At 63.7% G+C, this 56,587-nt stretch carries 53 protein-coding genes (1 of these 53 cut by a window edge); 16 read left to right on the top strand and 37 right to left on the bottom strand.

Annotated elements, in window-relative coordinates; translation table 11 throughout:
- Positions 1 to 160 precede the first annotated feature (160 nt).
- Positions 161 to 1,987 (bottom strand): translational GTPase TypA, encoded by a 1,827-nt coding sequence (typA, locus tag C7I36_RS14745; protein WP_106454457.1) that lies wholly within the window; start codon positions 1,985 to 1,987, stop codon positions 161 to 163.
- A 333-nt stretch (positions 1,988 to 2,320) separates the two neighbouring features.
- Between typA and glnA the strand changes: the two genes are divergently transcribed.
- From glnA to add, 4 genes are all read left to right on the top strand, one after another.
- Positions 2,321 to 3,730, top strand: coding sequence for a glutamate--ammonia ligase (gene glnA, locus C7I36_RS14750; protein ID WP_106454458.1), 1,410 nt, complete (start codon positions 2,321 to 2,323; stop codon positions 3,728 to 3,730).
- Between the two features lie 230 nt (positions 3,731 to 3,960).
- Complete coding sequence (gene glnL, locus C7I36_RS14755; RefSeq protein ID WP_425445051.1) at positions 3,961 to 5,013, top strand: nitrogen regulation protein NR(II); 1,053 nt, start codon at positions 3,961 to 3,963, stop codon at positions 5,011 to 5,013.
- A gap of 9 nt (positions 5,014 to 5,022) precedes the next feature.
- Positions 5,023 to 6,450, top strand: coding sequence for a nitrogen regulation protein NR(I) (glnG, locus tag C7I36_RS14760; RefSeq protein ID WP_106454460.1), 1,428 nt, complete (start codon positions 5,023 to 5,025; stop codon positions 6,448 to 6,450).
- A gap of 76 nt (positions 6,451 to 6,526) precedes the next feature.
- On the top strand, positions 6,527 to 7,525 hold the full coding sequence (gene add, locus C7I36_RS14765) for an adenosine deaminase (RefSeq protein WP_106454461.1): 999 nt from the start codon (positions 6,527 to 6,529) through the stop codon (positions 7,523 to 7,525).
- Positions 7,526 to 7,611: 86 nt separating this feature from the next.
- Here add and hemN read toward each other — a convergent pair whose 3' ends face one another.
- Genes hemN through C7I36_RS14790 form a run of 5 tightly spaced genes read right to left on the bottom strand, consistent with a single transcriptional unit; the run spans position 7,612 to position 11,318 of the window.
- Positions 7,612 to 8,982, bottom strand: a complete 1,371-nt coding sequence (gene hemN, locus C7I36_RS14770; protein WP_106454462.1) for an oxygen-independent coproporphyrinogen III oxidase — start codon at positions 8,980 to 8,982, stop codon at positions 7,612 to 7,614.
- A gap of 17 nt (positions 8,983 to 8,999) precedes the next feature.
- Positions 9,000 to 9,443 carry a DUF2489 domain-containing protein gene (locus C7I36_RS14775; protein WP_181256400.1) on the bottom strand — a complete coding sequence of 148 codons (444 nt, stop codon included), beginning with the start codon at positions 9,441 to 9,443 and terminating at the stop codon, positions 9,000 to 9,002.
- A gap of 11 nt (positions 9,444 to 9,454) precedes the next feature.
- Complete coding sequence (gene yihI / locus C7I36_RS14780) at positions 9,455 to 9,994, bottom strand: Der GTPase-activating protein YihI (protein ID WP_106454464.1); 540 nt, start codon at positions 9,992 to 9,994, stop codon at positions 9,455 to 9,457.
- The gene (locus tag C7I36_RS14785) at positions 9,991 to 10,650 is read right to left on the bottom strand and encodes a class I SAM-dependent methyltransferase (protein ID WP_106454465.1); all 660 of its coding nucleotides are present in this window, start codon (positions 10,648 to 10,650) and stop codon (positions 9,991 to 9,993) included. Before C7I36_RS14785 ends, yihI begins: the two co-directional genes overlap by 4 nt.
- A gap of 50 nt (positions 10,651 to 10,700) precedes the next feature.
- Positions 10,701 to 11,318, bottom strand: a complete 618-nt coding sequence (locus tag C7I36_RS14790) for a c-type cytochrome (RefSeq protein ID WP_106454466.1) — start codon at positions 11,316 to 11,318, stop codon at positions 10,701 to 10,703.
- Positions 11,319 to 11,460: 142 nt separating this feature from the next.
- Between C7I36_RS14790 and yihA the strand changes: the two genes are divergently transcribed.
- A complete protein-coding gene (yihA, locus tag C7I36_RS14795) occupies positions 11,461 to 12,099 on the top strand; it encodes a ribosome biogenesis GTP-binding protein YihA/YsxC (RefSeq protein WP_106454467.1) in 639 nt (212 codons plus the stop codon).
- Positions 12,099 to 12,785: a 16S rRNA pseudouridine(516) synthase RsuA gene (gene rsuA, locus C7I36_RS14800; protein WP_106454468.1), complete on the top strand. Its 687-nt coding sequence runs from the start codon at positions 12,099 to 12,101 to the stop codon at positions 12,783 to 12,785. The genes yihA and rsuA overlap by 1 nt, the downstream gene beginning before the upstream one ends.
- A gap of 47 nt (positions 12,786 to 12,832) precedes the next feature.
- Here the strand turns inward: rsuA and mnhG are convergent, their stop codons facing one another.
- The 11 genes from mnhG to polA all read right to left on the bottom strand — a co-directional run bounded on the left by mnhG (position 12,833) and on the right by polA (position 24,688).
- Positions 12,833 to 13,213: a monovalent cation/H(+) antiporter subunit G gene (gene mnhG / locus C7I36_RS14805; protein WP_181256394.1), complete on the bottom strand. Its 381-nt coding sequence runs from the start codon at positions 13,211 to 13,213 to the stop codon at positions 12,833 to 12,835.
- Entirely contained in the window at positions 13,203 to 13,478 is a 276-nt protein-coding gene (locus tag C7I36_RS14810) for a cation:proton antiporter (protein WP_106454469.1), read from the bottom strand. The genes mnhG and C7I36_RS14810 overlap by 11 nt, the downstream gene beginning before the upstream one ends.
- Positions 13,479 to 13,482: 4 nt before the next feature.
- Positions 13,483 to 13,956 carry a Na+/H+ antiporter subunit E gene (locus C7I36_RS14815; protein WP_106454470.1) on the bottom strand — a complete coding sequence of 158 codons (474 nt, stop codon included), beginning with the start codon at positions 13,954 to 13,956 and terminating at the stop codon, positions 13,483 to 13,485.
- Entirely contained in the window at positions 13,953 to 15,455 is a 1,503-nt protein-coding gene (locus C7I36_RS14820) for a Na+/H+ antiporter subunit D (protein WP_106454471.1), read from the bottom strand. Before C7I36_RS14820 ends, C7I36_RS14815 begins: the two co-directional genes overlap by 4 nt.
- Positions 15,452 to 15,799, bottom strand: a complete 348-nt coding sequence (locus C7I36_RS14825) for a Na+/H+ antiporter subunit C (RefSeq protein ID WP_106454472.1) — start codon at positions 15,797 to 15,799, stop codon at positions 15,452 to 15,454. The genes C7I36_RS14820 and C7I36_RS14825 overlap by 4 nt, the downstream gene beginning before the upstream one ends.
- A complete protein-coding gene (locus tag C7I36_RS14830) occupies positions 15,800 to 16,231 on the bottom strand; it encodes a Na+/H+ antiporter subunit B (RefSeq protein ID WP_106454473.1) in 432 nt (143 codons plus the stop codon).
- On the bottom strand, positions 16,228 to 18,525 hold the full coding sequence (locus C7I36_RS14835; RefSeq protein ID WP_106454474.1) for a putative monovalent cation/H+ antiporter subunit A: 2,298 nt from the start codon (positions 18,523 to 18,525) through the stop codon (positions 16,228 to 16,230). Before C7I36_RS14835 ends, C7I36_RS14830 begins: the two co-directional genes overlap by 4 nt.
- A 211-nt stretch (positions 18,526 to 18,736) precedes the next feature.
- Positions 18,737 to 20,266: a multicopper oxidase domain-containing protein gene (locus C7I36_RS14840; RefSeq protein WP_106454475.1), complete on the bottom strand. Its 1,530-nt coding sequence runs from the start codon at positions 20,264 to 20,266 to the stop codon at positions 18,737 to 18,739.
- Positions 20,267 to 20,308: 42 nt separating this feature from the next.
- Positions 20,309 to 20,632 (bottom strand): hypothetical protein, encoded by a 324-nt coding sequence (locus C7I36_RS17465; RefSeq protein ID WP_181256396.1) that lies wholly within the window; start codon positions 20,630 to 20,632, stop codon positions 20,309 to 20,311.
- Positions 20,633 to 20,657: 25 nt separating this feature from the next.
- Positions 20,658 to 21,476 carry a bifunctional hydroxymethylpyrimidine kinase/phosphomethylpyrimidine kinase gene (gene thiD / locus C7I36_RS14845; RefSeq protein ID WP_106454508.1) on the bottom strand — a complete coding sequence of 273 codons (819 nt, stop codon included), beginning with the start codon at positions 21,474 to 21,476 and terminating at the stop codon, positions 20,658 to 20,660.
- A gap of 470 nt (positions 21,477 to 21,946) precedes the next feature.
- On the bottom strand, positions 21,947 to 24,688 hold the full coding sequence (gene polA, locus C7I36_RS14850; protein ID WP_106454476.1) for a DNA polymerase I: 2,742 nt from the start codon (positions 24,686 to 24,688) through the stop codon (positions 21,947 to 21,949).
- 311 nt (positions 24,689 to 24,999) lie between these two features.
- On the opposite strand from polA, the gene elbB reads away from it, so the two are divergent.
- Positions 25,000 to 25,647 (top strand): isoprenoid biosynthesis glyoxalase ElbB, encoded by a 648-nt coding sequence (gene elbB / locus C7I36_RS14855; RefSeq protein WP_106454477.1) that lies wholly within the window; start codon positions 25,000 to 25,002, stop codon positions 25,645 to 25,647.
- A gap of 160 nt (positions 25,648 to 25,807) precedes the next feature.
- Here elbB and C7I36_RS14860 read toward each other — a convergent pair whose 3' ends face one another.
- The 3 genes from C7I36_RS14860 to C7I36_RS14870 form a co-directional block, all read right to left on the bottom strand.
- The gene (locus C7I36_RS14860; RefSeq protein ID WP_106454478.1) at positions 25,808 to 26,470 is read right to left on the bottom strand and encodes a 7-cyano-7-deazaguanine/7-aminomethyl-7-deazaguanine transporter; all 663 of its coding nucleotides are present in this window, start codon (positions 26,468 to 26,470) and stop codon (positions 25,808 to 25,810) included.
- Positions 26,471 to 26,746: 276 nt separating this feature from the next.
- On the bottom strand, positions 26,747 to 27,013 hold the full coding sequence (locus C7I36_RS14865) for a DUF3630 family protein (RefSeq protein WP_106454479.1): 267 nt from the start codon (positions 27,011 to 27,013) through the stop codon (positions 26,747 to 26,749).
- Positions 27,014 to 27,015: 2 nt separating this feature from the next.
- Positions 27,016 to 28,449 (bottom strand): protein adenylyltransferase SelO, encoded by a 1,434-nt coding sequence (locus tag C7I36_RS14870; RefSeq protein WP_106454480.1) that lies wholly within the window; start codon positions 28,447 to 28,449, stop codon positions 27,016 to 27,018.
- A gap of 120 nt (positions 28,450 to 28,569) precedes the next feature.
- On the opposite strand from C7I36_RS14870, the gene C7I36_RS14875 reads away from it, so the two are divergent.
- Positions 28,570 to 28,869 (top strand): c-type cytochrome, encoded by a 300-nt coding sequence (locus tag C7I36_RS14875; protein WP_106454481.1) that lies wholly within the window; start codon positions 28,570 to 28,572, stop codon positions 28,867 to 28,869.
- A gap of 45 nt (positions 28,870 to 28,914) precedes the next feature.
- Here C7I36_RS14875 and recQ read toward each other — a convergent pair whose 3' ends face one another.
- On the bottom strand, positions 28,915 to 30,741 hold the full coding sequence (recQ, locus tag C7I36_RS14880) for a DNA helicase RecQ (protein WP_106454482.1): 1,827 nt from the start codon (positions 30,739 to 30,741) through the stop codon (positions 28,915 to 28,917).
- Between the two features lie 158 nt (positions 30,742 to 30,899).
- Between recQ and rarD the strand changes: the two genes are divergently transcribed.
- Positions 30,900 to 31,820, top strand: coding sequence for an EamA family transporter RarD (gene rarD / locus C7I36_RS14885; protein ID WP_106454509.1), 921 nt, complete (start codon positions 30,900 to 30,902; stop codon positions 31,818 to 31,820).
- Between the two features lie 24 nt (positions 31,821 to 31,844).
- Here the strand turns inward: rarD and C7I36_RS14890 are convergent, their stop codons facing one another.
- From C7I36_RS14890 to lptM, 8 genes are all read right to left on the bottom strand, one after another.
- Positions 31,845 to 32,078 (bottom strand): DUF2492 family protein, encoded by a 234-nt coding sequence (locus tag C7I36_RS14890; protein WP_106454483.1) that lies wholly within the window; start codon positions 32,076 to 32,078, stop codon positions 31,845 to 31,847.
- A 73-nt stretch (positions 32,079 to 32,151) separates the two neighbouring features.
- Positions 32,152 to 34,320 (bottom strand): DNA helicase II, encoded by a 2,169-nt coding sequence (uvrD, locus tag C7I36_RS14895; RefSeq protein ID WP_106454484.1) that lies wholly within the window; start codon positions 34,318 to 34,320, stop codon positions 32,152 to 32,154.
- Positions 34,321 to 34,512: 192 nt separating this feature from the next.
- A complete protein-coding gene (locus tag C7I36_RS14900; RefSeq protein WP_106454485.1) occupies positions 34,513 to 35,220 on the bottom strand; it encodes an HAD-IA family hydrolase in 708 nt (235 codons plus the stop codon).
- Between the two features lie 74 nt (positions 35,221 to 35,294).
- Positions 35,295 to 36,233: a tyrosine recombinase XerC gene (xerC, locus tag C7I36_RS14905; protein ID WP_106454486.1), complete on the bottom strand. Its 939-nt coding sequence runs from the start codon at positions 36,231 to 36,233 to the stop codon at positions 35,295 to 35,297.
- A complete protein-coding gene (locus C7I36_RS14910; RefSeq protein WP_106454487.1) occupies positions 36,220 to 36,903 on the bottom strand; it encodes a DUF484 family protein in 684 nt (227 codons plus the stop codon). Before C7I36_RS14910 ends, xerC begins: the two co-directional genes overlap by 14 nt.
- A complete protein-coding gene (gene dapF / locus C7I36_RS14915) occupies positions 36,900 to 37,727 on the bottom strand; it encodes a diaminopimelate epimerase (protein ID WP_342749492.1) in 828 nt (275 codons plus the stop codon). The genes C7I36_RS14910 and dapF overlap by 4 nt, the downstream gene beginning before the upstream one ends.
- 9 nt (positions 37,728 to 37,736) lie before the next feature.
- Entirely contained in the window at positions 37,737 to 38,993 is a 1,257-nt protein-coding gene (gene lysA / locus C7I36_RS14920; protein ID WP_106454488.1) for a diaminopimelate decarboxylase, read from the bottom strand.
- Positions 38,994 to 39,004: 11 nt separating this feature from the next.
- On the bottom strand, positions 39,005 to 39,127 hold the full coding sequence (lptM, locus tag C7I36_RS17470) for an LPS translocon maturation chaperone LptM (protein WP_181256398.1): 123 nt from the start codon (positions 39,125 to 39,127) through the stop codon (positions 39,005 to 39,007).
- A 72-nt stretch (positions 39,128 to 39,199) separates the two neighbouring features.
- Between lptM and cyaY the strand changes: the two genes are divergently transcribed.
- Positions 39,200 to 39,511 (top strand): iron donor protein CyaY, encoded by a 312-nt coding sequence (gene cyaY / locus C7I36_RS14925; RefSeq protein ID WP_106454489.1) that lies wholly within the window; start codon positions 39,200 to 39,202, stop codon positions 39,509 to 39,511.
- Here cyaY and C7I36_RS14930 read toward each other — a convergent pair.
- Positions 39,508 to 42,012, bottom strand: coding sequence for a class I adenylate cyclase (locus C7I36_RS14930; protein WP_106454490.1), 2,505 nt, complete (start codon positions 42,010 to 42,012; stop codon positions 39,508 to 39,510). The two genes, cyaY and C7I36_RS14930, sit on opposite strands and share 4 nt — an antisense overlap.
- 195 nt (positions 42,013 to 42,207) lie before the next feature.
- Here C7I36_RS14930 and hemC point away from each other — a divergent pair, with 195 nt between their 5' ends.
- The 4 genes from hemC to C7I36_RS14950 are packed head-to-tail and all read left to right on the top strand — an operon-like array spanning position 42,208 to position 46,159.
- Entirely contained in the window at positions 42,208 to 43,137 is a 930-nt protein-coding gene (gene hemC / locus C7I36_RS14935) for a hydroxymethylbilane synthase (RefSeq protein WP_106454491.1), read from the top strand.
- Positions 43,134 to 43,889, top strand: coding sequence for a uroporphyrinogen-III synthase (locus C7I36_RS14940; protein ID WP_106454492.1), 756 nt, complete (start codon positions 43,134 to 43,136; stop codon positions 43,887 to 43,889). Before hemC ends, C7I36_RS14940 begins: the two co-directional genes overlap by 4 nt.
- The gene (locus tag C7I36_RS14945) at positions 43,876 to 44,970 is read left to right on the top strand and encodes a uroporphyrinogen-III C-methyltransferase (RefSeq protein WP_106454493.1); all 1,095 of its coding nucleotides are present in this window, start codon (positions 43,876 to 43,878) and stop codon (positions 44,968 to 44,970) included. The genes C7I36_RS14940 and C7I36_RS14945 overlap by 14 nt, the downstream gene beginning before the upstream one ends.
- Before the next feature lie 10 nt (positions 44,971 to 44,980).
- Positions 44,981 to 46,159: a heme biosynthesis HemY N-terminal domain-containing protein gene (locus C7I36_RS14950; RefSeq protein ID WP_106454494.1), complete on the top strand. Its 1,179-nt coding sequence runs from the start codon at positions 44,981 to 44,983 to the stop codon at positions 46,157 to 46,159.
- A gap of 97 nt (positions 46,160 to 46,256) precedes the next feature.
- Here the strand turns inward: C7I36_RS14950 and C7I36_RS14955 are convergent, their stop codons facing one another.
- From C7I36_RS14955 to ilvG, 7 genes are all read right to left on the bottom strand, one after another.
- The gene (locus C7I36_RS14955; protein WP_106454495.1) at positions 46,257 to 47,126 is read right to left on the bottom strand and encodes an NAD(P)-dependent oxidoreductase; all 870 of its coding nucleotides are present in this window, start codon (positions 47,124 to 47,126) and stop codon (positions 46,257 to 46,259) included.
- Positions 47,123 to 47,962, bottom strand: coding sequence for an urea transporter (locus C7I36_RS14960; protein ID WP_106454496.1), 840 nt, complete (start codon positions 47,960 to 47,962; stop codon positions 47,123 to 47,125). Before C7I36_RS14960 ends, C7I36_RS14955 begins: the two co-directional genes overlap by 4 nt.
- Positions 47,963 to 48,257: 295 nt before the next feature.
- Entirely contained in the window at positions 48,258 to 49,811 is a 1,554-nt protein-coding gene (gene ilvA / locus C7I36_RS14965) for a threonine ammonia-lyase, biosynthetic (RefSeq protein ID WP_106454497.1), read from the bottom strand.
- Positions 49,812 to 49,815: 4 nt separating this feature from the next.
- Positions 49,816 to 51,666, bottom strand: coding sequence for a dihydroxy-acid dehydratase (gene ilvD, locus C7I36_RS14970; RefSeq protein WP_106454498.1), 1,851 nt, complete (start codon positions 51,664 to 51,666; stop codon positions 49,816 to 49,818).
- 69 nt (positions 51,667 to 51,735) lie between these two features.
- Positions 51,736 to 52,659: a branched-chain amino acid transaminase gene (locus C7I36_RS14975; protein WP_106454499.1), complete on the bottom strand. Its 924-nt coding sequence runs from the start codon at positions 52,657 to 52,659 to the stop codon at positions 51,736 to 51,738.
- An 11-nt stretch (positions 52,660 to 52,670) separates the two neighbouring features.
- Positions 52,671 to 52,931: an acetolactate synthase 2 small subunit gene (ilvM, locus tag C7I36_RS14980; protein WP_106454500.1), complete on the bottom strand. Its 261-nt coding sequence runs from the start codon at positions 52,929 to 52,931 to the stop codon at positions 52,671 to 52,673.
- Positions 52,928 to 54,577 carry an acetolactate synthase 2 catalytic subunit gene (gene ilvG, locus C7I36_RS14985; protein ID WP_106454511.1) on the bottom strand — a complete coding sequence of 550 codons (1,650 nt, stop codon included), beginning with the start codon at positions 54,575 to 54,577 and terminating at the stop codon, positions 52,928 to 52,930. The genes ilvM and ilvG overlap by 4 nt, the downstream gene beginning before the upstream one ends.
- Positions 54,578 to 54,947: 370 nt before the next feature.
- On the opposite strand from ilvG, the gene C7I36_RS14990 reads away from it, so the two are divergent.
- A complete protein-coding gene (locus C7I36_RS14990) occupies positions 54,948 to 56,459 on the top strand; it encodes a YifB family Mg chelatase-like AAA ATPase (RefSeq protein WP_106454501.1) in 1,512 nt (503 codons plus the stop codon).
- Between the two features lie 27 nt (positions 56,460 to 56,486).
- Positions 56,487 to 56,587, top strand: partial view of a hypothetical protein gene (locus C7I36_RS14995; RefSeq protein ID WP_106454502.1) — the beginning only. Its footprint extends 202 nt past the window's final position; 101 of the gene's 303 nt are visible here — the first part of the coding sequence; its start codon is at positions 56,487 to 56,489; the stop codon falls past the right edge of the window.

Here is a 56,587-nt window from a genome sequence, read left to right on the forward strand (position 1 = left end):
GCTTCCTTCAGACCCCACCGTTGGCCAGTGGCGCCCTTGCCAGTCGGATTGTCTTCCCCTCAGTCGGGGTGACGCCATCTTCTTTCAGATGGCCGGGTTTGCCGGCTTCGCCGGGCAAACAAAAAAGGGCGCCGAAGCGCCCTCCATGAACCGGTTCAACTCAGGCGCGGCTGGCGCGCTTGCGATCGTTTTCGGTCAGCAGCTTCTTGCGGATGCGGATGTGGTTGGGGGTGACTTCCACCAGCTCGTCGTCATCGATGAACTCCAGCGCCCGCTCCAGGGTCATCTTGATGGGCGGGGTCAGGGTCAGCGCCTCGTCGGTGCCGGCGGCACGGATGTTGGTCAGCTGCTTGCCCTTGAGGCAGTTCACGGTCAGGTCGTTGGAGCGGTTGTGAATGCCGATCACCATGCCTTCGTATACCTCGGTGGCGTGCTCGACGAACAACCGGCCACGTTCCTGCAGGTTGAACAGGGCATAAGCCAGGGCCTTGCCGGTGGCGTTGGAGATCAGCACGCCGTTGTTACGCTGGCCGATGTTGCCGCCCTTGTGCGGACCGTAATGATCGAAGCTGTGGTACATCAGGCCGGAGCCCGAGGTCAGGGTCATGAACTCGGTCTGGAAACCGATCAGGCCACGCGCCGGCACCATAAAGTCGATGCGCACCCGGCCCTTGCCGTCCGGCACCATGTTGGTCATCTCGGCCTTGCGCTCGCCCAGTTTCTCCATTACAGAGCCCTGGCTGCTTTCTTCCACATCGACGGTAAGGGTTTCGAAAGGCTCCATTTTGACGCCATTCTCTTCCTTGATGATCACCTCGGGGCGGGACACCGCCAGCTCGAAGCCTTCCCGGCGCATGTTCTCGATTAGGATGCCCAAGTGCAGTTCGCCCCGGCCGGACACCCGGAACTTGTCGGGATCCCCGGTTTCTTCCACCCGCAGCGCCACGTTGTGCACCAGTTCCTGCTTCAGCCGCTCCATGATGTTGCGCGAGGTGACGAACTTGCCGTCCTGGCCGGCAAAGGGCGAGGTGTTGACCTGGAAGGTCATGGTCACTGTAGGTTCGTCCACCGACAGGGGCGGCAGGGCTTCCACTGCACCGGCGGCACAGACGGTGTCGGAAATCTTCAGCTCGCCCAGGCCGGTGATGGCCACGATGTCGCCGGCGCTGCCTTCGGCCACGTCGTGGCGCTTGAGGCCCAGGTAGCCCATCACCTGGCCGACCTTGCCGTTACGGGTCTTGCCGTCGGCACCTACTACGGTGACCTGCTGGTTGACCTTGACGGTACCGCGCTTGATGCGGCCGATGCCGATCACGCCCACGTAGGAGGAATAATCCAGCTGGGAGATCTGCATCTGCAGGGTGCCGTCCATATCGGCGTCGGGGGCAGGCACCTGATCCACTATGGTCTGGAACAGGGCGGTCATGTCCTCGGCCGGCTCATCGGCGTCGAGAGAAGCCCAGCCGTTCAGGCCGGAAGCGTAGACCACCTGGAAGTCGAGCTGGTCGTCGGTGGCACCCAGGTTGTCGAACAGGTCGAACACCTGATCCATGACCCAGTCGGGACGGGCGCCGGGCTTGTCCACCTTGTTGATGATAACGATGGGCTTGAGGCCCTGGGCAAAGGCCTTCTGGGTCACGAAACGGGTCTGCGGCATGGGGCCTTCCTGGGCGTCCACCAGCAGCAGCACCGAGTCCACCATCGACATCACCCGCTCTACCTCACCGCCGAAGTCGGCGTGTCCGGGGGTATCGACGATGTTGATGCGATACTCCTGGCCATCGGGAGAGGTCCAGCGGATAGCGGTATTCTTGGCAAGAATGGTAATGCCGCGCTCCCGCTCGATATCGTTGGAGTCCATGACCCGTTCTTCCGCTTCACCGCGGGTTTCCAGGGTGCCGGACTGCTGCAGCAGCTTGTCCACCAGGGTGGTTTTGCCATGGTCAACGTGAGCGATGATGGCGATATTACGTAAATTTTCTAACATTCCTGCCTCAAAAATACCGGGGTGGGTAAAAAATGGTCGGTCATTTTACTCGGAGCACCGGGATCTGCCTAGCAGATTTGAAAATTACTGCGTCCGGCTTCCCAAGCCTGGTGCGATGCACCATGATGGAGGCGCTCGAGGAGCGGTTGCACCAAAAAGATCCAAAAACGCACCAATGTGGTGCATGCCAATCCGCAGCCGTCACCAACCGCCAGAGTAAAACGCTTTCATGACAAGCATTTGGCAACCTGGCACAGTTTTAGCTTTGTATTCTGGCAACTGATGAATTTGTTCATCAGACCCTGGGATAATAAATTTTGGAGGTCTACACCGATGTCAGCTGAAAACGTACTGGCCATGATCAAGGAACACGATGTCAAATTCATCGACCTGCGCTTTACCGATATCAAGGGCAAAGAGCAGCATGTCAGCATTCCGGTCAACCAGATCAACGATGATTTCTTTGAAGATGGCAAGATGTTCGACGGCTCTTCCATGACCGCCTGGAAGACCATCCACGAGTCGGACATGGTGCTGATGCCGGATCCCTCCACCGCCGTGATGGACCCCTTCACCGAAGACGCCACCCTCAACATCCGCTGTGACGTGCTCGAACCCGCCACCATGCAGGGCTACGACCGCGACCCGCGCTCCATCGCCCGCCGTGCCGAGGAATACCTGGTGTCCACCGGCATCGCCGACACCGTGCTGATCGGTCCCGAGCCCGAATTCTTCATGTTCGACGACGTCCGCTTCCATACCGACATGTCCGGCAGCTTCTTCAAGATCGACGACATCGAAGCCAAGTGGAACTCCGGCCGCGACTACGAGGAAGGCAACAAGGCCCACCGCCCCGGTGTGAAGGGTGGCTACTTCCCGGTTGCCCCAGTAGACTCTTCCCAGGATATCCGCTCCGCCATGTGCCTGATCATGGAAGAGATGGGCTTGGTGGTGGAAGCGCACCACCACGAGGTGGCCACCGCCGGCCAGAACGAAATCGCCTGCAAGTTCAACACCCTGACCCTGAAGGCCGACGAAATCCAGATCTACAAGTACGTGGTGCACAACGTGGCCCACGCCTTCAACAAGACCGCCACCTTCATGCCCAAGCCCCTAGTGGGCGACAACGGCTCCGGCATGCACGTGCACCAGTCCCTGGCCAAGAATGGTGAAAACCTGTTCGCCGGCGACCTGTACGGCGGCCTGTCCGAGACCGCCCTGTACTACATCGGCGGCATCATCAAGCACGCCCGCGCTCTGAACGCCATCACCAACCCGTCCACCAACTCCTACAAGCGTCTGGTGCCCGGCTACGAAGCCCCGGTCATGCTGGCCTACTCCGCCCGCAACCGTTCCGCCTCCATCCGCATCCCGCTGGTGGGTTCGCCCAAGGCCCGCCGTATCGAGACCCGCTTCCCGGATCCGGCTGCCAACCCCTACCTGGCCTTCGCCGCCCTGCTGATGGCCGGCCTGGACGGCATCCAGAACAAGATCCACCCGGGCGATGCCATGGACAAGGATCTGTACGACCTTCCGCCGGAAGAAGCCGCCGAAATCCCGACCGTGGCCGTATCCCTGGATCAGGCCCTGGACTGCCTGGACAAGGACCGCGAGTTCCTGACCCGGGGCGGCGTGTTCAGCGACGAGTTCATCGACGCCTACATCAAGTACAAGCGCAAGGAAACCGAGATGATCAACATGGCGGTACACCCGCTGGAGTTCGACCTGTACTACTCGGTATAAGCGTGAAATCCTAAGCTGGATGCCAGTGCAAGGCCCGGATAACACCGGGCCTTTTTTGTTTTTTATCCTTCCCCACAAGTCGGCAAGGTTTTTGCAGTATCCGTAGAAAGCGGCATTTTGCGCGCACCGCCACGGGGCAACCCCCGCCCTGTGTGCCACCGGGTGGTAAAAACGTGGGGACAGGACGACCACCTCGCACCATAATGGTGCAATCAACCCAGGAGGAAAGGGTGTCGACATCCGAAATGAGCACCAGATCGATCATCGACAATCTGCTGACCGCCGTGCTGGTGGTGGATGGCAACCTGCTGGTGCACTATGCCAATACCGCCGCCGAGCAACTGCTGACCCTGAGCAAACGCCGGCTGCGGGATGCCCGGCTGGATCAGTTGGTGGAGGACATTTCCCTCGATATGCGGCGTATCCAGCGCTGTATCGAATCCGAGCAGGGGTTTACCGACAGCGAGGTACAGCTGGTGATCGACGGTGCCCCGCGCTGGGTGGATGTCAGCGTTAATCCCTTCAGCCTCGAAGGCAAGACCCTGGCGCTGATCGAGCTTCGCCTTATCGACCAGCAGAAGAAGATCAGCCAGGAACTACAGCAGCGGGCTCAGCAACAGGCGGCCCGGGAGCTGGTGCGCGGCCTGGCCCACGAGATCAAAAATCCCCTCGGCGGCCTGCGCGGCGCGGCCCAGCTGCTGGAGCGGGAGCTGGACCAGGAAGAACTCAAGGAATTCACCCAGTTGATCATCGCCCAGGCGGATCGGCTGCGCAACCTGGTGGACCGGCTGCTGGGCCCCCAGCGGCCCGGCCTGCGCCAGGTAACCAACCTGCACTCGGTACTGGAGCAGGTGCGCCAGCTGGTGGCGATGGAAATCCCCCAGGACATCAAACTCAGCCGGGACTACGACCCCAGTATCCCCGATTTCGAGATGGATCCGGAGCAGTTGCAACAGGCTTTCCTCAACATAGTGCGCAACGCCGCCGAAGCCCTGGGCGACAGGGGCCATATCCGGATCCGCACCCGCACCGCCTTCCAGGTGATGCTGCAGGGGCGCCGCTACCGGCTGGCGGCCGAGATCCGCATTATCGACGACGGCCCCGGCATCCCCGAGCAGCTGCGCGATACCCTGTTCTACCCCATGGTCACGGGCCGGGAGGGCGGTACCGGCCTGGGGCTGTCCATCGCTCAGGATCTGATCCACCAGCACAAGGGGCGCATCGAATGCCACAGCCGCCCCGGACACACCGAATTTATTATCTATCTGCCGTTACGACGATAGGAGAGCTTTATGGCTGAACTGGTTTGGATAGTCGACGACGACAGCTCCATCCGCTGGGTTTTGGAGCGGGCCCTGGGCCAGGCGGGATTTCGCTGCCGCAGCTTCAGTGACGGAGAAAGCGTGCTGGCGGCCCTGCCCCAGGGCAAACCGAGCGTGGTGGTGTCCGACATCCGCATGGGCGGCATGGACGGCCTGACCCTGCTGGGCGCCATTCACAAGCAGGCACCGCAACTGCCGATCATCATCATGACCGCCCATTCGGATCTGGACAGCGCGGTCAACGCCTACCAGCACGGCGCCTTCGAATACCTGCCCAAGCCGTTCGACATCGACGACTCCGTGGCCCTGGTGCAGCGGGCCGTGGCCCATCTGAAGGAAAGCCGGGGCAAATCTACAACCGCGCCGGCGGAGCCGCTCAACACCCCCGAGATCATCGGCGAAGCCCAGGCCATGCAGGAGGTGTTCCGCGCCATCGGCCGCCTGGCCCGCTCCTCCATCTCGGTGCTGATCAACGGCCAGAGCGGCACCGGCAAGGAGCTGGTGGCCCACGCCCTGCACAAGCACAGCCCGCGGGCCCGCAGTCCCTTTATCGCGCTGAACATGGCCGCCATCCCCAAGGATCTGATCGAATCTGAGCTGTTCGGCCACGAGAAGGGCGCCTTCACCGGCGCCAACAGCGTGCGCCAGGGCCGCTTCGAGCAGGCCGACGGCGGCACCCTCTTCCTCGACGAGATCGGCGACATGCCGCTGGATATCCAGACCCGTCTGCTCAGGGTGCTGGCCGACGGCCAGTTCTACCGGGTGGGCGGCCACCAGCCGATCAAGGTGGACGTGCGCATCATCGCCGCCACCCACCAGGATCTGGAACAAAAGGTGGAGGGCGGCGACTTCCGCGAAGACCTGTTCCACCGGCTCAACGTGATCCGCATCCATATGCCGGCGCTGAAGGACCGCCGCGAGGACATCCCCAAGCTGGCCCGCCACTTTCTGGCCCGGGCCGCCCGGGAACTGGCGGTGGAGGCCAAGAGCCTGCATCCGGACACCCAGGCCTATCTGCAGACCCTGTCCTGGCCGGGCAACGTGCGCCAGCTGGAAAACGTCTGCCGCTGGCTGACGGTAATGGCCTCGGGCCAGGAGGTGCTGATCGCGGACCTGCCGCCGGAGCTGATGCAGAAGGAGCGGGAAAAGGAAAGGGACGCCGGCGGTCAGGACTGGCGCCAGGCTCTGCAGGGCTGGGCCCGCCAGGCCCTGGCCAGGGGCCAGCAGGACCTGCTGGCCGACGCCCAGCCCGAGTTCGAGCGCATCCTGCTCGACTGCGCCCTCGCCCACACCCAGGGCCACAAGCAGGAGGCGGCCCGGCTGCTGGGCTGGGGCCGCAATACCCTGACCCGAAAGTTAAAAGAGTTGCATGGTGACGACAGCCTGGTAGAGGATTAGCCTTTATCTCATCCCCCTCGCCGATGGCCGCCCCGGCGGCTCCGGCAAGGGTCACTGACCGGAGAAGGAAGACACCATGATAGACTCCAGCCTGCCCCTGCTCGACCTGCACCGCCACCTGGACGGCAACATCAGGCCCGCCACCATTCTCGATCTGGGCCAGGCCTTCAACATGGTGCTGCCCGCCACCACCCTGGAGGGGCTGCGCCCCCATGTGCAGGTGCAGGGCAATGCCCCCGACCTGGTGTCCTTCCTCGCCAAGCTGGACTGGGGCGTCAAGGTGCTGGGCAGCTACGACGCCTGCCGCCGGGTGGCCTACGAGAACGTCGAGGATCTGCAGACCGGCGGCATCGATTACGCCGAGCTGCGCTTCAGCCCCGGCTACATGGCCATGAACCACAACCTGGATCCCCAGGGGGTGGTGGAAGCGGTGATCGACGGAGTGGCCGCCGGCCGGCGCGACTTCGGCATTCCGGTGAAACTGATCGGCATCATGAGCCGCACCTTCGGCCAGGCCGCCTGCGAGCGGGAACTGGCCGCCTGCCTGGCCCATAAGGACAAACTGGTGGCCATGGATCTGGCCGGTGACGAGCTGGGCTTTCCCGGCGAACTGTTCAACGACCATTTCAAACGGGTGCGGGACGCCGGCCTGCGCATCACGGTGCACGCCGGCGAGGCGGCCGGCAGCGACAGCATCTGGCAGGCCATTCGCGAGCTTGGCGCCGAGCGCATCGGCCACGGCGTCAAGGCGGTGGAGGACGAACGCCTGCTCGACTACCTGGCCGAACACCGCATCGGCATCGAGTCCTGCCTCACCTCCAACCTGCAGACCAGCACAGTGGCGGAACTCGCCGCCCACCCCATCCACCGCTTCCTGGCAAAGGGCGTGCTCGCCTGCCTCAACACCGACGACCCGGCGGTGGAAGGCATAGAGCTGCGCCACGAATACACCGACGCTGCGGCCCGCGCCGGCCTCAGTGCCGCCCAGACCCGCCAGTGTCAGGAAAACGCCCTGGGGATGGCCTTTATCAGCCCCGCGGAAAGGGCTGCCCTGCTGCTGAAAGCAGCGTCGTAAGCTGTCCGCCATAAGCAAGCCGGGCCGGGCGCAGATGCTGCGCCCGGCCCGGCCTTGTTTGGGTTTTGCTTACCGCTTGGGGGTTGTCAGATCACCCTGGAAAACTGCTGCATCCGGGCCTGGCGGCGCAGATGGACGTCGAAGCACATGCAGATATTGCGGATCAGCAGCCGACCCTTGGGCGCAACCCGGATGGCACCGCTTTCCAGCGTGACCAGGCCGTCGTCCATAAAGGTCTGCAACAGCGTGAGATCCTCGGCGAAGTAGTCGGCGAAGCGAATACCGTATTCCCGTTCCAGGGGAGCAAATTCCAGCTCGAAGTTGCAGATAAGGGTCTTGATCAGATCCCGGCGCAGACGATCGTCCTGGTTCAGGGCATAGCCCACCGTCTGAGCGTGGCCAAGCCGGTCGAGCTGGGCATAGTAGCGCTTCAGATCCTTGTGGTTCTGGGAATAGGCATCGCCGACCATGCTGATGGCGGAAACGCCCAGCCCCAGCAGGTCGCAGTCGCCCTGAGTAGTGTAGCCCTGGAAGTTGCGGTGCAGCTCCCCCTGGCGCTGGGCCACCGCCAGGCTGTCACCGGGCTTGGCGAAGTGATCCATGCCGATGAACTGATAGCCCTGGCCGGTGAGGTAGGCAATGGTGTCCTGCAGCATGGCCAGTTTCTGGGCCGGCTTAGGCATGTCCGCCTCGTTCAGCTTGCGCTGGGCGGCGAAACGGCTCGGCAGATGGGCGTAGTTGAACACCGACAGCCGGTCAGGCGCCATCGCCGCCACCTGTTCCAGGGTATGGCGGAAGCTGGCCGGGGTCTGCAGCGGCAGGCCGTAGATCAGATCCAGGTTGGTGGACACGAAGCCGAGTTCATCGGCCCGCCGCACCAGTGCCTTGATGAAGTCGTTGTCCTGCTCCCGGTTGACCACCTTCTGCACCGCCTTGTCGAAGTCCTGGACTCCCAGGCTGATGCGGTTGAAGCCTTCTTCCTTCAGCACTTCCAGCACCGACAGCTCGATCTCCCGCGGGTCAATCTCTATGCTGTATTCGCCCCGTTCGGCAAAGCTAAAATGCCGGCGCAGCAGGCTGTTGAGACGGCGGATTTGCACCTCGGTCAGAAAGGTGGGGGTGCCGCCGCCCCAGTGCAGCTGGGTCACGGTACGATCGGCAAACAGCGGCGCCAGGCGCTCGATTTCCCGCTCCAGGTAATCAAGGTAAGTGTCGGCCTTGCCCTGGTGACGGGTAATCACCTTGTTGCAGCCGCAGTAATAGCACAGCTTGTGGCAGAAGGGCACATGCACATAGAGCGACAGGGGCCGGCCGGGATAGCGCCCGGCGGCAGCCTCGAACTCGGCCATGCCGAAGGCGTCGCTGAACTCCAGCGCCGTGGGATAGGACGTATAGCGCGGTCCCGAATAGTTGTATTTCTCGATCAGGGACTGGTCCCACTCGATCATTGCTGACATCACCTCTCCTCCCCGGATCAGCGACCGGGCAGTTCCAGGCTGACCAGCCGCGCGACCTCGATTTTTATTTGCGCCTCAAGTTCTTGTTCAAAACCGGCTCGTTGCAGATCCTGGCGCATGCGTTCGTTGCGTTTGAGCTGGTTGCGGGCCTCGTGGGTCGGCATCTCCTTGACCCTGTCATACAAATCGTAGAGTCCAGGGTAGTCGGTGGCAAAGTCCTTCGGCTGGCTGAACTGCAGGGTATTGAGCAGATTGGTCAGGCGAATGGCCCCTTCCGACAGGTTGCACTGGTCGTCACGCACCGCCATGGCGATGGTGCGGATGCTGTCCAGAATGCGCTCGTTGCGCCGATGGATGGCCTGTTGCCGCTGTTGCGTCTGCTGCCTCAGCCGGGCCAGCAGAATGCCCGCGTAAACGGCCAGACCCACTATGATGATGCCGCCCGCGAGGGCGGCCATCAGCCAGGGTGAGATCATGACTTGTCTTCCTTATCCTGGTATTGAGCAGGATCAAGCTCGGCGTCCATAAAACGGCTCCACAGGTCATCCCCGTCCGCCGGGGCAGCGTCGGCCTCGTCGTCGAGCAGGTCGAGCTGCTCCAGCAGCTGCTGGTGGCGGGCCAGGGTACGATCGAGCCAGGCCGCGTCCTCCCGGTCCAGCTTGTCGCCGGCTTCCACCCGATCCAGCAGGGTATTGAGCCGCTCATCGTTCTCCAGCCGCTCCAGCTCCTGCTCAGGGGTCAGCGCCTCGGGCTTGGCGACCCTGACCCTGGCGACCGCCGCCTTGTCCTCGCCCGGAACCAGGGCCACCGGCTTGCGGGAACCCAGGCGCGGATCCTTCTCTACCCTGGTGGCCCCGCCGCCGCCCTCACCGCCCTGGTTGTGGCGGGAGCCGGGCGCCAGCCCCTTGCGCCTGGCCTTGCGCTTGCGTTCCCTGCCCTGCTCGGCGGTTTCCCGATTTTCCTTGCGGGCGCCGATACGACCCGGGTTACGGGTCTTCTTGATGCGTGTCATACAGACTCCGGTTTGTGCAGAAGAATGACATCGGCACCGATGAATTCGATGCCGAGCCCGTCCCGTGCCGCCAGCCAGAGAAAGGTTTCCCGGCTGAAAAAGCTGACATGGGTGGGATCCTGTTTGTAATGCCAGTTGGCAAAAGCCGCCTGATCGCGGGCCAGCTTGGTCATCAGACCGAGCCAGCCACCGGGCTTGAGCAGTGCCAGCAAACGCCGCCATTCCCGCCCGGGATGGTAAAAATGTTCTATCGCCTCGGTGCAGGTGACAAAATCGTACCGCTGCTGCAACCGCTCCGGATAATCCGCATAGTAGGGATCATAGGTGGTGATGGCAAAGCCCGCCTCGGCCAGCATGGCCGCCAGCGCCGGACCCGGCCCGCAGCCGAAATCCAGCCCGTGGCTGGCCGGCGCCAGCCGCGCCGTCAGGGGCTCGGCCAGCCGGCCCAGAAAACGTCGGTAGCCGGCGTCACCGGTATGATTGCAGTGCTGGTCATAGACCGCCTTCTCCTGCTCCGCCGCCAGCCGCTCGGCGGGATCCACAAAAATCAGCCAGCACTGCCGGCAGCGATGATAGTGGCGGCGGTCCTGCCAGAACGGAACATGATCGGAAGAGTCGCAGAGGGGGCAACACAGGTCTTGCGGGTGAGCAGACATCGGCAAACCGGAAAAAGGCGGGGGGCCACGGCCCCCCTGAGAGGTCGGGATTAACGCAGGCCCGCCACGTACTGGGACAGGATCTCGATATCCTGGTCGGTCAGCTTGGTGGCGATGTCGCGCATCATGCCATTGGGATCGTTGTCACGCTCACCGCTGCGGAACAGCTCCAGCTGAGCCTTTATATAGGCCGGATGCTGGCCGGACAGGCGCGGGAACTTGGCGGATTCCAGGCCTTCGCCCCGGGGACCATGACAGGCGATGCAGGCGGTAATGCCGCGTTCCATATCGCCCCCCTGGTACAGGGCGGCGCCCTGTTCGATGACCTCCTCCGGAACTGCTACGGGGGTTACCGAAATGCTGGCATAATAGGCGGCCAGATCGGCCATGTCCTGCTCGGACAAGGGCATGACCATGCCGCCCATGATGGCGTTGGCCCGGCCGACACCGCCAGTGGCCGCGGCCTTGAATTCAAGCAACTGCTTTTCGATATAGGAAGCGTGCTGACCGGCGATCTTGGGATACATGTCGGCCGGGCTGTTGCCGTCGTTACCATGGCAGGCCACGCAGGTGGCGGACTTGGCTTTACCGGCTTCGACGTCGCCCTGGGCCTGTGCGGTACCGGCCACTCCGAGCATTAAGGCTAGCGTGAAAATGATTTTTTTCATGACGTTCCGACTTCTCGTTGTAAGAGCTTCCAGATCACATACCTGATGGGGCATGTTACAATGCGATTTAAAAAACCGCACCATTCTACACGATTTTGCGAGAAAGTAAGCAAGGCGGGTTCAGAACCCCGGGGAATTCACATTGGATAACAAGCAGATAAATTTTAACGCCGCCCGCTTTATTACCAGCGCGCCCAACATCCGGCAGATGCCGGCGGACGCCGGCGTGGAGATCGCCTTTGCCGGCCGCTCCAACGCCGGCAAATCCTCCGCCCTCAACACCATCACCCAGCAAAAAAGCCTGGCCCGCACCAGTAAAACACCCGGCCGCACCCAGCTCATCAACGTATTCGAGCTGAGCGAAGGCAGGCGCCTCATTGACCTGCCCGGCTACGGCTATGCCAAGGTGCCGGAGGAAATGAAGCTGAAATGGCAAGAGGCACTGTCGGAGTACCTGCAACAGCGCGACAGCCTCAAGGGGCTGGTGGTACTGATGGATATCCGCCACCCGCTGAAGGACATCGACCAGCAACTGCTGCAGTGGGCCAGCGACTCCGGACTGCCGGTGCTGGCGCTGCTGACCAAGTGCGACAAGCTCAAGTCCGGCGCCCGCAAGGCGGAAGTGCTCAAGGTGCGCGAAGCGGTGGCCGTGTTCGGCGGCAACATCCGGGTGGAAGCGTTCAGCTCCCTCAAGGGCACCGGCGTCGACCGGGCCAGGGAAGTCCTCACCGAATGGCTGCTGCAGGACAACGCGGCCGAAGAGCAGGAAGCCACCGCCTGATGCGCCTCGACCGTTTTTTGTGCGAAACCACCGAACTGACCCGCTCTCTGGCCAAGAAGGCGCTGCACCGGGGCGAGGTAACGGTGGACGGCCTGGTGGTCAAGAAGGGCGACCTGTCCATCACCGGCCAGGAAGTCCGGCTCCAAGGCCGGCTGCTCGCCCTGCGCGCGCCCCGTTACCTGATGCTGCACAAGCCCAAGGGCTACCTCAGCGCCACCCGGGATGAAGACCACCCCTGCGTACTGGCCCTGTTGCCGGCGGAACTGGCCGACGGCCTGCAATGTGCCGGCCGGCTCGACCTGGACACCACAGGACTGCTGCTGCTCACCGATGACGGCCAGTGGTCGCACCGGCTGCGCTCGCCGAAAAAGGCCTGTGGCAAGGTCTATCGGGTGGATCTGGCCGAACCCCTGGCGGAAGATGCCGCCGCCCGCCTGGAAGCCGGCATCATGCTGCATGGCGAAGCCAGGCCCACCCTGCCCGCCACCCTGGAAGTGCTCGCCCCCACCCGGGTGCTGCTGACCATACAGGAAGGCAAATACCACCAGGTCAAGCGCATGTTTGCCGCCCTGGGCAACCGGGTGGTGGCGCTGCATCGGCTGCAGATCGGCGGGATACGGCTAGACGACAGCCTGGCCGAAGGCGGCTGGCGCCACCTCACCGAGGAAGAAATCGCCGCCATCTGAACCGCTCTCCCGGCCATCGACAACCAGGGGCCACAAGGGCCCCTGGTTCAGTCTTCCTCTTCGCGCTTGCGCGAGGAGCTGCCGAGCTGGTGGGTTTTAAGGTCGTAACGTTCCTTGATCACGTCCTTCACCGTGCCTTCCCACAGCTTGATGCCCACAAAGTAACCGGCCCGGGCCAGCACATGGGCGGCGACCGGCGCCGTCATAATCACAAACACCACCACCGCCAGGGCGCGTACCACCACGCTGGCTTCCGGAAAATAGACCGCAAAGCCGCAGGCCATCAGGCCCGCTCCCAATGCGCCGGCCTTGCTGGTGGCATGCATCCGGGTCAGCAGGTCCGGCATGCGGATAATGCCCAGCCCAGCCAGCAGTATCAGGAAGGAGCCGAGCAGCATGAACAGGCTGGTGACAAGTTCAGTCATCATCGCGCTGGCCTCCCCGCTCCAGGTAACGGGCAAAGCCCACCGCCGCCATAAAGGACGTCAACGCCAGCACTATGGCCACGTCGATCAGCGCCGGCGTGTCGTAGGCCACACTATAGAGCAGGATGAAACCCACCGTCATGGAGGCGATGACTTCCAGCGCCACCACCCGATCCGGCAGGGTCGGGCCGAGCAGCAGGCGGACCGTCGCCAGCACCAGCCCCAGGCTCAGGAACACGAAAGACAAGGTAAGGACAAAGTCGAACATAGGCTTATCCCAGCAAATCGATAACACGGGCCTCGAGGGCCTTGAACTCCGCCAGTTGGCGGGACTCGTCGTCCAGGTACATCAGGTGCACATAGAGCACCTTGCGATCGCTCGACACATCCAGTGCCAGCGAGCCCGGGGTGGCGGTGATCAGGTTGGCGAACATGGTGATGGCGCCATCGTCCTTCACATCCAGCGGTATGGCGATCACCCCGGGCCGCATCAGATGGGTGGGCGTGAGCACATCATAGGCCACCCGGGCATTGGACTTGATCAGATCCCAGATAAAAAACAGCACAAAGCTGACCAGCTTGGGCAGCTTGCCCAGGTAACGGGCGAACATGGGCTTGTCCCGCCCCACATAGGCCAGCACCAGATAGCTCAGCACCATGCCGATAAAGAGGTTGCTGATGGTGTAGGTGCCAGACAGTATGACCCAGGCCAGGGCCAGCAGCATATTCCAACCAAAGGCTCTCATTGGCTTCCCCCCAGTACCGCTTCAATATAGTTCTCGGGCGCCAGCAGCTGTGCCGCCGTGTCCGTCGCCAGTTGCACGAACCATTCGGCGCCAAAGCCGATGGTCAGGGTGATCAGCGCCAGGCCCAGCACCGGCAGATAGAGCAGGTAGCGGTGCGGATCCGCCCCGCCGCGCAGAGGCTTGGCGTCCTCGGGCAGCGCTTTCCAGAAGGCCTCGGCCCAGATCTTGATCATCGAATACAGGGTCAGCAGGCCCACTATCAGGGCAATGGCCACCATGAACCAGGATTCGGCCAGCACGCCCGCCTTGATCACCGTATATTTGGCGAAAAAGCCCGACAGCGGCGGCAGCCCCGCCAGGGACATGGCCGGGATCAGGAACAGCACCGCCAGCCAGGGGGCGGAACGATACAAGCCGCCCAATTTGGCCAGATCATAGCTGCCGTGGTAGCGGTACATGACGCCGCTGATCAGGAACAGGTTGGTCTTCACTATGATGTGGTGAAAGATGTAGAAGACCCCGCCGGCGATGGCCAGGGGAGTAAACAGCGCCAGCCCCACCAGCATGTAGCCTATCTGGCTAACAATGTGAAAAGACAGGATGCGGCGCACCTCGAACTGGGCCGCGGCCCCCAGTACCCCGGTGAGCATGGTGAAAATCCCCATCCACATCAGCACCGTATGATGGGTGAAGGCGACATCCTGCACAAAGATCAGGCTGAACACCCGGTACAGGGCATAGACCCCCACCTTGGTGAGCAGGCCGGCAAACACCGCCGAAATCGCCACCGGCGGCGTATGGTAGGAAGCCGGTAGCCAGAAGAACAGCGGAAAGGCCGCCGCCTTGATGCCGAAGGCCACCAGAAACAGCATGGCGATCACCGTGACCAGGCCGGAGGTTTCGGCGCCGTTCAGCTTCACCGCCAGATCCGCCATGTTGAGGGTGCCGGCATAGCCGTACAGCAGGCCGACGGCGGTCAGGAACATGGCCGAGGAGATCAGGTTGAGGGTCACGTACTTCAGCGCCCCTTCCATCTGGGAGCGCTCGCCGCCCAGGATCAGCAGGCCGAAGGAGGCGATCAGCATGATCTCGAACCAGACATAGAGGTTGAAGATGTCGCCGGTGAGGAAGGCCCCGACAACCCCCGCCAGCATCAGGTGCAGCAGCGGATAATAGCCGAAGGCCTCATGGTTGCGGCTCATGGTGGCGAGCGAATAGACCGCCACCGCCAGGGCGATGACGCCGGTCACCACCACCATGATGGCACTCAGCAGATCCGCCACCAGGGTGATGCCGTAGGGTGCCGGCCAGGCGCCCATGGTGCTGACCAGGATGCCGCGGCTCTGCACCTGGGTCAGCAGGTAGAGGCCGGCCGCCAGCAGGCCGGTGCCCGCCAGCACCGAAATCCAGCGCTGCACCAGCCGCCAGCGCCAGCAGGTCAGGGTCAGGGCCCCGGCCAGCATGGGGATAAGTATGGGAATAATGACTTCTGCTTTCACGAATCAGTGCTCTTCATTTCGTTGATGTCGTCGGCGCCAATCACTTCGTAGGCCCGGTGGATCAGTACCACGGCAAAGGCCAGTACCCCGAAGCTGATGACGATGGCGGTCAGGATAAGGGCCTGGGGCAGGGGATCGGCGATGGGGCCGACCGGCTCGTACAATCCCTCGGGGATCAGCGGCGGCGCGCCGCGCACCAGGCCGCCGCCGGTGAAAATCAGCAGATTGGCAGCGTTGGAGAGGATCATCAGGCCGATGACCAGCTTGACGATGCTGCGCCTGAGCATCATGAACAGGGCGGTGGCATAGAGGCCACCGATCACGAAGGCGAACAGGTTTTCCATTTATTCCTCCACCTTGGCCAGCGACAGCACTATGGTGCTGACCACGCCGATCACCACCAGATAGACGCCGATATCGAAAAACAGCGGGGTGCTCAGCTTGAGCTCGCCAATGCCCGGCACATACAGGGTCCACCACTGGCTGGACAAAAAGGGCTGGCCCTTGAACACCATGCCCACCATGCCGCTGGCCAGCGCCAGCAACAGCCCGACCCCCATCAGCAACTGGCTTTCCACCCCCATCAGCTTTTTGGTACTGCTGGCATCGAAGGCGAACAGATAAAGGGCGAAGGCGCTCGAGGCCACCAGGCCGGCGATAAAGCCGCCGCCCGGCTCGTTATGGCCGCGCAACAGCAGGAAGACCGAAAACAGCAGCAGCAGCGGCACCAGGAAACGGGTTGCGGTCTGCAGGATCAATGACGAATCGGATCTCACTTGTAGTCCTCCCAACGGAAGCGGATCATCGCGTTCACCCCTATGGCCGCCAGGGCCAGCACGAAGATCTCGCCCAGGGTATCCAGGGCCCGGTAGTCGACCAGGATGACGTTGACGATATTGCGGCCCTGGGCCACCGCATAACTGTTGGCGACCAGATAGTCGGTAATCCCCTCGCCCAGGGAGGACTGATTGACGGTCAGCACCATCATGGTGACCAGGATGCCGAAGGTGCCGGCCACCACGGCATCACGCCAGCGCACCATGGGGCTCGACAGATCCTGGAAACCGGGCAGACGGAACAGCACCAGCACCAGCAAGATCACCGTCAGGGTTTCAATCAACACCTGGGTAATGGCCAGATCCGGGGCGCTGAAGAAGACGTAGATCATCGCCATGGCAAAGCCCAGCACTCCGACCGCCGCCACCGCGCCCAAGCGCAGATGGGTGGCGCTGGCATAAACCACCGCCACCAGCATCAGCAGACTGATCACCACCTCGTAGAAACGCACGCCCTCAAAGGACAGCTGGTAGAGGAAGGCATCGTGGGCCCAGAAGGCATAGACCAGCAAGCCGATGGTGGTCACCAGTATGGTCAGGATATAGTTGGTCATGTAGCCGTTCTGCAGCACCCGGGTCTGCCACTTGGCCAGCCGCACCAGTCCCTCCATGGCCCGCTCGTAACCGTGCTCGGGACCGTAGGCCAGGGGCCTGAGCAGCCCCGCCATGGACGGGCGGACGCTTTCCCAGTAGCGGTAGAGCAGGCCGCCGGCCACCAGCGCCAGGGTGCTGAGCAGCAGCGGCAGGTTGACGCCGTGCCAAAGGGCCAGCTCCAGCGGCGCCGCCGGTGCGCCGGCAACGGCAGTCACCGCCGCCTGCAGCAGGGGCTCGGCCAGCCCCGGCAGCAGTCCCAGCAACAGCCCAAGGCCAGCCAGCACGGTAAAGCCCAGGCGCATGGCCAGGGGGGCCTCGTGAGGAGCTTTTGGGGTCGGCCTGAGGGCACCGAAAAAGGGCCGGATCGCCACCAGGCCGCTGGCGGCGACGATGCAGACGGCGGTGACCACCGCCAGTCCCAGCAGCAGGCCAGAGAGCGCGCCGGCTCCCAGGGCCGACTCGAACATCAGCTCCTTGGCGATAAAGCCGAACAGCGGCGGTACGCCCGCCAGGGCCAGCGCCGCCACCCAGGTAAAGAAGGCGGTGTATGGCATCAGCCGGCGCAGACCGCCCAGTTCGCGCACATCCTTGGTGCCGGTTTCATGATCTATGGTGCCGGCCGCCATAAACAGCGCCCCCTTGTACAGGGCGTGGGCCAGCAGGAACACCATGGCCGCCTTGAGCGCATAAGGGGTACCGATGCCGATCAGCATGGTCAGGGTGCCCAGGGCCATCACGGTAGAAAACGCCAGTATGCGTTTGAGATCGGTGCTGCAGGCCGCCATGGCCGCGCCCAGGGTCATGGTAACGGCACCGAATATCGACAGGGCCAGCATCCAGGCTTCGCTGCCGGCCATCGCCGGCTGCAGCCGGGCCATCAGGTAAACCCCGGCCTTGACCATGGTCGCCGAGTGCAGATAGGCGCTCACCGGGGTGGGCGCCGCCATGGCGTTGGGCAGCCAGAAATGGAAAGGGGTCTGGGCCGACTTGGTAAAGGTGCCCACCAGGATCAGTATCATCATGCCGAGAAACAGGGGATGGGCCTGCAACAGATCGCCCCGGTTCAGCAGTTCGGTCAGTTCGAAGCTGCCGCCCATATAGCCCAGCATGATCAACCCCGTCATCAGCGCCAGGCCACCGCCCATGGTGATGAACAGCCCCTGCAACGCCGCCTTGCGCGCCTTTTCCTGCTCATGGTTGAAACCGATCAGCAGATAGGAGGTGATACTGGTCAGCTCCCAGAACACGAACAGGGAAATGAGGTTGTTGGAAAGGACCAGCCCCAGCATGGCGGACATGAACGCCAGCAGGTACATCAACAGCTTGTGGATGTCCTTGTGGCCTTCCAGGTAACTACCCGCATAAATGAAAATAAAGGTGCCGATGCCGGTGATCAGCAGGGCAAACATCAGGCTGAGGCCGTCGACCAGGAAATTGAGGCTGATATCAAGGCTGGGGATCCAGGCATGGGATACCAGGACGGAACCCTGGCCGGTCACCTCGGGCCAAAAACCGAGAAAATACACGAACAGGGAGGCCGGCAACAGGGCCAGGCCCCAGCCGATCCGGGCCCCCAGCAGTGGGGACAGGCGGGGCACCAGGGCGGCCAGAATAAAACCCGCTAAAACAGCAACAAGCATAGGCAAAAGCTCCTTTCAATGCCTATTCAAGGCGACAGGATCAGCTGAAAGAGGGGAGAAACGGCACTGTATGCAGACTATAGTAAGGAAGTAATTAGATTAACTATCAAGCAGTTAATTAATTATTTTTGAGTTTTTATGCTGCCCGATACTACAAGCCGATCCGGCAAAAGGCAAGAAAAGCCGGGGTCCGCGCGGACCCCGGGAAGGATTAACCGATACGGATGGTGCCCATCATGCCGAGTTCTTCGTGTTCGATGATATGGCAGTGGAACAGCCAGTCCCCGGGCTGCTCGAAGCGCAAGCGCAGCCTGAGTTTCTGGTAGGGCGCCAGATTCACCGTATCCAGCCAGCGGGGTCCGGCCAGGGCCTGCCAGTCACCGCCCCGCGCCTGCACGGCCAGCACCTGGAAGTGGGTGCCGTGCACATGGAAAGGGTGATCCATGTGGGAGTCGTTCTCCACCAGCCACTCCTCCACCTGTCCGGCCTTGCCTTCGAACATGATGTGTTCCATGTCGAAGGCCCGGTCATTGACAAGAAACGCCAGGCCCGCCTCCAGCACCCCTTGCGCCGACGCCGCCATGGCCTCCGGATGGGTCGCGTGGCCACCCTGCTGGTGCCGGGCGCCGCCGTGGGCCCCATGGCCGGCATGACCCTGGTGCTCCGGCCCTGCCGGCATGCGCTCGCTCAGCACCAGTTTGCGACTGACCGCCGCTTCGGGCAGCCAGTCGATCCGCGCCAGGCGATCGGGCAAGGGGGGCACGGCGACCGCCGCCGCACCGCTGGCCACCAGCCGGAGCAGGGGCTGGGGCCGGCGGTAGTGTTCCGGCTCGGGTCCCATCCAGCCCCGGTCATAGGGCTGGCTGAACAGCAGCCGCTCTGCTCCGTTCTCGGCGGGCCAGGGCAACAGTACATCGGCCCGCTGCCCCGGCACCAACAACAGTTCCTCGCGCAGTTCGGGTGCCGCCAGCAGCCCGCCATCGGTGCCCAGCAGCCAGAATGGCGCCCCGTCCAGCCGCAGGTGCAGATAACGGCCGGCACAGGCGTTGACCAGGCCGAGCCGTTGCTCACTGGCCGGCGGCCGCACCAGGCTGGCGTGCCGGCCCCCATTGACCAGCAGCAGCTCCCCTTCCCGGCCGTTCATCCAGTCCGCCATGGTGTGGGGCGCGACCCGGCCCGCCGCATCCAGGCGCAGGTCGGTGACCAGCAGCAATTCCTGGTGGTCATGGTCCGGCAGCAGCGACATCCTGGGTTTTACCAGGATCAGGCCGGCGGCACCGTGGGCTATCTGCTCGGCGGTATGGCCGTGGGGATGGGGGTGGAACCAGTGCAGGCCGGCATTGCCCTCGGGCACGGTAAAGCGATACCAGCGACTGGCACCGGGGGCGATGGCGTCATGGGGCCCACCGTCCTGGCCGGCGGGCACCTTGAGGCCATGCCAGTGCACCGTGGTGGGCTGCGCCAGACCATTGGTTACCCGCACTTCCAGCCGATCGCCCTCGGTCAGTTCCAGTACGGGGCCGAGCAGGCCGTTGTACAGCCAGAGTTCGGTCTCCCGCCCGGCCACCCCGATCCGGGCGGGGGCCAGGGTCAGATGGTAACGCCCCTCGCCATCCGGCTCGAGGCGAGGCAGCCGGGCCAGGGTGGAGGGGGAAATGCCGTCGTCGGCCCACGACAGGCCTGGCAAGCCGGCCAGGGCACCACCGGCCAGGCTCAGCTTGATAAAATCACGTCTGTTCATCCTGTTGTCCTCAAATCACCAAATGAAAAAGGGAAATTCGAGTCAGGTTCTGGGTGGTCGCTCCAATCGCCGGTGCCGGCCGCCCAGCGGTCTGGCCAGCGGCACCGGCAGCGTGGCCGAACCCATGGCGAGGGACGACGGCAGGCCGCTCGTCAGCCCCAGGCATAACGGGCAATCCTGCTGATGCTGATGCTGATGCTGATGCTGATGCTGATGCTGATGCTGATGCTGATGCTGATGAGCATCGGCCAGGACGGTCGCGCAGTCAACACAGGCCATGGCCGGCGGCGTCAGCCCGGGCAGGCAGAGGGTGGCCAGCAGCAGGGTGCCGATCAGCCAGCAGCGAAGACCGGTTCCGTTCAGCATGATGCCATCATCGGTCCGGACCGGCTCAGCTCGCCGCCGGGGCGCGGAAAAAATGCTCCACCGGGCCCCGGCCATGGCCCACCCGCAGCGCCGCGCCGGCAGCGATGGCCCGGTCGATATAGTGCTTGGCACTGGCCACCGCCAGTTCCATGCTCAGGCCCTGGGCCAGGTAGCAGGCCAGGGCTGCCGACAGGGTACAGCCGGTGCCGTGGGTGTTGGGGGTCATCACCCGGGGGGAGTCAAAGCAGCGCACCTCGCCCCCGCTCAGCAGCCAGTCGGGGCTGCGCGGCTCGTGCTGCAGAAAACCGCCCTTGAGCAGGACGGCGGCACAATCCAGCCCGGCCAGGCCGGCGAACAGGGACTCCACCTCGGCCAGCCGGGCCGGCAGGGCGCCGTCGGCGAGGCGAGCCGCCTCGGGCAGGTTGGGAGTGATCACCTGGGCCAGGGGCAGCAGCTCCTCGCGCAAGGCGGCAACCGCCTCCTCGGCCAGCAGGGGATCGCCGTTGGCGCTCACCATCACCGGATCCACCACCAGATGGGCAGGGCCATGGTGGCGCAGCGCCTCGGCCACGGTCGCAATGGTGGCGGCGTCGCCGAGCATACCCACCTTGACCGCCGCCACCGGCAAGTCCGAGAACACCGCCTCCAGCTGGTCGCGGATCATCTGCCGGGGCACCGGATGCACCGCCCTGACGCCCCGGGTATTCTGGGCGGTAAGGGCGGTAATCACCGAACAGGCGTAGCCGCCGGTGGCGGAAATGGTTTTGATATCGGCCTGGATACCGGCCCCGCCGCTGCTGTCGGAGCCGGCGATGGTGAGAATGACGGGCTTGGTGCTGTGCATGTCCTGATGGTCCTCCATGGCGGCGGCAGACCCGGATGCGGCCCGGTTGCCGCCCGTCGGTTCCCTGCGCCGGAATCAGCGGGATCGGGTTCGGCGGGTCCGGCCATGCCGTTTGGGCCCTGCGGACTCTCCGACCAAAGAGACCGATAATAACCAGCGCCGGGGGCAAAGGCCAGCCGGAGCCCGGCCTCCGCCACAGCTTCACGCAATGTAATTTAGCAACATAAAACGTTTTACTGTATACAAAAACGGGACATAAAAAGGCCTACCGCCGGAGCCCGGACAAAAAAATGCCCCCGCACAGGAGTCCGGGGGCGGCCTAGCAAGCCATATTCAATTACGTGAAATAAAAGGTCTGTAAGACATAACGCCTTACCTCTGTACCCTACATCGCCCACTCTACAACAGGGATACAGAGAAAAAAAGCCAGTCACGTAATATTTTTTCAGTTTTGTTATTAAACCTTCAGATTAGTGAGCCTGATCCCAATTCTCTCCCACCCCGGCTTCCACCAGCAGCGGCACGTCCAGGGTCGCCGCCTGCTCCATCAGGGCACGGATTTCGTCCTTGTAGGCGTCCACCCTGTCCTCGCGGATCTCGAACACCAGTTCGTCGTGCACCTGCATCAGCATGCGCACCTCGTCCGCCGGCAGCCCGGCGATCCAGGCGTCCACCTTGATCATCGCCTGCTTGATGATGTCGGCGGCGCTACCCTGCATGGGGGCGTTGATGGCGGCCCGCTCGGCGCCCTTGCGGCGGGCGCCGTTCTTGGCGTTGATCTCGGGCAGGTACAGCCGGCGGCCGAACAGGGTGGACACATAGCCCTGCTCGGCGGCCTGCGCCCGGGTCTCCTCCATATAGCGCAGCACCCCCGGGTAGCGTTCGAAGTAGATGTCCATGTAGGCCTGGGACTCGGCCCGGGGAATACCCAGCTGGCGCGACAGGCCGAAAGCGCTCATGCCGTAGATCAGGCCGAAGTTGATGGCCTTGGCCCGGCGCCGCTGCTCGCTGGTCACCTGCTCAACCGCCACCCCGAACACCTCGGCGGCGGTGGCCTTGTGAATATCCAGCCCCCTGGCGAAGGCGTCCAGCAGGCCCTGGTCCCGGGACAGGTGGGCCATGATGCGCAGCTCGATCTGGGAGTAGTCCGCCGCCACCAGCTTGTAGCCGGGCTCGGCCACGAAAGCCTGGCGGATACGCCGCCCTTCCGGGGTGCGGATGGGGATGTTCTGCAGGTTGGGGTCGGAGGACGACAGCCGGCCGGTGGCGGCATTGGCCTGGTGGTAGGAGGTGTGGATGCGGCCGCTGTGTCCGTTGACCATCAGCGGCAGCTTGTCGGTATAGGTGGATTTGAGCTTGCTTAAGCCCCGGTGCTCCATCAGCAGTTTGGGCAGCGGATAGTCCAGCGCCAGCTCCTGCAGTACTTCCTCGGCGGTGGACGGCGCCCCCTTGGGGGTCTTCTTCAGCACCGGCAGCTCGAGCTTGTTGAACAGGATCTCGCCCAGCTGCTTGGGGGAGCTCAGGTTGAAGGGCTCGCCCGCCAGTTCGAAGGCCTCCTGTTCCAGCTCCTTGAGCCGTTTGGCGATCTCGTCGCTCTGGATGGCCAGCAGCTGGCTGTCGATGCGCACGCCGGTGTATTCCATCCGCGCCAGTATCGGCACCAGCGGCATTTCAATGGCCTCGAACACCCGCTGCAGTTCGGGCTCGGCCGCCAGCTTTTCCGTCAGATGGCGGTGCAGCCGCAGGGTCACGTCGGCGTCTTCCGCCGCATAGGGCCCCGCCTGCTCCAGGGGGATCTGGTTGAAAGTGAGCTGCCTGGCGCCCTTGCCGGCGATGGACTCGAAGGAAGTGGTGTCCTGATTGAGGAAGAAGGCCGCCATGCTGTCCATGTCGTGCCGGGTCTGCACCGAGTTGAGCACGTAGGATTCGAGCATGGTGTCGAGCAGGGCCCCCTTCAGCGCGATGCCGTGGTTCTTCAGCACATTGATGTCGTACTTGAGGTTCTGGCCCAGCTTGACCTTTTGCTCATCCTCCAGCAGCGGCTTGAGTGCCCCCAACACCGCTTCCTCGCTCAGCTGCGCCGGCGCGTCCAGGTAATCGTGGCCGAAGGGCACATAGGCGGCCCGGCCCGGCTCCACCGCGAAGGACACGCCCACCACCCGGGCATCCCGGTAGTTGAGGCTGGTGGTCTCGGTATCGAAGGCGAAATAGGGCGCCGCCTGCAGCCGCTCGATCCAGGCCTCCAGTTGCTCCTGCTCCAGCACCAGCTGATAGTCGGTTTCCGGGGCCGGCGCCGCCGGCGCGGCGGACTCGTCCTTTCCTTCCCCCCGCTCCAGCTCTTCCAGCAGGCTCCTGAATTCATATTCCCGGTAGAGGGCCGCCAGGGCCTCCTTATCCGGCTCGCCCGGCTGCAGCTCGGCGGGGCCGAACTCCAGGGCCACGTCGGTCTTGATGGTGGCCAGCTCCCGGGACAACTGCACCATCTCCCGCTGCTCGAGGAACTTGGCGGCGAAGGTCTTGGCGCCGCGGAACCCCAGGGACGCGATCTTGTCCAGATCGGCGGCGATATCCTCGATGGAGCCCAGCCCCTGCAACAGCGCCAGGGCGGTCTTCTCGCCCACCCCCGGCATGCCGGGAATATTGTCCACCTTGTCGCCCACCAGGGCCAGCAGATCCACGATCAGCTCCGGCGGCACCCCGAACTTTTCGATCACCCCGTCCCTATCCATAAAACTGTTCTTCATGGTGTCCATCAGCAGCACGTGATCCGACACCAGCTGGGCCATGTCCTTGTCGCCGGTGCTGATCACCACGTCCAGCCGCTGCTCGGTGGCCTGGCGGGCCAGGGTGCCGATGACGTCGTCCGCCTCCACCCCGTCCTCGATCAGCAGCGGCAGGCCCATGGCGCGGATAATGGCGTGGATGGGCTCCACCTGGCTGCGCAGATCGTCCGGCATCGGCGGCCGGTGCGCCTTGTAGTCGGCGTACATGTCGTTGCGGAAGGTCTTGCCCTTGGCGTCGAACACCACTGCCACCCGGGACTCGGGAAACTGTTTGTGCAGGCTGCGCAGCATGTTGGTCACCACCCGGATGGCGCCGGTGGGACGGCCGTCGCTGGTGCGCAGATCGGCCTGCTGGGAGGCGAAATAGGCACGGTACAGATAGGAGGATCCGTCGACCAGGATCAGGGGTTTGGCAGGAATGGCAACCATGGTGTCTTTCTCTTTGATACGTTGGGCGCTAGCATGCCACAGCCGGCTCGACGAAACCACGCCGACACCGCCACAGCCTGTGGATAACTCTGTGCAAGGCCGATCAGGAAGAGATCGAACCAAGAAAGAATAACATTTATCAATCAGTAACTTATAATGACAAAAAGGATCTTGATAACAGATCCTCTGATGTGGAAAATCAAATAAGGGAAGGGATCCCGCACCGCAGGAGCGGCATTAATGCTAGCACAGCCTGGCCGCTTCACCCGGTGCGGGATCACAAATTCTGCAACTCGACGAGGAGAAGCCCGATGAAAAAAGTTGCCGTCATTTTGGGCGGCTGCGGCGTCTACGACGGCGCCGAAGTCCACGAGGCCGTGCTCTGCCTGCTGCACCTGTCACGCGCCGGTGCCCGCTACCAGTGCTTCGCCCCCGACAAGCCCCAGCACCATGTGGTAAACCACCTCACCGGCGAGGAACAGGCCGGCAGCCGCAATGTACTGGAAGAGGCCGCGCGTATCGCCCGGGGTGAAATCAAGCCCCTGGCGGAGCTGAAGGCCGACGACTTCGACGCCCTGCTGCTGCCCGGCGGCTTCGGTGTCGCCAAGAACCTGTGCGACTTCGCCTTCAAGGGTGCCGACGCCAGCGTCGATCCTCAGGTGCTGGCCGCCTGCAAGGCCTTCGCCACCGCCCGCAAACCCGCCGGCTACTGCTGCATCGCTCCCGTCCTGATCCCCCGGGTCTACCCGGCCGGGGTCAAGGGCACCATAGGCACGGATCCGGGCACGGCCGGGGCCTTCAGCGCCATGGGCGGCGACCACATCGGCTGTGCCGTGACCGACGTGGTGGAAGACAGCCACTACAAGGTAATCTCCACCCCCGCCTACATGCTGGCCGGGAACATCGCCGAGGCCGATACCGGCATCGGCAAGCTGGTGAAACGACTGCTGGAAATGTAAAAAAAGGGCCGGCATGACGCCGGCCTGAAAACTCTGGAAGCAATGTGAGCAATGTCGTGCCTTCGCAAGCTGTCTTCACCTACACCTAGAAGAAGTGGAAGTCATTCCCGGAAAGCAAGTTAACGATAATCGTTATCATTTATGATTGCAACCCCGAATTTTATTTTTCCTGCACCGACAGCGCCCAGTCCGGCTCGCCGGTGAACTTGCTGCTCAGGTACTTGAGCAGCAGGCCGTAGGCCGGTACAAACAGGGCCAGGCTGAACACCAGCTTGAACAGGTAGTCGACCAGGGCGATCTCCACCCAGTGCTCCGCCATAAAGGGATCCGGCGAGCGGTAAAAAGCCAGGCTGAAAAAGGCCAGGGTATCCACCAGGTTGCCGAAAATGGTGGAGCCGGTGGGCGCCACCCACCAGGCCTTGATCCGGCGCAGCCGGTTGAACACCGACACGTCCATGATCTGGCCCAGCACATAGGCCATAAAGCTGGCCAGGGCGATACGGGCCACGAACAGGTTGAACTCGGCCAGGGCCGCCAGTCCCTGGTAACGGGCCTCGAAGAACAGCACCGACAGCACATAGGAGGTGGCCAGGGCCGGCAGCATCACATGGAAGATGATGCGCCGGGCCATGCCGGCGCCAAAGATGCGCACCGTCAGATCCGTGGCCAGGTAAATAAAGGGAAAGCTGAGCGCGCCCCAGGTGGTATGGAAGCCGAACAGGGTAAATGGCAGCTGCACCAGGTAGTTGCTGGCGGCGATAATGGCTATATGGAACAGCGACAGCCGGATCAGCGCCGTCCGGTATTGAGCGGGAGAAATCACGTTTCACCTTTTTGTTCAATGGGGTTAGGGAACCCATCCCGGTGCGGGCTGGACAGGCCGCAGTATAAGGCCGCGCCGTAAATTGACAACCGCCTTGTTTTTAAGCACCGGAATGCGAAGCGGCGCCATTTTAATCGCTGGCGGGAAATTTGTCTTCATGCGAAGATAAAAATGGCACTAAAAATCTGCGGCCTATCTTTGCTAGAGCACCGAGCAGTTTAAAAATCAGGCGGCTCTGATACGCCTTTGGTCGATGACTGCAAACGTAAACAGCCCCTAACGGGAAAGGCCCCGGTTCCACTGCGCCGTCAGCCAGCCGGCCGCCTCCTGGTCCTGCTCGCCCAGCGGCTGCAGCCAGACGGCGTCCACGTAGTGCTGAAAGCACAGCAGCAGCCGGCTGCCTTCAAAGGTCACCAGCCACTGGTGGTAGTCGGCGCCCTCCTCCCGCTCGACAAGGTCGAGCTCCAGCTCCCGCACCAGGCGCTCGGCCCAGGCGGGAAAGTTTTCCATGGTCAGGCTAATGTCGGTGGTCAATGTCTTCATGATCAGGAGCTGCAGGAAACACAAATTTGTCCGGCCCAATCGGGGGCCGGGGCGGCGTAATCATCGAATTCAGGCTGTTCGTCGAAGGGTTGAGCCAGCACCATCAGCAGCCTGTCGGCTTCGCCCATGTCGCCCTGCCCGGCCCGCTCGATGGCCTGCTGGGCCAGGTGGTTGCGCAGCACGTACTTGGGGTTGACCGCGTTCATCTGCGCAACCTTGTCGCCGTGGTCCCGGCCTTCCCGGGCCAGCCGGGCCTGGTAGCGGCCAAACCAGCCGGTCCAGGCGCCGGCGTCGCTCAGCAGGGCGAGCAGCGATTCGGGTACCGGCCCTGCCGGCGCCAGCAGCGCCAGCCGGCGGAACCAGCAGCTGTAATCGACCCGCTGAGCCGCCATCAGGGTGAACATGTCCCGGAACAGCGCCGGATCCTCTTCTTCCCAGGCTTCCAGCCCCAGTTTCTGTCGCATCAGTTCGGAATAGGTCGACATCAGCCGGTGTTCGTACTGGCCCAGGGCCTGCTGCAAGGACTCCAGCTCGATCACCCCGGACAACGCCTGGGCCAGCCGCTGCAGGTTCCACAGGCCCACCGCCGGTTGCTGGTCATAGGCATAGCGGCCGCCGTGATCCGAGTGATTGCAGATATGGCCGGGATCATAGGCGTCGAGAAAGCCGTAGGGGCCATAGTCCAGGGTCAGCCCCAGCATCGACATATTGTCGGTGTTCATCACCCCGTGGCAAAAGCCCACCGCCTGCCACCGGGCAATCAGCTCGGCGGTACGCTGCACCACCCGCTCGAACAGGGCGGCGTAACCGGCCTGGTCCTGGCTCAGCTCCGGCCACTGGGTCTGGATCAGGTAGTCGAGCAGGGCGGGAATGTGCTCCGCCTCGCCGCTGTAGTAGAAATATTCGAAATGGCCGAAGCGCAGGTGGCTCTGGGCCGCGCGCAACACGGCGGCCCCCGGCTCCACCTGTTCCCGATACACCGGCTCCCGGCTCCCCACCAGGCACAGCGCCCGGGTGGTGGGGATGCCCAGGTGATGCAGGGCCTCGGAGGCCAGGTACTCGCGCAGGGAGGAACGCAGCACGGCACGGCCGTCGCCGAAGCGGGAATAAGGGGTCTTGCCGGCGCCCTTGAGGTGCAGATCCCAGCGTCGGCCATCGGGGGCCACCACCTCGCCCAGCAGCAGGGCGCGGCCGTCGCCCAGGCGCGGACTGAAACCGCCGAACTGATGGCCGGCATAAACCTGGGCGAAAGGCTCCATACCGGGCAACAACCGGCTGCCGCTGGTCAGATCGCACCATTGGCGGTCGGACAAGGCCATGCCCAGCGACTCGGCCAGGGCATGGTTGACCAGCAACAGATGCGGCTCTTGCAGCGGTGTTGGGTCGACCCTTCGGCCGGCCCAGTCAAAAGTTGCATATAAATTGTTTAATATCACATTTTCACCCCGCGGCCGTCGACTTGGTTTTATTTTTCACCATTCCTTACCTTATACTGCTCCGGCTCAGTAAAGGAGCTCGGAAGCAATTCGTCCATCTAACAATAACGGAGTTCAACGATGAAAAAATTGATGACAGCTGCCGCCGTAATGGCGTTGATCAGTGCTCCTGCCTTTGCCGCCGGCGATGCGGAAGCGGGCAAGGCCAAGTCTGCCGTTTGCGCCGCCTGCCACGGTGCCGAAGGGGTTTCCGCCATGGACATCTACCCCAACCTGGCCGGCCAGAAAGCCGCCTACACCGTCAAGCAACTGAAGGCCTTCAAGGCCGGCGAGCGCAACGACCCTATCATGGCGCCCATGGCCATGCCGCTGTCCGACCAGGACATGGAAGATCTGGCCGCCTACTACGCCAGCCTATAATCTCCCTTCAGGGTCCGCATCCGGGCGGACCCTGGCGCCCGGCCGTCAGCCCTGCCGGCGCAACAGCGCCAGAAAGGCCGCCCCGAAGCGCTCCAGCTTGCGCATGCCCACCCCGTTTATCCCCAGCAGCTCCGACTCGGTTTTTGGCCGGTAGCGGGCCAGCTCGGTGAGGGTGGCATCACTGAACACCACATAGGGTGGCACGTCCGCTTCTTCCGCCAGCTGCTTGCGCAGTTGCCTGAGTTCCTTGAACAGGGCCCTGTCCTCGGCCCGGCTCAGCACCGCCTCGCCCTTGTCCTTTTGACGCACCCGTACCAACCGGGGTTCCGCCAGCTCCAGGGCCACTTCGCCACGCAGCACAGGCCGGGCCGCCTCGGTCAGTTGCAGCACCATGTTGCGGGTAATGTTCTGGGTGAGCAGGCCCGAGTGGATCAACTGGCGGATCACGCTGACCCAGTGCTCCTGGCTCTTGTCCTTGCCGATACCGTAGGTGGACAGCCGGTCGTGGCCATGATCGCGGATGCGCTGGGTGGCCGCGCCGCGCAGTACCTCCACCACATACATGACGCCGAAGCCCTGGCCGACCCGGTAGACGCAGGACAGCGCCTTGCGGGCATCCTCGGTCCCGTCGTAACGCTTGGGCGGATCCAGGCAGATATCGCAGTTGCCGCAGGGCTCGCGCTGGTACTCGCCGAAGTAGTTGAGCAGCACCTGCCGGCGGCAGGTGAGGGATTCGGCAAAGGCCGCCATCACGTTGAGCTTGTACAGCTCCACCTGCAACTGCTGCTCGTTGTCGCTGTTTTCCAGCAGTCGCCGTACCCGGCCCACGTCCGCCGGATCGTACAGCAGCAGGGCTTCCGAGGGCAGGCCGTCGCGCCCGCCCCGGCCGGTTTCCTGGTAGTAGGACTCGATATTCTTGGGAATGTCGTAGTGCACCACAAAGCGCACGTTGGGCTTGTCGATGCCCATGCCAAAGGCGACGGTGGCCACCACTATGTCCAGATCGTCGCGGATAAAGCGTTCCTGCACCGACTGGCGCAGTTCCAGCGGCAGGCCGGCATGGTAGCTGGCGGCCCTGTGCCCCCGGGACAGCAGCCGCTCGGCCACCTCCTCTACCCGCTTGCGGCTGGAGCAGTAGACGATGCCGCACTGCCCCGGTTGTTCCGCTACGTAGCGCAGCAGCTGGTCGATGCCCTTGAATTTTTCCACCAGGGTATAGCGGATATTGGGTCGGTCGAAGCTGGCGATATGGATGAGCGGATCGGTCAGATTGAGCCGGCCCAGCATGTCCTGGCGGGTGGCCTCGTCGGCGGTGGCGGTGAGCGCCATCACCGGAATATGGGGAAACCACTGCTTGAGCCGGCCCAGTTCGGCGTACTCGGGCCGAAAGTCGTGGCCCCACTGGGAGATGCAGTGGGCCTCGTCGATGGCGAACAGCCCCAGCTCCAGCTCCCCCAGCCGCTCCATGAATTCGTGCTGCAGCAGCCGCTCCGGCGATACATAGAGCAGCTTGATCTCGCCCCGGCGCAGGGCGGCGAAGTGGCGCAGCATCTCCTCCCGGCTCAGCGCACTGTTGATATAGACGGCGGCCACGCCGTTGGCGACCAGGGTATCCACCTGATCCTTCATCAGCGAGATCAGCGGCGACACCACCACGGTGAGGCCGGGGCGCAGCAGGGCCGGGATCTGGTAGCACAGCGACTTGCCGCCGCCGGTGGGCTTGATCACCAGGGCATCGCGCCCGGCGATCACCGCCTCGATAATCTCCTGCTGGCCGTCACGGAAGGACTGGTAGCCGAACACCTGCTGCAGTACCGCCAGCGGGGTGTCGGGGATGGGGACGGCATCGGTCTCTTCGGTATACGGATTCATCTCGGTCGGCCGGGCAAAAACGAAGGGGCATTGTAAAGCAGGGGGGCGCAACAATAAACCGCGCCGCCCCAGGGCCCACAAAGTGACATTTGCTGCTGGCCAGCCGGTCGGGGATCTGGCTAAACTGGCTTTCCATCCCTCTCACCCGATTTCTGACCATGGAAAAAGACCAGGCCGTTCAGGGCGCCCTGTTTGCCCTCGGCGCCTATTTCCTGTGGGGCATAGCCCCTATCTACTTCAAGCAGCTGCTGGCGGTGCCGGCCTTCGAGATCCTCACCCACAGGGTGATCTGGTCCTTCCTGTTGCTGCTGGCGCTGATTACCGTGCTCGGTTACTGGCCCAGGGTCAGGGCCCTGCTGCGCGCGCCGCGCCAGTTGCTGCTGTTGCTGTTGTCGTCGGTCACCATCGGCCTCAACTGGCTGGTATTCATCTGGGCGGTGAACAACGACCATATGCTGGATGCCAGCCTGGGCTACTACATCAACCCGCTGTTCAATATTGTGCTGGCCATGCTGTTTTTGGGCGAACGCTTTCGGCCGGTACAATGGCTGGCGGTGGGGCTGGCCAGTACCGGCGTGCTCATCCAGGTGCTGGTGTTCGGCAGCCTGCCCTGGGTGGCGCTGGTGCTGGCACTGTCCTTCGGGCTCTATGGGCTGATCCGCAAAAAGGTGCCGGTGGATCCCTTTACCGGCCTGATGCTGGAAACCCTGGTACTGCTGCCCGCCGCCGCCCTTTACCTGTGGGGCTTTGCCGACACCGCCACCAGCCACCTGGGCGACAACCCGCTCAGCCTCAACCTCTGGCTGATTGCCGCAGGCCTGGTCACCACGGCCCCGCTGCTGCTGTTCGCCGGCGCCGCCCGGCGCCTTAGGCTGTCCACCCTCGGTTTTTTCCAGTACCTCGGGCCCAGCCTGATGTTCCTGCTGGCGGTCCTGCTCTACAACGAGCCCTTCACCCAGGACAAGGTGATTACCTTCGCCCTGATCTGGACCGCCCTGGTGATCTACACCCTGGACGGCCTGCGCCAGCGGCGACGCAATGCCTTACCCAGCAGTGGCGGCCCCGGATCGTTGAAATAGCGCAAGGAAAAGGGCCCCGGCCGCTTAGTGCCCGGCCATGGCGGCGAAGTTGAACTGCCAGCCCTGCTCGGTCAGCACCAGCTTGCCCTTGGCCTGCATGATGGGCAGCAGTTCGTCCAGGCTCAGATCCTGGTGGGAGCAGGTGCAGAAACGGGCCGCCTCGCCGAAGCGTTCGGCCGCGAAGGCATGGATATCGGCGGCGGGCACCGGCCGGGCATGGGACAACAAGGCATGCAGAAAATCGTGGGCGTGAGTCATTTCAGTCTCCGGATTGAACAAGCGGCGCAGTTGTAGCACGGCCGCCTGTTTCCCGGCCTGATCGACATCAAACTCAGAGCGCTTCCAGCCTGGCGTAGGCGGTCACCAGCCACTTGGCGCCGCCGTCGTCGAAGTTGACCTGCACCCGGCTCTGGGCGCCGGCGCCCTCGAAGTTGAGCACCACCCCCTCGCCGAACTTGGGATGTAGCACCCGCTGGCCCAGGCGGAAGCCGGTCTGGTCGAAGGTCTCCTGCACCCGGTCCTGGCTGAAGCGGCCGTTGGGCAGGGCCCGGGTGATTTTCGCCTTGAGCCGGATCTCCTCCAGGCAGTCGGCGGGCAGCTCCTTGATGAAGCGGCTGGGCCGGTGGAACATCTCCCGGCCGTAGAGGCGGCGGCTCTCCGCATGGCTGATGTAGAGCTTGTGCATGGCCCGGGTCATGCCCACGTAGGCCAGCCGGCGCTCCTCCTCCAGCCGGCGGCTCTCCTCCGCCGACAACTGGCTGGGGAACATGCCCTCCTCCACCCCCACCATGAACACCAGCGGGAACTCCAGGCCCTTGGCCGAGTGCAGCGTCATCAGTTGCACCGCATCGTCGAACTGATCCGCCTGGCCCTCGCCCGCCTCCAGCGCGGCATGGGACAGAAAGGCCGACAGCGGCGACATCTCGTCCTCCTCCGCCGGACTGAACTGGCGGGTGGCACTGACCAGCTCCTCCAGGTTCTCCACCCGGGACTGGGCCTTCTCGCCCTTTTCCGCCAGGTACATGGCCTTGAGCCCGGACAGCTCGATCACCCGGTCGGTCTGCAGGTGCAGCGGCAGCTCCCGGGTGTCGTCCTCCAGCTGGTTGATCAGCGCCAGGAAGCGGCTCATCGCCGAGGCGGCCCGGCCGGTGAGGATTTTTTCCTCCACCAGCGCCCAGGCCGACTGCCACAGGGTCTGCTGCCGGTCCCGGGCGGCGTCGCGGATCAACCCCAGGGTGCGCTCGCCGATGCCCCGGGTGGGGGTGTTGACGATGCGCTCGAAGGAGGCCTCGTCGCCCCTGTTGTTGATGAGGCGCAGGTAGCCGAGGGCGTCCTTGATCTCCTGGCGCTCGAAGAAGCGCAGGCCGCCGTAGATGCGGTAAGGCAGGCGCTCCTGGATCAACGCCTCTTCCAGCACCCGCGACTGGGCGTTGTTACGGTAGAGGATGGCGCTTTCACTCAGGGCGCCGTCCTGCTGGCGCCACTGCTTGATGCGCTCCACCACGAAGCGGGCCTCGTCCACCTCGTTGAAGGCGCTGTACACGGCGATGGGCTCGCCCTCGGCGCCCTCGGTCCACAGCTCCTTGCCCATGCGCTCGGCGTTGTTGGCGATCAGGGTATTGGCGGCCTTGAGGATGGTGCCGGTGGAGCGGTAATTCTGCTCCAGGCGGACGGTCTCGGCGCCGGGAAAGTCGGCCAGGAAGCGGGCGATGTTCTCTACCCGGGCCCCGCGCCAGCCGTAGATGGACTGGTCGTCGTCGCCCACTATCATCACCCGGGCCTTGTCGCCGGCCAGCATCCGCAGCCAGGCGTACTGGATGCTGTTGGTGTCCTGGAACTCGTCCACCAGGATATGGCGGAAGCGGTCCTGGTAGTGCCGCAATATGTGCGGCTTGTGCAGCCACAGTTCGTGGGCCCGCAGCAGCAGCTCGGCGAAGTCCACCAGCCCGGCCCGGTCGCAAGTGTCCTGGTAGACCTGGTAGATCTGGCGGTAGGTCTTCTGCAGCGGGTCGTTGAGCACCTGGATGTCGCCCGGGCGCAGGCCTTCGTCCTTGCGGGCGTTGATAAAGCCGGCGGCCTGGCGCGGCGGCCATTGTTTTTCGTCCAGGTTCAGGCTCTTGAGGATGCGGCGCAGCAGCCGCAGTTGATCATCCGAATCGAGGATCTGGAAATCCTGGGGCAGGTTGGCGTCCAGGTGGTGGGCGCGCAGCAGCCGGTGGGCCAGGCCGTGGAAGGTGCCGAGCCAGAGCCCGAACAGGCGCCCGCCCAGCAGCTGCTCCACCCGGCCGCGCATCTCGGCGGCCGCCTTGTTGGTGAAGGTCACCGCCAGTATGGCGGAGGCCGGCACCTGCTCCACCTGCATCAGCCAGGCGATGCGATGCACCAGCACCCGGGTCTTGCCGCTGCCGGCCCCGGCCAGCACCAGCATGTTCTGGGAAGGGGCGGCCACCGCCTCGCGTTGCTTGTCGTTCATGCCGTCAAGCAGGCTGGATACATCCATCTTGGCTCCTGTCTCGTTCTCTCATCGAGTGCAACACCGAACAGTCAGAGAGGGACAGAGGATGGACTAAGCCAACCGTCGATGGCATGGACGCCATCGTCGAGCATACAGGGAAGTACTTGCTGCGTGTTGGCGTGGCCACCCTCTGTTCCGATAGCACAGAGGCTGACCGGCATTACGATATGTCGGCGATTATAACAGCTCCAGCAGCTGCTCCAACCGCTCCAGGGCCACCTGGGGCAGACAATGCAGATCCGCTTCGCTGCGGCCGTTGTCGTTGAGCCACACCGCCTGGCAGCCACTGCGTACGGCGCCGGCCACATCGGTGTTGATATGGTCGCCGATATGCAGGATCTCGGAAAGGCTCACGTCAGCCCGCTCCGCCAGCCGGTTAAACAGATCCGGTGCCGGCTTCATCCGGCCGTCGGGTCCGGCCCTGAGTACCACCTCGAAATAGGGCGCCAGTTCGGTGCGCTCCAGCGGCAGGTTGCCGTTGGTGATCACCGCCAGCCGGTATTTCTTGCCCAATGCCGACAGCACGCGGTGAGTGACCTCGGGCACCCGGATGCGGCCACGCTCGGCCAGAAAGCCCTGGTAATATTCCTCGGCCAGCAGGCCGGCCCGGGCCCCGGTCACCCCCTGGCGGCGCAGGCCCTCGGTCAGCACCGCCCGCCGGCAGGCGCTCACATCATGGGCCAGTGCGGGGTTTTCCTGCAGCAGTTGCCGCTTGATCGCGGCCAGTTGCTCCTTGCCGAGCAGGGTCGACTCGGGGTGATCCTGCTTCAGGGCGTCGAGCAGCCAGGCTTCCGCCGCCGCCATCACCGGCACGTTGTCGTACAGGGTGTCGTCCAGATCGAAGCTGAGTACCTTGACGGGGCCGAGTCGTTTGTAAAAGCGCATCCTGGATTCCGGGTAAAGGGCAGTGAGGGGATTCTAACCAAAAAACCGGGGACGAGTCCTGGAAATTGGGGCGGCTATTCCTCTTCCTTGCGCCGTTTGGCCCTGGGGTGGGCCTGGTCGTAGGCCTTGGCCAGGTGCTGGAAGTCGAGATGGGTATAGATCTGGGTGGTGGCGAGATCCGCATGGCCCAGCAGCTCCTGCACCGCGCGCAGATCGCCGCTGGACTCCAGCATATGGGTGGCGAAGGAATGACGCAGTTTGTGGGGATGCACATGGCTCGACAGCGCCTGCTGTTGTCCGCGTTTGGCCAGGCGCAGCTGCACGCTGCGATGGGAAATGCGCCGGCGCTGCTGGCTCACGAACAGCGCCGGCTCGTCCGGCCCGGCCAGCTCATTGCGCACCGTCAGCCACTTCTCCAGCCAGTCCAGCGCCATCCGCCCCACCGGCAGGATGCGCTCCTTGTTGCCCTTGCCGATCACCCGCAGCTGGCGCTCGGCAAACTGCACATCGCCCAGGTTCAGGCCGACCAGCTCGTCCAGGCGCAGGCCGGAGGAATACAGCAACTCCATGATGGCCCTGTCCCGCACCGCCAGGGGGTCGGACTCGTCGAGGTTCATCAGCTGGTGCAACTCGTCCACGTCCAGGTTCTTGGGCAGGGGCCGGCCCTGCTTGGGGGCGCTGATTCCCTTGGCGGGATTGGCGGACAAGAGGCCCTGCAAAACGAGCCAGTCGCAGAAGCTGCGCAGGGCGCTGAGCTGGGTGGCGATGGAGCGGGGCGACAGCCCCTGCTTGTGCAGGCGGGTAGCCAGACCACGCACATGGGACACGGTCAGTGCCCGCCACTGGCCAAGGTGCAGCTCGGCCAACTGGCCGGCCATGGCGCGCAGGTGGCGGCCATAGCCGTTACGGGTGTGGGCGCTCAGCTGGCGCTCCACCCGCAGGTATTCGAGGAAGTCGGCGATGGCCTCGGCCAGCTCAGGCGCGGCCGGCCGGGCTGGCTCAGGCCTGGCCATCGGTCGCCAGCCGGGGCAGCAACAGGGCGAGGAAGTCGGCGAGCTGGCGGATGATGAGAGTGTCCATACCCGAACGGTAGTGGCCGCTGTCGGCGCTGCCGAAGGCCAGCAGTCCCATCTCCCCCTCCCGGCCCAGGCGGATCAGGGCGCAGGAGTTGACCAGGGCATCGCCGAACAGCCGCTGCTTCTCGTCCTTGCCGAGCCGGCCCAGGTAGACATCCTGGCCCGCCATCCGCTCCCGATACAGCCGCTCCAGCTGCTCGCCGGGAAGGGCCCGGGGCAGGTTGCGCCAGCGGCCATCCGGCACCAGCCGCACCGCCGACACCCGCAGCTGCTCCCGCAGGGTGCGTTCCACCACCTGCTCAATCTCGGCCAGGGTGCCGCTTTCAAACAGGCGAGGATAAAGATCCAGGTACACCCGGAAGATGCGCTCGTTCTCCCCGGCCACCGTCATCAGCTGGGTGATTTCCTCCTCCAGGGCATGAATGCGCTGGCGCTGGCGCTCCAGCTTGGCTTCCACCAGCGACACGCTGCCCCGCTGCTCGTGGGGCAGGCGCAACTGCTCGAGCAGGCCCCGGTGGCGCAGGAAGAAATCCGGCCGGGCAGCCAGATAATCGGCGATACGGCTTTCATCCAGCCCGGCTTCGACCAGTCGGGTGTTGTCGGTCATAGGTTGATCTGTCCGTCGAAGACGTGTTCCGCAGGACCGGTCATAAATACCGGCTTGCCCGGCCCCTTCCAGGCGATGGTGAGGCTGCCGCCGGGCAGGTGCACCTGCACCCGCTCCGCCAGTTTGCCCCAGCTCATGCCCATCACCGCCGCCGCGCAGGCACCGGTGCCGCAGGCCAGGGTCTCGCCGGCGCCGCGCTCGTGCACCCGCAGGTTGATCTCCCGGGCGTTGAGCACCTGCATAAAGCCGACGTTGACCCGGGCCGGGAAGCGCTCATGGCTTTCCAGCTCGGGGCCCAGGCTGGCCACCAGCTCGGTGCCGATGTCGTCCACTTCCAGCACGCAATGGGGATTGCCCATGGACACGGCGCCGCACAGCACCGTCTGCTCCCGGGCGCGGATAAGGTAGGTTTTTTCCGCCTTCTGGGCCTTGAACGGAATATTGGCCGGCTCGAAGTCGGGCACCCCCATATTGACGGTGACCTGGTTGTCCTTTTCGAGCTGCAGCACGATATGGCCCTTCTGGGTACTGACGTTGATCCTGTCCTTGTTGGTCAGCCCCTTGAGCCGCACGAAACGGGCAAAGCAACGGGCGCCGTTGCCGCACTGCTCCACCTCGGAGCCGTCGGCGTTGAAGATGCGGTAGTGGAAATCGAGCTCGGGATCATAGGGCGGCTCCACCAGCAGCAGCTGGTCGAAGCCGATGCCGAAATGGCGATCGGCGAGCTGGCGGATCACCTCGGGATTGAAGAACACCTTCTGGGTGACGCCATCGACCACCATAAAGTCGTTGCCGAGCCCCTGCATTTTGGAAAAGTGGATCACGCTTACCTCTTATGCGCCGGGCAGCAGGCTCTCGCCCCGCCACAGCTCGGTCAGTTGTTCCCGCTCGCGCACCACATAGGCCTGGTCCCCGTCCACCATCACCTCGGCGGCCCGGGGCCGGCTGTTGTAGTTGGAGGCCATCACAAAACCATAGGCGCCGGCGGAACGCACCGCCAACAGGTCGCCCTCGGTGATGGCCAGGGTACGGTCCTTGCCGATAAAGTCGCCGGTTTCGCACACCGGGCCCACCACATCGTAAACCGCCGGCTGCCGCTGCAGGGTGGAATCCACCGGTATGATGGCCTGCCAGGCGCTGTACAGGGCCGGGCGGATCAGGTCGTTCATGGCGGCGTCGACGATGGCGAAATTCTTGGCCTCGCCCGGCTTGAGGTGCTCCACCCGGGTCAGCAGCACGCCGGCGTTGGCGGCAATGGCCCGGCCCGGCTCGAACACCAGGGTCAGGTTGCGGTCCTGCAGGCGGGCCTTGAGCTGCTCGGCGTAGCGGCTGGGCTCGGGCGGCGCTTCCTGGTCGTAGCGCACGCCCAGGCCGCCGCCCACGTCCAGGTGATGGATATGGATGCCGTCCTCGGCCAGGCCGTCGATCAGCACCAGCAGCTTGTCCACCGCCTCGAGGAAGGGCGCCAGCTCGGTCAGCTGGGAGCCGATATGGCAGTCCACGCCGTTGACCTCGAGGTGGGGCAGGGCCGCCGCCCGGCGGTAGATGTCCCTGGCCTGCTCGATGGGAATGCCGAACTTGTTCTCTTTCAGGCCGGTGGAGATATAGGGATGGGTGCCGGCGTCGATGTCCGGGTTGACCCGGATGGACACCGGTGCCTTGACGCCCATCTCGCCCGCCACGCTGTTGATGCGCTCCAGTTCGGCCACCGATTCGACGTTGAAGCAGAAGATCTGCTGCTCCAGGGCGAAACGGATTTCGTCGACCCGCTTGCCCACGCCGGAAAACACCACCTTGCGCGGATCGCCGCCGGCGGCGATCACCCGGCACAGTTCACCCTTGGAGACGATATCGAAGCCCGAACCCAGCCGCGCCAGCACGTTCAGCACCGCCAGGTTGGAATTGGCCTTGACCGCGTAGCAGATCAGGTGGTCCACCTCGCCAGCGGCCTGGTCGAAGGCCTTCCAGTGGCGCTCCAGGGTGGCGCGGGAATAGACGTAGAGGGGGGTGCCGTGCTGTTCGGCCAGGCGGGTAAGATCGCAGGCCTCGCCGTAGAGGCGGCCATCGTCCTGATAATTAAAGTAATCCAAGGTAGTTTCCTTTACGACTGCTCAACCTGAGTGGGTTGCTGGCCGGCCTCGGGCAGGGTCAGCGGGCCCTTGAGGCCACAACCCGCCAGGCTCAGGGCCAGGGCGACCAGCGCGGTCAGCTTGAATTTGTTCATCGTATGACTGTGAATATGGTCTAGGGCTCTTATAATCGCATTCACATTCTCAAAAGCAATAGGAAGCGGGCAATGAACGACAGTGAATTCCATGCCTTGGCGGACGCCATTTACCAGCATATCGAGGAGTGCATCGACCGGAGCGGCGAGGACATCGAATGCGAAACCATGGGCGGCGTCATGACCCTGACCTTCGAGAACGGGGTCAAGTTCGTGATCAACCGTCAGGAGCCGCTGCACCAGATCTGGCTGGCCACCCGGGAAAACGGCCACCACTTTGCCCTGCAGGGGGATAAGTGGATCGATAACCGCCAGGGCCACGAGCTGTTGGCCTGGGTCAGCCTGCAGGCCAAACGCCAGGGCGAGGTCGAGCTCACGCTTTAACCGGTGCCGGCCCTGTCTTCCTTGACGGTACGATAGGGCAGCACCCGGGGCTGGCCATCGGCAGACACTATCTCGTAATACTGGGGCAGGTTGAAGTTGGCGAAATGGCTCTGCCCCACCACATGCTCCTGATGGGAGGTGTAGAAGCGGTTGATGCTCTGCACCAGTTCGTCCTTGCTGCCCGACACCTGGCGATACACCTCCACCCGGTTGGCCTCGTCCAGAATGTAGAGGTTGTAGCCCTCACCGTTGCCCTCGAAGAAAAACTGCATCAGGCCCTCGCTGGCATAGGCATCCACGATATCCGGTACCGGCTGGTGTCCGGGCTGGTCCAGGCGCAGGGCATGGCGGTGCTGTTTCTGGCTGGACAACTGACGGTAAAAATCCACCGCGTTCTCCATCTTCTGCACACTCACTCCCCTGGGTTCAAAGAAAATGCCGTATTTTTCCGTGCCCAGCAGCAGGGTCTTGATGGTACTGCCCTGCTCCCGCGCCAGCCGCAGGCCGATGCACTCCTTGACCAGTTGTTCGAAACGGGTACGGATCAGGCTGCGAAAATGCAGGCTGTAGCAAAATACGTCCAGGCTTTCGGGGGCGTTGGCATCCTGGTGCATCTTGCCGAGGATGGTGGTGAGCGCATCCACCACGGCGGTGGGACCACTGAAATTAAGGGTACGGATCTCGTCCCAGGAGTTGCGGTAGACCAGATCCACCGAGCCCACCAGGTTGTCGAGCTGGCGGCCGAAGCTGAAGGGATCACTGGTTTTGGCGCTGAATTCGATGGGCCGGTCCAGCCAGCGGGCGGTCGGATCGGTCTCCAGATTGAGAAAAATACCCAGGTTGCGCACCTCGCAGGGCCGGCTCAGGGCCAGGTTGGTGGGCGACGGCATGCGCACCGGAAACACCCGCGCCAGATCGCGGCCAAATTCCTGCAGGTGCTGCAGACTGAGATCGCTGCCCTGGTTGAACAGGTGCAACCGGGTGGCAGGCACCAGCAGACCGTTGAAGTGGGCCCAGGCCAACAGCTTGCTGGCATAGCCGCTGTACTCGAGCGGACTGCGGCCAATGATCTCCGCCGGGGCCAGGCCACTCTTGTACAGATACCAGCCGGCCCGGTTGACCCGTCCTGCCGGCACCTGCACCAGGCTGATATCGGGCTCGCTCAGATCGGGGGCAATCTTGAGGTTGATCAGCTGCACCTTGCCCGGCAGATTCTCGAAGGCGGCATAAAGCTTGCGCGACAGTATGCCGATGTCCTCCGGATTGATGGACTCGCTGATGTTGTTGCGCCGGGCGAACTGGATCAGGTTGCGGTAGCTCTGCATCAGGGCCTCGAGCAGTTCGCCATAGGCGGCCTTGACCTCCTCCACCTTCCAGTGGGCCCGGTCGTCGAGCCGGGCCAGCTTGTCCGCCGGCCAGCCCCAGGCTTCCACCAGGCGGTTGATAATGGTGCGTCGCCAGCCGTACTGGGCGTCATCGCCGTGGGTGCGGTGCAACCCCTCCGACACCTTGAGATAGAAACAGCGCCGCACCAAATCGAGGCGTTTGTCATCGCCGATCGACTTGAGATAACCGGTCACCTTTTCCAGCATCAGCATGTAGTGATCCTGGTGCTCGTCCAGCACGTTGGAGGACTGGAAATGGCCCTTAAGGTGGCGGCACAGCAGTTGGGTATCCGGGTACTCGTGGGAATAAGCCTCCATCAGCACCGTTTTGAGCACCGCCTTGTAGGGCGAGTCGATGCCCTTGTACAGCTGCCACAGGGCCGAGCCGAAATACTCCTCCGCCGGAATGCGGGCGAAACCGCCCAGGTCGAGCCATTCGTCGGTATTGAGGGTACCGTTGGCGAACTGCTCGGCCACGAACCGATCGTACTTGGGCCCCAGCTTGCCGGGAGCGAACATCCACACCAGCCGTTTGCCGGCGATGCGCAGGTTGCTGCGGTAAAACTCGTCCAGCAGCAGCAGGTGCTGGGCACTGCCGCAGCTTTCGCCCTGCACCCACTGCTGATTGTCGGTACGGAACTTGTTGTCGGGGATCAGGAACAGGTTGAGTTCCACCTTGCGCTGCTCGGCCCATTTGGAGATAAGCAGGCATTTCTGCTGCAACAGCTCGACCCGCTCCGGCGCCATACGGTGGGAATAGCAGACCCAGACATCCAGATCCGAATGGCGGCACTGGCCGATGGAAGAAGTGCTGCCCATGGAGTAGAGGCCGAAGATTTCCCGCCGCACGCTGGCCAGCCCCTGGTGGCCATTGGCCGCCAGGCACAGCTCGTCGATGAATTCCTGCTGGCGTTCATTGGGCTGGAAATGACAGACACCCGCCGGCACGTCCCCGGGCAGGTAGCCCGGCAACAGGGGGTGATGGTAGTGCAACAGCACCGGCAGCAGCTGGAATACCTGCTGGCCGTAGCGGCTCATCACCGCCAGGGCGCGGGCCTGCTTCTGCTGGTTAAACTGGTCACATCGCTCGACGAGCCGGTGAAAATTCGCGTGCAAGGGTACAGGCCTTCAGTGGACCGACACAGACCCGGGACAGGTCAAAAGTGTGATCATGGTAACAATTAGCCAGTAAATGAACAATATCCGGCAAGACACATTTTCGCAACATCCTGAACCGGCGGCTTTCTTCCCTGAAATACGCCATCAGGAGTGATAATATCGACGCATTAATGGACAAAAAAAGAGATTCATATGGCAAACCGCATCATTCGTATCGCCACCCGCAAAAGCCTGCTCGCCCTGTGGCAGGCCAACCACGTCAAGGACCGGCTCGAGCAGTTGCACCCCGATGTCACCGTCGAGCTGGTGCCCATGACCACCAAGGGCGATGTGCTGCTTGATACTCCCCTGTCCAAAATCGGCGGTAAGGGCCTGTTCATCAAGGAACTGGAGCAGGCCATGCTCGACGGCCGCGCCGATATTGCCGTGCACTCGATGAAGGACGTGCCGGTGGAATTTCCCGAGGGCCTGGGCCTGACCGTGATCTGCGAGCGGGAAGACCCGCGTGATGCCTTTGTCTCCAACCAGTATCCCGGCCTGGAAGCCCTGCCCGCAGGCGCCGTGGTCGGCACCGCCAGCCTGCGCCGGGAATGCCAGATCCGCGCCCGCCGCCCGGATCTGGTGGTCAAGACCCTGCGCGGCAACGTGCAGACCCGATTGCGCAAGCTGGACGAGGGCGAATACGACGCCATCATCCTCGCCGCCGCCGGCCTCAAGCGGCTGGAGCTGGAAGATCGCATCACCGGCCTGCTCAGCCCGGAAGAAAGCCTGCCCGCCAACGGCCAGGGTGCCGTGGGCATCGAATGCCGGCTGGACGACGCCGAACTGCTGGCCCTGCTGGCCCCCCTCGACCATGCGCCTACCCGGCTGCGAGTACTGGCGGAACGGGCCATGAACCAGGGTCTGCAGGGCGGCTGCCAGGTGCCCATCGGCGCCTATGCCGAGCTGGAAGACGACAAGCTGTGGCTGCGCGGCCTGGTCGGCAAGCCCGACGGCAGCCAGATGATTTTCGACGAAATCACCGGCCTGGCCAGCCAGGGCGAGGCCCTGGGCGCCGAGCTGGCCAAACGGCTGCTGGCCCGGGGCGCCGACAAGATACTGGACGAGGTGTATCACTCATGACCCCGCTGGTGGTGCGCCCCGAACCCCAGAACCGCGCCCTGTGCCGGGTGCTGGGCGATGCGGGCCACCGGCCGGTGGCCTGTCCCCTGCTGGCCTTTGAGGCCGGTGCCGAGTTGTTCCGCCTGCCGGAACTGCTCGGCGGCCTGTCACCCCGGGATTATGTGATAGGGGTCAGCGTACAGGCGGTGACTTTCACCGACAATGCCCTGAAAGCGCAGGGCCTGCATTGGCCCGAATGCCATTATGTCGCCGTTGGCGACGCTACCGGCCGGGCCTTTGCCGCCCTGGGACTGCAAGGCGTGCAGGTGCCCGAGGATCCGCGCTCGGAAGGCATCATCTCCCTGCCCGGGTTGCAACGGCTGGAGGGCCGCCGGGTGGTGATACTGCGCGGCGACGGCGGCCGCCACATGATAGCCCCCACCCTGACCGGACGCGGGGCCCGGGTGGACTACTGCGAGGTTTATCGCCGCCGCTACCACCCGGACCCGGAAGGCCATCTGGCGAAAAGCTGGCAGAGCAGCGGGGTGGACAGTATTATCGTCACCAGTGGCGGCCTGCTGCAGCATCTGTTTCAGCTCGCGGCCAACAGTGCAAGGGACTGGCTGCTCAGCCGTTTGTTGATTGTGCCCAGCATCCGGGTCGCCGACCAGGCACGGATGTTGGGATTCACTCAGGTCATTAATGCAGAAGGTGCATCCAACCAGGCGTTGCTCAACGCGCTGGATGAGAGGAAAAGGAATGACAGACAATAACCAAGAACATCAGGACAAAGTCGTAACCGGCAGCGCCGACGCCTCGCCCGCCACCAGCCAGGAACAGCAGGCCGCACCGGCCAGCGGCAAGGAGAAAACCTCCTCCTCTGCCCGCGGCCTGGCCATTGTCGCCATCATACTGGCGCTGGTGCTGACCGCCGGCCTCTACTGGCACGGCCATAACCAGGCGGTGGCCCAGGCCGGGCAGCTAGAGCGGCTGCAGGCTGAACTGGCCCAGCAACAAAATGCTCTGCAGGCGGCCACCGCCGCCCAGGATGCCCGCCTGACCAGCCTGACCAGCAACCAGGCCAGTACCGCCGAGCAGCTCGATGGCCTGTCGCGCAAGGTACTTGACCTGGACAGCAAGCGCCCCAACGACTGGATGCTGGCAGAAGCCGAATACCTGGTCCGCATGGCCGGCCGCAAGCTGTGGCTCGAACAGGACGTGGTCGCCGCGGCCATGATGCTGGCCAATGCCGACGAGCGTCTGGCGGCGCTGAATGACCCGACCCTGATCCCCATCCGCCAGGCCCTGGCCGAAGACATTGCCGGCATCAAGTCGGTACAGCGAGTCGACCGGGAAGGCCTGGTGATCAAGCTCAACAACATCAACGACCAGGTCGACCGGCTCAAGCTCGCCGGGGTGATCATGGCCCGGGCCGAGGAGCCGGACTTCACCCTGTCCGAGTCCATCGGCGACTGGCGCGATAACCTGAAAAAAAGCTGGGCCAGCTTCACCGACGACTTCGTCACCGTACGCCGCCGCGACGGCAACGTGGAAGCCCTGCTCTCGCCCCAGCAGCACTGGTACCTGAGCGAAAACCTCAAGGGCAAGCTGTTGCAGGCTCAACTGGCGGTCTACCGCGAGCAGCAGGAGGTATACGACAGCGCCCTGGCCCAGGCCGAACAGTGGCTGCAGGACTATTTCGCCGACGACAGCGTGCGCCAGTTCATGCTGGAGCAGATAGCCCAGCTCGAGGGTCAGCGGATCGACGTGGATTATCCGGAGCAGTTCACCGCCCAGGATCGGCTGCAGCAATTGCTCGACGACCGGCTGCAACGCCTGCTGACCGGCCTGTAAGGGGGAGATCATGATACGTCTTGCGATTATCGTCGCCATCCTGATGGCCGGCCTGGTGATAGGACCGGATATCACCGGTCGCCAGGGCTATGTACTGGTGGCAGCCGGCAATTACACCATAGAGACCACGGTCACCGTCTTCCTGGCGGCGGCGGTGCTGTTCTATCTGCTGCTGCTGTTCATCGAGTGGCTGCTGGGCCGCCTGTTCGGCCTGAGCCATCGCACCCGCGGCTGGTTTATGGGCCGCCGCCGCCGCAAGGCGCTGAGCTATACCCAGAGCGGCATGCAGGCGCTGGTGGCGGAAGACTACGCCACCGCCGAAAAAATGCTGGTCAAGGGGACCAGGGGCAACGATTTGGCGCTGCTCAACTACCTCAACGCCGCCGCTGCCGCCCAAGCCCTGGGCCACGACGGCAAGCGCGACGACTACCTGCGCCAGGCCCACGAACAAAGCCCCGGCGCCGGCCTGGCGGTGGGCATTACCCAGGCCCGGCTGCAGTACCAGCAGGGCCAGTACGAACAGGCCCTGGCCGGCGTCCGCCAGCTGGAGCAGGAATACGGCAGCCAGCCGGCCCTGCTCAAACTGCAAAAGGACGTCTACCTGGCCACCGGCGAGTGGCAGTCCCTGCTGGCCCTGCTCGATACCCTGGACGGCAAGGGTCTGCTCGACGGCGAGGAAAAAGAAGCGCTGCGCCTGCGGGCCTATGCCGGCTGGTTCGACGCCGCCGCCAAGAGCGACGGCAGCGATGGCCTGATCAAGGTCTGGCAGGGATTGTCCCGCAAGGACAAATACGCCGCCGAGCTGCTCGCTCCCCTGTGCGACCGGCTGATCGGGCTCAAGGCCCACAAGGAAGCACAGCAGCTGCTGCTGGAAGGACTGGACAAAAAAACCGATCCACAGCTGCTGGCCTGCCTGACCCGGCTGCAGCTGGGCGACTACCACCCGCTGCTCAGCACCCTGGAGAAAAAGGCGAAGAAGGAAAGTCTGCCCGAGCTGCACTCCGCCCTGGGACAGCTGTACCTGAAGGACAACAAACCCAGGGAAGCCGAAGCACACCTGCAACAGGCGGTGGCGCTCAAGCCCAGCGCACGAGACTACGTGCTGCTGGCCGGCCTGGCGGAAAAACGCAAGGACCTGGCCAAGGCCAACGACTACTACCGCCACAGCCTGGCCCTGGGCACGGCCTGAGCCGAAGCCCAACAACGCAAAAAGAGGAGCTCAGGCTCCTCTTTTTCATTGGGAGCGCGGGCGGCTCGCCCGCACTCCATGGCATTGGCGAGCTGGCTCAGGCGCCTTTATACAGCCTGATCAGGGTGGCGGGATCCCGTTCCAGGTAGCCCTGGCCGCCGTGCTGGCGCATCAGCTGGGCCGCCAGCCCGGACATGGGAGTGGCGCTGCCGGCGCGCTGGCTCTGGGCCACCGCCATATCCAAGTCCTTGAGCAGGGTCCGCACATGCCATTTGGGATCCGGATCCGACTCCGCCGCCATCAGCGGGCCGGTGAGCTGCAGGGGTTTGGAGTCGGCAAAGCCGCCGGCCAGGGCCTCGGGGATCCTGTCCGCCGCCACCCCGCAGGCCTTGGCCAGCGCCATCATCTCCGCCAGCACCATCAGGTTGCAGCCCACTATCATCTGGTTGCACACCTTGGTCACCTGTCCGGCGCCAATCGGCCCCATGTGGGTAACCCGCTGGGACAGAGGTACCAGCACCGGGCGGATACGTTCTATATCCGCCGCCTCGCCGCCGCACATGATGGCCAGGGTACCGGCCTCGGCTCCGGCTACGCCACCGGAGACCGGCGAATCCACCCAGCCCATGCCACAGGCGGCCTGCAGTCGGGCGGCAAAGGCCCGGGTCGCTTGTGGATCCGAGCTGGAAAAATCCACCAGCAGCTGACCGGGCCGGCCATGGCCGGCCACACCGCCGGCGCCGAACACGACTTCTTCCACCACGGCGGTGTTGGCCAGGCACAGCAGCACCAGATCCACCTGCTCCACCAGCTCGGCGATGCTGGCCGCCTCAATGGCACCGGCGGCCTTCACCGCAGCCAGCTTGTCCGGGCTGCGGTTCCACACCCGCACCTCGAACCCCGCCAGCAACAGCCGTTGCGTCATGGGCTGGCCCATCAGGCCGATGCCGATAAATCCCAGTTTCATGTTTTCTCCCTGTCTTGAATACGTTTATTACCCTGATAACAGATACCATGGCGCAGTGCCAGGCACAGCCAGCAACTGAATATGAAGGGCAGGGTCAGCATGGGCAGCCCCAGCAGCAGCAGCATGCCGCTCATCAGCCCGGCGATAGTGACGCCCGCCACTATCCAGACTACCGGCAAACGATGCCAGTACAGAGCGATGGCAGCCAGTACCCCATTGTAGCCGGCCAGGCCAAAGGTAATGACATCGGTCCCGACACCCAGGCCCCAGGCGACCAGGCTGGTCAGCACACCGCCGATCACCGCCCAGGCCAGCAGGCCCGTCCCCGCCAGCAGGAGGGCGGCGCAGATCAGCAAGGCAGAGAGGCTGTCGGGCAGGAACACCACCTGGCCCACCGCCGATAACGCGAACTGGTGCCCCTCTGGCACCTCCACCAGCCGACTGCCATAGAGGTAGAGGACCGGCAATACCAGCAGGTTGAAAGGTAAGGTATACCAGGGAATACCGGCCAGCCGACGCAGACCTGCGTACAGGACGGTGCACAGCATGCCTCCCAGCACCGCCAGCGCCAGCCAGCCCGGACCGGGCGGCGCTAACAGACCGATAACCAGCCCTACCAGGCCTGCATTGAAGCCGAACAGGCCGTCCCGCCAGGCCGCCGGCTCCCAGCCCCGCCAGCGGGCCAGCAGGGTAGCCGTGGCTACCGCCAGCACCATCAGCAGTGCCATCCAGGGCGAGACCCAGGCCACCGCCAGCAGCATCAGCAGGCCGGCCAAGGGATGGTTCACAAAATAGATCTGGCTGATACCGGCCAGCATCGCGGACAACAGCGCCATCGAGGACACTCCTGCACAGAAAAAGGGAACGGCGAGAATTAGAGCAGGCGAACCGATATTGTTCAATACATTACTGTGAACAATGTTGCGGGTGGGTTAACTGGCTAAAAAGCAGGGTTAATAACTATATCCAGAAACAGGCAATCCCTGCCTCTAAAAAGAGGCCAAAGGGAGCCGCTCCGCCGACCGTGACATGCCAGGGATGGCATGTCCGAGCCCACATGGATGTGTTTATGGCGTGTCGGAGGAACGGTGCCCTTTGGCCGACTTCATAAAAGCCGGCAGACAAAGCCCGTTAATGCGCCAGGAAAAACCGGTAGGCGGGATCCTGGGTGACGTCGTACCAGGTGTAGCCCAGCTCCGCCAGATGGCTCTCGAACGAGGCCAAATCCGCGTCGGGCAGCTCGAAGGCGCAGAGTACCCGGCCGTATTCGGCGCCGTGGTTGCGGTAGTGGAACAGGCTGATGTTCCAGCGCGTGCCCAGGGTGCGCAAAAAGCGCATCAGCGCGCCCGGCTGCTCCGGGAACTTGAAGCTGTACAACCGCTCCTGCAACGGCTTGGGCGGCCGGCCGCCGACCATATAGCGCACATGGGACTTGGCTAGATCGTTGTCGGTCATGTTAGCCACCGGGTAACCGGCCTGCTCCAGCTCCGCCATGATCTGCGCCAGCTCCCGATCGCCCTCGGACAGCCGCACCGACACCAGCAGCGCCGCCTTGTCTTCCGAAGAGTAGCGATAGTTGAACTCGGTCACCATGCGGTTGCCGAGCACCTCGCAAAACTGCAGAAAGGCGCCCTTGCGCTCCGGTATGGTCACCGCCAGCACCCCTTCCCGCTTCTCGCCCAGCTCGCACCGCTCGGACACGTAGCGCAGGGAGTGGAAGTTGACATTGGCGCCGCTCAGCACCGCCGCCATGCGGGCGTGGGCATAGTCCCCGGCCTGGCTGTATTTCTTCAGCCCGGCCAGCGACAAGGCCCCCGACGGCTCGGCGATGGCGCGGGTATCCTCGAAAATGTCCTTGAGGGCGGCGCAAATTTCGTCCGAGGTCACGGTCACCACCCCGTCCAGGTATTCCCGGCACAGGCGGAAGGTCTCGGTGCCCATGCGCTTCACCGCCACTCCGTCGGCGAACATGCTGACCCGGTCCAGAGTGACGATTTCGCCGGCCTTGAGCGCCGCCTTGAGGCAGGCGGAGCCCTCGGCCTCGACCCCGATCACCTTGACCTGGGGCAGCAGCTGCTTGATGTACACCGCCACCCCGGCGGCCAGTCCGCCGCCGCCCACCGGCACGAACACATGGGTCAGGCGGGTATCCTGCTCCAGCAGCTCACGGCCTATGGTGCCCTGGCCGGCGATCACGTCCTCGTCGTCGAAGGGCGGGATCAGGGTCAGGCCCCGGGCCCGGGCCAGTTCCAGGCAATGGGCATAGGCCTCGTCGAAGTTGTTGCCGTGCAGCACCACCTTGCCACCGAAGCGGCGCACCGATTCCACCTTGATGTCGGGGGTGACCACCGGCATCACTATGGTGGCATCGATGCCCAGCTTGGCGGCGGACAGAGCCACCCCCTGGGCATGGTTGCCGGCGGAGGCGGCGATCACCCCCTTCTGCTGCTGCTCGGTGCTGAGCTGGGCAATCTTGTTGTAGGCACCCCGCAGCTTGAACGAGTGCACCGGCTGCATGTCTTCCCGCTTGAGCGACACCGGGTGCCCCAGCCGCTCGGAAATCTTCTTGAGCGGCGACAGCGGCGTCACCCGCGCCGCCTCGTATACCGGCGACAGCAGTATCCTGCGCAGGTATTCGGTGGCCGTGCGCGGTGCGGCAGCCTCCTTCAATGCCGGTTGTGCCATCGCCTTATCCCCCCAGCTTGCTGCGATCTCGCACCGCACCCTTGTCGGCGCTGGTGGCCAGGGAGGCGTAGGCACGCAGGGCGAAGGACACTTCCCGCTCGCGGTTCTCCGGGCGCCAGGCCTTCTCGCCCCTGGCTTCCATGGCGGCGCGGCGGGCGGCCAGCTCGGCCTCGGGCACGTCCAGCACTATGCTGCGGCCCGGGATGTCGATATCGATGATGTCACCGTCCTGCACCAGGGCTATGGTGCCGCCATTGGCCGCCTCGGGTGATACATGGCCGATGGACAGGCCGGAGGTGCCGCCGGAGAAGCGACCGTCGGTGATCAGGGCGCACTGGGTGCCCAGGCCCATCGACTTGAGGTAGGTGGTGGGATAGAGCATTTCCTGCATGCCGGGGCCGCCCTTGGGGCCTTCGTAGCGGATCACCACCACTTCGCCGGCCTTGACCTCGCCGCCGAGGATGCCGGCCACGGCGGTGTCCTGGCTCTCGAACACCCGGGCCGGCCCGCGGAAGGTCAGGTTGTCGTCGGCCACGCCGGCGGTCTTGACGATACAGCCGTCGATGGCCAGGTTGCCGGCCAGCACGGCCAGACCGCCTTCCAGGCTGTAGGCGTGATCGAGGCTGCGGATACAACCCTCGGCGCGGTCGTCATCCAGGGTGTCCCAGCGGCAGTCCTGGCTGAACGCCCTGGTGGTGCGGATACCCGCCGGACCGGCGCGGAACATGGTTTTCACCGCCTCATCGTCGGTGACCATGATGTCGTATTTGGCCAGCTGCTCGGCCAGGGTCATGCCCAGCACGGTATTGACCTCGGTGTTGAGCAGGCCGGCACGGGCCAGCTCGGCCAGAATGCCCATGACGCCACCGGCGCGGTGCACGTCTTCCATATGGTACTTCTGGGTGGACGGCGCCACCTTGCACAGCTGGGGCACTTTGCGCGACAGGGCGTCGATGTCATCCATAGTGAAGTCCACCTCTGCTTCCTGGGCGGCAGCCAGCAGGTGCAGCACGGTATTGGTGGAGCCGCCCATGGCGATGTCCAGCACCATGGCGTTTTCAAACGCGGCCTTGGTGGCGATATTGCGCGGCAGCACGGCGGCGTCTTCGCCTTCGTAGTAACGCTTGGTCAGCTCGACGATGCGGTGGCCGGCGGTCTTGAACAGCTGCTCACGATCGGCGTGAGTAGCCAGCAGGGAGCCGTTGCCGGGCTGGGACAGGCCCAGGGCTTCGGTCAGGCAGTTCATGGAGTTGGCGGTGAACATGCCGGAGCAGGAGCCGCAGGTGGGGCAGGCGCTTCGCTCGATTTGCTCGCTCTGCTCATCGGAAACCGTGGGATCGGCGCCCTGGATCATGGCGTCCACCAGATCCAGCTTGATCAGCTGATCGGACAGCTTGGTCTTGCCCGCTTCCATCGGGCCGCCGGAAACAAAGATTACCGGAATATTGACCCGCAGGGCGGCCATCAGCATGCCGGGGGTGATCTTGTCGCAGTTGGAGATGCACACCATGGCATCGGCACAGTGGGCATTGACCATGTACTCAACCGAGTCGGCGATCAGCTCCCGGCTTGGCAGGGAGTAAAGCATGCCGCCGTGCCCCATGGCGATACCGTCATCCACCGCTATGGTGTTGAATTCCTTGGCCACACCGCCGGCAGCCTCGATTTCCCGGGCCACCAGTTGCCCCATGTCCTTCAGGTGTACGTGGCCGGGCACGAACTGGGTAAAGGAGTTGACCACGGCGATGATCGGCTTGCCGAAATCCGCTTCGGTCATGCCGGTGGCGCGCCACAGGGCGCGGGCGCCGGCCATGTTGCGGCCGTGGGTGGTGGTGGCTGAACGATACCTTGGCATTCCTTTTAACTCCTGATATTTGCTTGAGAAAATCAGGGGCGCTCCAGGCGCCCCATCTCCATAATGGGTTTAATCCTGTACCGGGGTGAGCCAGCCCCATTTGTCCTGGGTGGTGCCATCGAACAGGCCGAAAAAAGCCTTTTGCAGTTCGGCGGTGATGGGGCCACGCTTGCCCTCTCCAAGAGTGATGCCGTCCACACTGCGCACCGGGGTCACCTCGGCGGCGGTGCCGGTCATGAACATTTCGTCCGCCAGGTACAGGGCCTCCCGGGCAATGGCTTCTTCCCGCACCTGATAGCCGGCCTCGCGGGCCAGGGTCATCAGGGTATCCCGGGTGATGCCGGGCAATATGCAGGCGGTGACCGGCGGCGTGTAGAGCACCTTGTTCTTGATCAGGAACAGGTTCTCGCCCGCGCCTTCGCTCAGGTGGCCGTGCACATCGAGGGAAATACCCTCGCTGTAGCCGTGGCGCTTGGCCTCGCCAGAAATCAGCTGGGAAGACAAATAATTGCCGCCCGCCTTGGCACCGGTGGGCATGGTATTGGGCGCCAGCCGGTTCCAGGAGGTGACACAGACGTCGACGCCGTTTTCTAGCCCTTCCTCACCCAGGTAGGCACCCCAGGGCATGGCGGCGATGATCACCTCGCAGGGTACGTCTTTCGGGGCATTGAGACCCATGCCGACGTTGCCGATAAACACCAGCGGCCGCAGGTAGGCGCTGTCCAGCTCGTTCTTGGCTACCGCTTCCCGGCAGGCGTCCATCAGCTCGGCCTTGGTGTAGGGAATCTTCATCCGGTAGATTTTGGCGGAATCGAACAGCCGCTGCACATGCTCTTCCAGGCGGAAGATCACCGGCCCCTGGGGGGTGTTGTAGGCACGAATGCCTTCGAATACCGAGGAGCCGTAGTGCAGGGCGTGGGTCATCACATGCACCTGGGCCTTGTCCCAGGGCACCATATCTCCATTGAACCAGATAAAATTGGCGGTCGACATTATTCTTTTCCTCAAGCCGTTTTTCTGAGCCGTTGTTCCATGAGCCGGGCTTCGACGCGGGTGACATCCATCAGCTTTTCAAGCTGTCGGCTCAAAAGCTGGATGGGTCTTTCGCTACTGACAGTAACCCTAATGCTGACGTTTTGACAATCGGCCGAGGTGGACATTTCCATGTCATCCACGCGAAAACCCCGGTGGCGGGTCATGCGCAGTACCCGTTCAAGTACTTCCGGGCGGAACTGGGCTTCGATATGCAAATTGTGCTGGTTCATGCTTGTTTCTCCATCATCTGGTCGTTGGCGACGCCCGGCGGCACCAGGGGCCAGACGTTTTCTTCCTCTGAAATACGGACATGCAGCAAGTAGGCGGACTCGGCGGCCAGCATACGCTGGATGGCCGGCTCGACCTCTTCCTTGCGGGTAATGGTTTCACCGGGAATGTTGAAGGCGGCGGCCATGGCCACGAAATCCGGGTTGTCGGTAAGGATGGTTTCGCTGTAGCGGCCGTCGAAGAACAGCTCCTGCCACTGGCGCACCATGCCCAGGCGCTGGTTGTCGAGCAGCACCATCTTCACCGGCAACCGGGCCCGCTTGAGGGTGCCCAGCTCCTGCACGTTCATCATAAAGGAGCCGTCGCCCGACACCAGCACAGAGGTATGCTCCGGGCGGGCCAGTTTGGCGCCAATGGCAGCGGGCAGGCCGAAGCCCATGGTACCCAGGCCGGCGCTGCTCAGGTGGTTGCGCGGGCTGGTAAAGCGCATGTGCTGGGCCACCCACATCTGGTGCTGGCCCACGTCGCAGCTGACCATGGCATTGTCGTCCAGCGCCTCGCTCAGTTGCCTGAGCATCAGCGGGGCATAGATGGCCTCGCCCGGGTGATCGTAGCGCCAGCCGTGTTCGGCCTTGAGCGCCTTGCACTGGTCGCGCCAGTCGTCGATGTCCGCCTTGCCCTGTCCGAGCCTGGGCAGCACGGCCTGAAGTTCGGCATCCAGGCCAACGTGGGCATGGCGTACCTTGCCAAACTCGGCGGCGTCCTTGTCCAGGTGGATCACCTTGGCATGGACCGCAAAGGCATCCAGCTTGCCGGTGACCCTGTCGTCAAAACGGGCGCCAATCACAACCAGCAGATCGCTCTGCTGAACCGCCAGGTTGGCGGCTTTTGTGCCGTGCATGCCCAGCATGCCCAAAAACAGCTCATCATCCGGATCCAGGGTACCGATCCCCTTCAGGGTAGTCACCGCCGGCAGACGGCAACGGCGGGCAAATTCGCGCAATTCCGCCTCGGCCCCGGCCATGCCGACACCACCGCCCACATAGAGCACCGGCCGCCGAGCGTCGGCCAGCATGGCGTTGGCTTCGGCCAGGGCCGCTTCATTCAAGGCATTGGGCGCAGTATGGCAGGGCAAGGCTGGACGGGGTTCCACCAGCGCCACCTGCACGTTTTTGGGCACGTCAATCAGTACGGGGCCGGGGCGGCCGGAGCGGGCAACCTCGAAGGCTTCGGCGATGATATCGCCAAGATCTTCAACATTTTCTACCAGATAGGAGTGTTTGGTGCAGGACAGGGACATCCCCAGCACATCCACTTCCTGAAAAGCATCGGTGCCGATCGCCGCCATGGGTACCTGGCCGGTAATGGCCACCACCGGAATGGAGTCGAGCATGGCATCGGCCAGACCGGTGATCAGGTTGGTGGCGCCGGGGCCCGAGGTGGCCATGCACACTCCCACCTGACCACTGGCTCTGGCATAGCCCACCGCCGCCAGGGCGGCAGCCTGTTCGTGGCGGCACAGCAGGTGCTCTACGCCGCCATCGTAGAGGGCGTCGTAGAGCGGCATGATGGCGCCGCCGGGATAGCCGAAGATCTGGGTAACCCCCTGCTGTTTAAGTGTCTGAACGATGTACTGAGCGCCATTCATCTGCATGTTGTCCCTGTGATGCTGCAAAAAAAAACCCCCGAGCGGTCTGCTCGGGGGTTTTGTGTCGTTTTCTGCCGGTTGTTTTACCTTTCGTCAGACCACGGAGCCCCGAGCGGAGATCTGATAATCACCACTAGGACCACGATAATGCTGACGAAACGGGCGAAGAAATACATAAACCGACCAAAAATAATTTGTGGCTGCCGGACGGTCCGGCGCGACTGGCTTATAGAACTAGCATAATGGCCTACACTAGAGCAAGACTTTATTGGCCGAAGGGGGCAATAAGGTGCCGCCGCCGCTCTAGGAATGGCAACATAAAAAATCAGGAATAACGCCATGAGCCAAATAAAATAACAAGGAGGCCGGGATGTCACTTGCCGTTGTTTTTGCCCGCGCCAGCCTTGGCGTAACCGCTCCTCTGGTCACGGTGGAAGCCCACCTGGCCAACGGCTTGCCGGCATTCAACATCGTCGGCCTTCCCGAAACCACGGTCAAGGAAGCCCGTGACAGGGTACGCAGCGCTCTGCTCAATTCGGGTTTCGAGTTTCCCGCCAAGCGCATCACCGTCAACCTGGCGCCCGCCGATCTGCCCAAGGAAGGCGGCCGCTTCGACCTGCCCATTGCCATCGCCATTCTCGCCGCCTCCGGCCAAATCCCGGATCCGGCCCTGGAGCACACCGAATTTCTCGGCGAACTGGCGCTGACCGGGGAACTGAGAGCCATCCGGGGTGCCCTGCCCGCCGTATTGTCCGCCCGGGATAACCGGCGCCGGCTGATAGTCCCGGCCGCAAACGGTCCGGAAGCCGGCCTGATTACGCCCAGTTCGGCACTGCTGGCGCCCCACTTGCTGGCCATCACCGCCTGGTTGCACGGCCAGGGCGACCTGACGGGACCACCAGCCGCCACCCAGCGGGAACAGGCCACTGAACTCGATATCGGCGATGTCATTGGGCAGGAGTCCGGCAAAAGGGCGCTGGAAATCGCCGCCGCCGGCGGACACAATCTGTTGTTGCTGGGACCGCCCGGTACCGGCAAAAGTATGCTGGCCAGCCGCTTGCCGACCCTGTTACCCCCCATGACCGAAGAAGAAGCACTGGAAGCGGCCGCCATCCGCTCCATCAGTGGTCAGGGACTGGAACCGGATAACTGGCGGCAACGAGCCTTCCGCCAGCCTCATCATTCCGCTTCGGCAGTGGCTCTGGTTGGCGGCGGCAGCCACCCCAAGCCGGGGGAAATCTCCCTGGCTCACCATGGCGTCTTGTTTCTCGACGAAATGACGGAGTTCGAACGGCGAGTACTCGACGCTTTGCGCGAACCGCTGGAAACCGGCAGCGTGTCCATTTCCCGAGCCGCCCACAGGGTCACTTTTCCCGCCCGTTTCCAACTGATCGGCGCCATGAACCCCAGTCCCTGCGGGCACTATCAGGAAGGACTGAGCCGCAGTTCGTCGGAGCAGATACTCCGCTATCTCGGCCGGATTTCAGGCCCTTTTCTTGATCGTTTCGATCTGTCGGTGGAAATTCCGCTACTGCCGCCGGGGGAACTCAGCCGTCCACGGACCCGAGGGGAAACCTCGGCCCAGGTACGGCAACGGGTATTGGCCGCGAGAGAGCGCCAGTTGGCCAGGGCCGGCAAGGTCAATGCCCGGCTCAGCGGCAGCGATCTGGACCGGCTCTGCCCACTGCAGGCGGAAGACGCGGCCTTTCTGGAACAGGCTCTGCATCGGATGAAGCTATCCATCCGGGCCTGGCATAAACTGATCAGGGTAGCCCGGACCCTCGCCGACCTTGCCGACGAGCCGCAAATCCAGCGCCGGCACCTGATCGAGGCCCTGGGTTACCGAGCCATGGACAGGCTGCTCAGCCAACTGCGGGAATGATCCCATCGCAGGAACAAGGAGAACATCATGAAAAGTGCCAAGGAGTTTGCCGCCTGGCTACATCAGCGCTTCGAAGAGGCGAAGGAAGGGGTTTACCTGACCCGGGAGGACATCGCCACCCTGTCCGG

It is taken from the genome of Zobellella taiwanensis, from assembly GCF_003012795.1.
Lineage (GTDB): Bacteria > Pseudomonadota > Gammaproteobacteria > Enterobacterales > Aeromonadaceae > Oceanimonas > Oceanimonas taiwanensis.

Bases quoted from the DNA above. Each gene is read 5' to 3' on its own strand.
- typA (WP_106454457.1), bottom strand. From the start codon at position 1,987: ATGTTAGAAAATTTACGTAATATCGCCATCATCGCTCACGTTGACCAT.
- glnA (WP_106454458.1), top strand. From the start codon at position 2,321: ATGTCAGCTGAAAACGTACTGGCCATGATCAAGGAACACGATGTCAAA.
- glnG (WP_106454460.1), top strand. From the start codon at position 5,023: ATGGCTGAACTGGTTTGGATAGTCGACGACGACAGCTCCATCCGCTGG.
- add (WP_106454461.1), top strand. From the start codon at position 6,527: ATGATAGACTCCAGCCTGCCCCTGCTCGACCTGCACCGCCACCTGGAC.
- hemN (WP_106454462.1), bottom strand. From the start codon at position 8,982: ATGTCAGCAATGATCGAGTGGGACCAGTCCCTGATCGAGAAATACAAC.
- yihI (WP_106454464.1), bottom strand. From the start codon at position 9,994: ATGACACGCATCAAGAAGACCCGTAACCCGGGTCGTATCGGCGCCCGC.
- C7I36_RS14785 (WP_106454465.1), bottom strand. From the start codon at position 10,650: ATGTCTGCTCACCCGCAAGACCTGTGTTGCCCCCTCTGCGACTCTTCC.
- C7I36_RS14790 (WP_106454466.1), bottom strand. From the start codon at position 11,318: ATGAAAAAAATCATTTTCACGCTAGCCTTAATGCTCGGAGTGGCCGGT.
- rsuA (WP_106454468.1), top strand. From the start codon at position 12,099: ATGCGCCTCGACCGTTTTTTGTGCGAAACCACCGAACTGACCCGCTCT.
- mnhG (WP_181256394.1), bottom strand. From the start codon at position 13,213: ATGATGACTGAACTTGTCACCAGCCTGTTCATGCTGCTCGGCTCCTTC.
- C7I36_RS14810 (WP_106454469.1), bottom strand. From the start codon at position 13,478: ATGTTCGACTTTGTCCTTACCTTGTCTTTCGTGTTCCTGAGCCTGGGG.
- C7I36_RS14815 (WP_106454470.1), bottom strand. From the start codon at position 13,956: ATGAGAGCCTTTGGTTGGAATATGCTGCTGGCCCTGGCCTGGGTCATA.
- C7I36_RS14825 (WP_106454472.1), bottom strand. From the start codon at position 15,799: ATGGAAAACCTGTTCGCCTTCGTGATCGGTGGCCTCTATGCCACCGCC.
- C7I36_RS14835 (WP_106454474.1), bottom strand. From the start codon at position 18,525: ATGCTTGTTGCTGTTTTAGCGGGTTTTATTCTGGCCGCCCTGGTGCCC.
- C7I36_RS14840 (WP_106454475.1), bottom strand. From the start codon at position 20,266: ATGAACAGACGTGATTTTATCAAGCTGAGCCTGGCCGGTGGTGCCCTG.
- C7I36_RS17465 (WP_181256396.1), bottom strand. From the start codon at position 20,632: ATGCTGAACGGAACCGGTCTTCGCTGCTGGCTGATCGGCACCCTGCTG.
- thiD (WP_106454508.1), bottom strand. From the start codon at position 21,476: ATGCACAGCACCAAGCCCGTCATTCTCACCATCGCCGGCTCCGACAGC.
- polA (WP_106454476.1), bottom strand. From the start codon at position 24,688: ATGGTTGCCATTCCTGCCAAACCCCTGATCCTGGTCGACGGATCCTCC.
- elbB (WP_106454477.1), top strand. From the start codon at position 25,000: ATGAAAAAAGTTGCCGTCATTTTGGGCGGCTGCGGCGTCTACGACGGC.
- C7I36_RS14865 (WP_106454479.1), bottom strand. From the start codon at position 27,013: ATGAAGACATTGACCACCGACATTAGCCTGACCATGGAAAACTTTCCC.
- C7I36_RS14875 (WP_106454481.1), top strand. From the start codon at position 28,570: ATGAAAAAATTGATGACAGCTGCCGCCGTAATGGCGTTGATCAGTGCT.
- recQ (WP_106454482.1), bottom strand. From the start codon at position 30,741: ATGAATCCGTATACCGAAGAGACCGATGCCGTCCCCATCCCCGACACC.
- rarD (WP_106454509.1), top strand. From the start codon at position 30,900: ATGGAAAAAGACCAGGCCGTTCAGGGCGCCCTGTTTGCCCTCGGCGCC.
- C7I36_RS14890 (WP_106454483.1), bottom strand. From the start codon at position 32,078: ATGACTCACGCCCACGATTTTCTGCATGCCTTGTTGTCCCATGCCCGG.
- uvrD (WP_106454484.1), bottom strand. From the start codon at position 34,320: ATGGATGTATCCAGCCTGCTTGACGGCATGAACGACAAGCAACGCGAG.
- C7I36_RS14900 (WP_106454485.1), bottom strand. From the start codon at position 35,220: ATGCGCTTTTACAAACGACTCGGCCCCGTCAAGGTACTCAGCTTCGAT.
- xerC (WP_106454486.1), bottom strand. From the start codon at position 36,233: ATGGCCAGGCCTGAGCCAGCCCGGCCGGCCGCGCCTGAGCTGGCCGAG.
- C7I36_RS14910 (WP_106454487.1), bottom strand. From the start codon at position 36,903: ATGACCGACAACACCCGACTGGTCGAAGCCGGGCTGGATGAAAGCCGT.
- lptM (WP_181256398.1), bottom strand. From the start codon at position 39,127: ATGAACAAATTCAAGCTGACCGCGCTGGTCGCCCTGGCCCTGAGCCTG.
- cyaY (WP_106454489.1), top strand. From the start codon at position 39,200: ATGAACGACAGTGAATTCCATGCCTTGGCGGACGCCATTTACCAGCAT.
- hemC (WP_106454491.1), top strand. From the start codon at position 42,208: ATGGCAAACCGCATCATTCGTATCGCCACCCGCAAAAGCCTGCTCGCC.
- C7I36_RS14940 (WP_106454492.1), top strand. From the start codon at position 43,134: ATGACCCCGCTGGTGGTGCGCCCCGAACCCCAGAACCGCGCCCTGTGC.
- C7I36_RS14945 (WP_106454493.1), top strand. From the start codon at position 43,876: ATGACAGACAATAACCAAGAACATCAGGACAAAGTCGTAACCGGCAGC.
- C7I36_RS14950 (WP_106454494.1), top strand. From the start codon at position 44,981: ATGATACGTCTTGCGATTATCGTCGCCATCCTGATGGCCGGCCTGGTG.
- C7I36_RS14955 (WP_106454495.1), bottom strand. From the start codon at position 47,126: ATGAAACTGGGATTTATCGGCATCGGCCTGATGGGCCAGCCCATGACG.
- C7I36_RS14960 (WP_106454496.1), bottom strand. From the start codon at position 47,962: ATGGCGCTGTTGTCCGCGATGCTGGCCGGTATCAGCCAGATCTATTTT.
- ilvA (WP_106454497.1), bottom strand. From the start codon at position 49,811: ATGGCACAACCGGCATTGAAGGAGGCTGCCGCACCGCGCACGGCCACC.
- ilvD (WP_106454498.1), bottom strand. From the start codon at position 51,666: ATGCCAAGGTATCGTTCAGCCACCACCACCCACGGCCGCAACATGGCC.
- C7I36_RS14975 (WP_106454499.1), bottom strand. From the start codon at position 52,659: ATGTCGACCGCCAATTTTATCTGGTTCAATGGAGATATGGTGCCCTGG.
- ilvM (WP_106454500.1), bottom strand. From the start codon at position 52,931: ATGAACCAGCACAATTTGCATATCGAAGCCCAGTTCCGCCCGGAAGTA.
- ilvG (WP_106454511.1), bottom strand. From the start codon at position 54,577: ATGAATGGCGCTCAGTACATCGTTCAGACACTTAAACAGCAGGGGGTT.
- C7I36_RS14990 (WP_106454501.1), top strand. From the start codon at position 54,948: ATGTCACTTGCCGTTGTTTTTGCCCGCGCCAGCCTTGGCGTAACCGCT.